Raw genomic sequence first — 56,105 nt, 5'->3', positions numbered from 1 at the left:
TACGGTTCGTGCTGGTCGCGTTCCCGCTCATCTTGTTCATCCCGCGCCCCAAGGCGAGCTGGCGCGTCGTCGTGGCGGTCGGGACGCTCATGAGCCTGGGGCAGTTCAGCTTCCTGTACGTCGCGCTGGACCTCGGGCTCCCGGCCGGGCTCGCCTCGCTGATCCTGCAGGCGCAGGTGATCTTCACGATCGTCATCGCCGCGGTCGTCCTCAAGGAGAGGCCGACGTCGCGGCAGGCGGTCGGCGCGGTCATCGGCACCGTCGGCCTGGTCGTGGTGATCATCGCCCACGGCGCGTCCTCGCCCGTCGTGCCGGTGCTGGTCATGCTGTGCGCGTCGATGTCGTGGGCCGCGGGCAACGTGGTGGCCCGCAGCGCGGGCGTCGCCTCGGGCCTGTCGCTGGTCGTCTGGTCGGCGCTCGTCGTCCCGATTCCGGCGCTCCTCATGTCGCTCGCGATCGACGGCGGCCACGAGGTGGGCCACGCCCTGACGCACCTGTCCGGTACGGCGATCGCCTCCACGGCGTACACCGCGATCGGCGCGTCCCTGATCGGCTACGGCATCTGGAACTCGCTGCTCGCCCGCTACCCCGCCGGAGCCGTGGTCCCGTTCGTGCTGCTCGTGCCGGTCATCGGCATCGCCGTCGCATGGGCCGTGCAGGACGAGGTGCCTACCGTGCTCGAGGTGATCGGCGGGGTGGTCATGCTCGCCGGTGTGGCCGCGGCGACGATCAGCCGGCGTCCTACGCGAGCAGGGACGCCCGTGCCATCGCCGCCAGCCGGGTCCTCATGACCTCGGGGCCGATGCGGGCCGAGTGAGGGGTGGAGTTCAGCAGCCCGAACGTGGCCTGGACCGCGGCCCGCGCCTCGGCGGCATCGAGGTCGTCGCGCAGACGGCGCACGACGTCCACCCAGATGTCGATGTACGCGAGCTGCAGCGCGCGCACCTCGCGGCGTCCCTCGACGCCCAGGTTGGCCCACTCCCGCTCCTGGATCACGATGAGCGCAGGATGGCTGAGCGCGAAGTCGATGTGCCACGCGATGAGCGCGTCGAGCGCCTCGGACGCATCTGCCGCGCCCCGGGACCGCGCGCGCCCCTCCGCGAGCAGCTGCTCGCTGATCGAGGTCAGCGCCTGGGTGAGGATGTCGTCCTTGCCCGCGAAGTGCTTGTAGAGCGCCGGACCGGAGATGCCGCACGCGCCGCCGATGTCGTGCATCGAGACCCCGTGGAACCCGCGCTCGGCGAACAGGGTGGCCGCGGTGTCCAGGATCTGCTCGCGCCGGGTCGTCACGGCACCAGTGTAGCGACGTTTGGTTAATGGCTGTTAACCTGCGGTCATGCGCGAACTCGTCGACCAGCTGCGTGACCGTCTCGCCACCGTCCGCGAGGGCGGCAGCCAGGCCACCCGCGAACGCCACGTCGCCCGCGGCAAGCTGCTCCCACGCGACCGCGTCGACCACGTGCTCGATCCGGGCTCGCCCTTCCTGGAGCTCGGGGCCCTCGCGGCGTACGACATGTACGGCGGCGCCGTGCCGAGCGCGGGCATCATCACCGGCATCGGACGCATCAGTGGACGCGAGTGCATGGTCATCGCCAACGACGCCACGGTCAAGGGCGGCACCTACTTCCCGATGACGGTCAAGAAGCATCTGCGCGCGCAGACCGTCGCGCAGGAGAACCGGCTGCCGTGCGTCTATCTCGTGGAGTCCGGCGGCGCGTTCCTGCCGATGCAGGACGAGGTCTTTCCCGACCGCGAGCACTTCGGCCGCATCTTCTACAACCAGGCGCAGATGTCGGCCCAGCGGATCCCGCAGATCTCGGCCGTCCTCGGCTCCAGCACCGCCGGCGGGGCGTACGTCCCGGCGATGAGCGACGAGACCGTCATCGTCAAGGAGCAGGGCACGATCTTCCTGGCCGGCCCGCCGCTCGTGAAGGCCGCGACCGGCGAGGTCGTCACGGCCGAGGCCCTCGGTGGCGGCGACGTGCACGCGCGCACGTCCGGCGTCGTCGACCACCTCGCGGACGACGACGAGCACGCGCTGCAGATCGTCCGCTCGATCGTGGGGACGCTCGAGCGCCCGACCAGCGAGCCGCCGCCGCACGAGCCGGCGCCGCCGCGCGAGGACCCGGCCGAGCTGTACGACGTCGTGCCCGTCGACGGACGCACGCAGTACGACGTCCGCGAGGTCATCCGGCGCATCGTCGACGACTCGCGGCTGCACGAGTTCAAGCCGCTCTACGGCGAGACGCTCGTCTGCGGCTTCGCGCGCATCGAGGGCTACCCGGTCGCGATCCTGGCCAACAACGGCATCCTGTTCAGCGAGTCCGCGCTCAAGGGTGCGCACTTCGTCGAGCTGGCCAACCAGCGCGGCATCCCGCTCGTCTTCCTGCAGAACATCACCGGCTTCATGGTCGGCCAGGAGTACGAGAACCGGGGCATCGCCAAGGACGGCGCAAAGCTCGTCACCGCGGTCGCGTCCTCGGTCGTGCCGAAGTTCACGGTCGTCATCGGCGGGTCGTACGGAGCGGGCAACTACGGCATGTGCGGGCGCGCGTACGATCCGCGCTTCCTGTGGATGTGGCCCAACGCCAAGATCTCGGTGATGGGCGGCGAGCAGGCGTCCGCGGTGCTCGCGACCGTCAAGCGCGACGGCATGGAGTCCCGCGGCGAGGAGTGGTCGGCCGAGGACGAGGAGCAGTTCCGCGCGCCGATCCGTGAGCAATTCGAGTCCCAGGGCTCGCCCTACTACTCCAGCGCCCGGCTGTGGGACGACGGGATCATCGACCCCCTCGACACCCGCCGCGTCCTCGCGATGGGACTGCAGGTGGCCACCGCCGGCCCGACCCCCGAGCCCCGCTTCGGGCTCTTCAGGATGTGACATGACCTTCTCCTCAGTCCTCATCGCCAACCGCGGCGAGATCGCCCTGCGGGTCATCCGCGCGTGCCGCGAGGCGGGCCTGCGCAGCATCGCGGTCCACTCCGACGCCGATGCCGACGCGCCCCACGTACGCGCCGCGGACGCGGCCGTCCACATCGGGCCGACGCCGGCCACCGAGTCGTACCTCGACATCGACCGGGTGATCGACGCCGCCCGGAGCAGCGGCGCGGAGGCGATCCACCCCGGCTACGGCTTCTTGTCCGAGCGGGCCGCGTTCGCCCGCGCCGTCCGGGACGCGGGGCTGGTCTTCATCGGCCCGACCCCCGAGGTCATGGAGGCCATGGGCCGCAAGGACCACGCGCGCGAGATCGCGGAGCGGGCCGGCGTGCCGGTGACCCCGCGGTTCGACGAGGACGCCGTGCCCGCCGACGCGTACCCGGTGCTGGTGAAGGCCGCGGCGGGCGGCGGTGGCAAGGGCATGCACGTCGTACGCTCCGCGGACCAGCTCGCCGAGGCGCTCACGACCGCGCGGCGGGAGGCGGCCGCGGCGTTCGGCGACGACACGCTCCTCATCGAGCGATACGTCGAGCACGGCCGGCACGTCGAGGTGCAGGTCTTCGGCGACACGCAGGGCCACGTCGTGCACCTGTTCGAGCGCGACTGCTCCGCGCAGCGCCGCCACCAGAAGGTCGTCGAGGAGGCGCCGGCGCCGGGCCTGGACCCCGAGGTGCGCCGTACGCTCCACGAGTCGTCCGTCGCGCTGTGCCGCGAGGTCGGCTACACGAGTGCCGGGACGGTCGAGTTCCTCGTCGCGGACGGTGAGGCGTACTTCCTGGAGATGAACACCCGGCTGCAGGTCGAGCACCCGGTGACCGAGGAGGTCACGGGCCTCGACCTCGTGCAGTGGCAGCTCGCGGTCGCGGCGGGCGAGCCCCTCCCGCTCGAGCAGGACGAGATCCGGTGCGAGGGCCACGCCGTCGAGGTGCGGGTCTATGCCGAGGACCCGTACGCGGGATTCGTCCCCCAGGCCGGGACCGCCGACGTCGTCGTGTGGCCCGCGGGCGCCCGCGTCGAGTCGGGCTATGAGGCCGGGCAGGCCGTCACCACGGCGTACGACCCGATGCTGGCCAAGATCATCGTCGCGGGCGCCGACCGCGAGTCCGCCCGGGCCGCGATGGTCGAGGCGCTGGACGGCACCGCGGTGCTGGGGCTGACGACCAACGTCGGCTTCCTGCGCAGACTCGTCGCGAGCGACGAGTTCGCGGCCGGGGCGGTCGACACGTCCTGGCTCGACGGACCCGCCGCCGAGCAGCTGCTCACCCGTCCCGCGACGCCGGACGAGGCGTGGCAGGCGGCGGCCCAGCTGTGGGTGGAGGCCCAGAGCGGCGACGGTGCGACTCCGTTCTCGACCTCGGACGGCTGGCGGGTCGCGGGCGCGCCGGTGCCGGCTGCGGTGACGCTGGTCGACGCGACCGGCGAGCGTACGCGCGTGTCCGTCGACGGTCCCGCGCCGGCGACCGTGGCCCGGGTGGACCGCCGCGGCGTGACCCTCGCGTGGCAGGGCCAGACGTGGCGCCTCGACGTGCCCGATCCGATGGACCCGCGGGCGCGCGAGGTCGCGGGCGATGCGGACCTGGTGTCCCCGATGCCCGGCACGGTGATCGCGCTGGCCGCCGCCGTCGGTGACCGGGTCGTCGCCGGGCAGCGTCTCGGAGCGGTCGAGGCGATGAAGATGGAGCTCGCGCTCACGGCTCCGTACGATGGGGTCGTGAGCTTCGTCGGAGCGCAGGTCGGCGAGCAGGTGCCCATGGGACACCTGCTGGTGACGGTCGAGCCGGCGGGTGACGCGGCATGACGCTCCCCATGACGGTGCCCGACCCGGCGCTCCCGCGGAGGGTGCAGATCTACGAGGTCGGTCCCCGCGACGGCCTGCAGAACGAGGCCGGCATCGTGCCGACCGAGGTCAAGCGCGAGTTCATCGAGCGGCTCGTCGCGGCGGGCCTGCGGACGGTCGAGGCGACCAGCTTCGTCCACCCCGCATGGGTCCCGCAGCTCGCGGACGCCGAGGAGCTCGTCGCGCAGCTGACCTTGTCAGGTCCTGCGAGCCTGCCGGTGCTGGTGCCCAACGAGCGAGGGCTCGACCGGGCGCTGGCCGCCGGGGTCCGCCACGTCGCGGTGTTCGCGAGCGCCACCGAGACGTTCGCGCGCAAGAACCTCAACTCGACGCTCGACTCCCAGTTCGCGATGTTCGAGCCCGTCGTCGTTCGCGCCCGCGAGGCCGGGCTGGACGTCCGGGCGTACGTCTCGATGTGCTTCGGCGACCCGTGGGAGGGCTCCGTCCCGGTCGACCAGGTCGTCACGACGGGCAAGCGGCTGCTCGACATGGGAGCCACGCAGCTGTCGATCGGCGACACGATCGGGGTCGGCACGCCGGGGCACGTCGCGACGATCTGCGATGCGTTCGCGGGCGTCGGCGTCGGCGTCGGATCGGGTGAGCTCGCGATGCACTTCCACGACACGTACGGCCAGGCGCTCAGCAACGCCCTCGCGGCGATCCAGAACGGCATCGTGTGCCTCGACGCCTCCGCCGGTGGGCTGGGCGGGTGCCCGTACGCCGAGAGCGCGACGGGCAACCTCGCGACCGAGGACCTCGTCTGGATGCTCACGGGCCTGGGCATCGAGCACGGGGTCGACCTGCAGTCGCTGGTCGACACGAGCGTCTGGATGGCCGGGGTGCTCGGCAAGGAGCCCGCCAGCGCCGTCGTCCGGGCCCTGCGCAGCTGACCGACCCCGACCCGACCCGACCCGACCCGACCCCCGCCCGACCCCGCGAGTGGCGCAAACCCACCCGCGAGTGGCGCAGTTGGGGACGACACGCCGTCCCAAAACCTCACATCTGCGCCAGTCGCGGTCAGGGGCGGAGGCGGCGGTCGCGGAGCTCGCTGGCGGCGTAGGTGCCGATCTGCCAGGTGGCGTACGCATCGCTGGATGCGCCGACCGCGCCGCCGAGGAACGGCACGCGCCGGCCGATGAGGGTGACCGCGCGGCGGCCGGCCGTACGACCGATGAGCTCGGACGTGACCTCGCGCGACAGGGTCTCGTCGAGCACCGGGTCGTGGACCGGGGAGGTGGCCAGCGCCATCGGCGAGGACGGCAGGCGGTGCGACTTCACGAGCGACTTCACCTCGTCCTTGCCCAGCATGCAGGCGAGGATCGCGTTGCGGACGCGCGGGTCCTCCAGGTCGTAGCCCCGCAGGTGCGCGATGCCGGCGACGAGGTGGCACTGCACGATCGTCACGCCCGCCACGTTGGCCGGGACCGACACGGCAGCGGTGCTGATGCCGCCGAGGTTGGTGACGAATCCCTGCAGGCCGGCCAAGGACGCGTGCATGCGGATCAGCGCGGTGATGGCCTTCTCGACGTCACCGTCGGCGTCGACGAGCTTGGTGTCCGCCGACGAGGCGGCCGAGCGCAGCGGACCGAGGCCGTCGATGGCCCGATCGAGCACGGTGCGGACGTATCCGGAGGCGATGCTCGGGGCGAGCTTGGCGCCAGCCCCGACGGCGACATTGCGGCGAAGACCCATCCTGTCAGCATAGAAGGACGAGCCTGAGATCGCCGGTGAGCGACCCCGCACGCCTTACTGTGGGGCCATGGATCGCCCGTTCTCCGAGCGTGTCGCGCACGACGACTGGCGTCGCGCCGCCGAGGACTGGATCTGCCGCGAGCTCGACCGGCACGGGCACCAGGTCACCGGTCCGATCGAGCAGCCCCGCATCCGGCCCTGGTCCACGCAGCTGACCGTGCCGACCGACGCCGGGCCGATGTGGTTCAAGGCCAACTGCGCCGCGCAGGCGTTCGAGCCGGCCCTGCAGCTCGAGCTCGTCCGCCTCGCCCCCGAGGCGGTAGACCGCCCGTACGCGATCGAGGCCGACCGCGGCTGGATGCTCACCGTGCACCGCGGCGAGACCCTGGCCGACGCGCACGACCCGCACGTGGACGACTGGGTGCGGGTGCTGCGCCAGGCCGCCGAGCTGCAGCGCATTACCGCCGGGGCCCGGGAGGCGCTGCTCGCGACCGGCCTGCCCGACTGCGGGCCGCCGACGGTCGTCGCCCGCTTCGACCGGATCGTCGAGGTGCTGTCGGCGCTGCCCCAGGAGCACCCCGCGCACGTCCCGGCTCAGCTGCGGTCACAGCTGCTCGCGGTCCGACCACGACTGGTGGACGCTGTGGACGTCCTGGCCGCGTCGCCGCTGCCGACGACGTGGCAGCACGGCGACCTGCACCCCAACAATGCCTTCGCGGACGGCCGGGTCTTCGACTTCGGCGACTCCCAGTGGGCGTCCGCGGTGGAGATGCTGAGCGTCCCCTACGGGTGGATCACGACCCTGAGCGAGGTGTCGTGGCCCGAGGTCCTGGAGGCGTACTGCGACGTCTGGAGCACGACGGCCGCGGCGATCGCCCCCGAGTGGGACGCCGCTGCGCTGACCCAGCCGGTGAACCGGACGCTGCTGTGGTGGACGTGCTTGCAGGAGGCCAGCGCGGCCGAGTGGGCCGAGTGGGGACAGGCCCCCGTGCACCATCTCTCACGGGTGCTCGACGCATGAGGCGCCGTCAGCTGCCGCCCTCGCAGTGGCTCTTCGACCCGTCGGAGTGGCCGGGCGAGGACTGCGTCGCGGCAGGGGCCGACCTGGACCCCTCGACGCTCATCGAGGCCTACCGTCACGGGGCTTTTCCGATGCCGCACGCGGGCGAGCTGCTGTGGTGGTCGCCCATGCGCCGCGGCGTCCTCGTGCCCGCCGACCTGCGGGTGAGCCGCTCGCTGGCGCGGTCGGTACGCCGGTTCGACGTCACGGTGGACGAGTCGTTCGAGGAGGTCATCGACGCGTGCGCCGACCCCTCGCGTCCCGGCTCGTGGATCGACTCGCCGATCCGCGACGCGTACGTCCGGCTGCACCGTCTGGGCTGGGCGCACTCGGTCGAGACCCGGGACGCGGACGGCACGCTGGTCGGCGGCCTGTACGGCCTCAGCGTGGGCGCTCTGTTCGCCGGGGAGTCGATGTTCCACCGTGCGACGGACGCCTCGAAGGTCGCGCTGGTGGCCCTCGTCGACGTGGTCGGGACCGACGGACTCATCGACACGCAGTGGAGCACACCCCACCTGGCCTCGCTCGGGGTGACCGAGTGGCCGCGCGATCGCTACCTCGAGGTCATCGCCACCCTCGTCGACGCCCCGCCACCCCCGCTCTGGGCCTGATATCACGGGGATATGTGGGCTCCGGATGCCGGGGGTGCGCGCTGGGTGTCGCCGCCGCTTCATAGACTGGCGCCGAACACACCATCACTCACTAGGAGCTTTTGTGGCTATCTCACGCAACGACCTCGTCGCTGCCCTCGCTTCGAAGGCCGGCACCAGCAAGGCCGACGCCGACGCGGTTCTCTCGTCCTTCAGCGAGATCCTGCTCGACTCGGTCGCCAAGGGCGAGAAGGTCTCGATCCCCGGCATCCTGTCGGTCGAGCGCGTCGCTCGCGCTGCCCGCACGGGCCGCAACCCCTCCACGGGCGAGACGATCGACATCCCCGCCGGCTTCGGCGTCAAGGTCAGCGTCGGCTCGCGCCTCAAGGCCGCTGCCAAGTAGGACCGCTCGACTCCAGCAACGCCACCGGGCCTCGGCCCGGTGGCGTTGCTGCATCCGGAGTGTGAGGATCACCGACATGTCCACGCCGTATCAGCGTCAGGCCCGCGAGACGCCGGCGTACGCCTGGTGGAAGCTCCCGCTCGCAGGCCTGCTCGCCGGGGTCTTCTACCTCGCGCTCACGGTCGTGCTGGTCGTCGGCGCCGCGATCTACTTCGCGCTCACGGGCGACACCACGCTCGAGGACTGGCTCGAGGCGGCCGGCGATCTCGATCTCGCGCACCTCGACTTCTTCGCGCTGGACCTGCTCTCGCTGGTGCTGCTCATCCCGGCGCTGCTGCTCGCGGTGCTGGTCGTGGGCCCCCGCCCCGTCGGCTACCTGTCCTCGGTCGCCGGCCGGCTGCGCTGGGGCTGGCTCGCCCGCACCGCGGCCATCTCGTTCACGGTCTTCATCGTCACGATCGGCGTCTCCCTCGCGATCGACGCCGGCGGCGGGGACACGAGCGCCCCGAGCGGCGACCGCGGGCACGTGATCGCGGCGATCGTGGTCGTCCTGCTGCTCGTGCCGTTCCAGGCAGCCGCCGAGGAGTACGTCTTCCGGGGCTACGTGATGCAGCTCGTCGGCTCGTGGACCCGGTTCGCGGCGGTCCCTGTCCTGGTGTCGGTCGCGCCGTTCGTCGCGGGCCACGCGTACGAGCTGTGGGGCCTGGTCGACGTCGGCATCTTCGGCCTGACCGCGGCGATCCTGGTGGTCCGCACCGGCGGGCTCGAGGCCGCGATCGCGGCGCACACGGCCAACAACGTCGTGCTGTTCGTGCTCGACGCGCTCGGCGTCATCTCCGCGAGCGACGACAGCGGGGCGACCGCGGTCGACGTCCTGCCGACCGTTGTCTCGAGCATCGTGCTGCTGGTCTGGATCGAGTGGTCGGCCCGCCGCCACGGCATCCAGCGCACGCGCGACCCGATCCCCGAGCCCCCGCCGCCCGAGCCGCCGATGTGGCCGCCGCCCCCGTGGGCGATGCCGCAACAGGTGCCGCAGTACGCGCCCCAGTACGTTCCGCACTACGTGCCGCAGTACGTCCCCCAGTACGCGCCACCGCACGTCCCGCGGCCGGTCCCGCCGGCGCCGCTGCACCCGGACACCCCGCCGTACCCCGGCGAGATCGACCCCGACTGGGGTCGTTAGGCCACGATCGGCCGGCCGGCCTGCTCCCAGGCCGCCATGCCGCCCTCGACGTTGGAGGCGTCGATCCCCTGCGCCTGAAGCCACTGGGTCGCGCGCGCCGAGCGGCCGCCCACGTGGCACACGACGAGGGTCCGCACCTCGGGGTCGAGGTCGCCCACCCGCGCGGGCAGATCGCCCAGCGGGATGTGCACCGCGCCGTCGATGTGCCCGGCCTGCCACTCGTTGTCCTCACGGACGTCAAGGACGACGACGTCGTCCGGGATGGGGCTGGGGACGTCGCGCACGTCGACTGTCGGGATGCCTGCATCGGTCATGGATTGATCCTCCGCTCGTCGTGTGTTCGGACACTTCCCGGGGATCGATCGCAGAAAAAGTGGCATTGGACCCCTTGGAGTAGTTACTTTGGACTATAGGCATGCCGTCACGTGTCAACGGGGCGGCCTTTTCGCGGCAATTTTTCGGAAGGGTGGTGAGCAGCTTGTTGGCTCACGACACGATCCGGCTCCCGTTCGTCATGTCCACTCCCGGCATCGCTCGTACGCGCCTCGCAGCATTCCTCACGGTCCACGGAGCCTCCAGCGACACGATCGACGACGCGCTCATCGTCATCAGCGAGATGATCGCCAACGCGGTGTGTCACGGCGTCCCCACCGAGGACGGCACGATCGAGATCTCCTGGTCCATCAACGGCGACCTGCTCGAGCTCAGCGTCCACGACGCGGGCCGGGGCGCCTCGCTCAAGCCCGTCGACTTCGACGAGGACTCCCTCAGCGGTCGAGGCCTGTCGATCATCAACCGAGTGGCCGACCGCTGGTGGGTCGACATGTCGGCCGGCACGAAGGTCAACGCCGAGCTGGCCCTGTCCGCTCGCTAGGACGCCGCAGCGACCCCCTAGACTCGCCCCTCATGGGCAAGAAGTCGCGCATCAAGAACAAGGCCGCCAAGAAGGAGCGCATGCCCTTCGTGGCGCGCACCTTCGAAGGACTCCCCGCAGAGGCCGACTGGGTCGCCCTGCGCGAGTTCGTCCCCTCCGCCTCGGGCACCATCACGCTGACGACCGGCGAGCAGGTGCGCATCTGCTCGCTGCTGCCGGGCAACGGTGCCGGCATCCGTCGCCCCGACGGCGAGATCTGGGTCGGCCTGCAGGTCGCCCACAACTTCGGCGACATCAGCCGCGACCTCGCCCACGTGATCGAGCTCGCGCGCGAGACCGAGCCGGGCAACCCGGTCCGCATGACCGATCCGGGCGTGGGACCGCGCCTGCAGGACCTGATCGACCCCGACAGCGGCTTCGAGGTCGAGGTCCACGACGGCTTCGACTACTGGGTCGCCGGCGTCGACGACTCCGAGAGCACCGCGGCGATGATTGCCGACGCCAACGAGACGATCGCCCCGACCGTCAAGCTGTCGTCGGTCGAGGGCGCCTACTGGACCGAGATGGGTCCGCAGCGCTTCCTGCGCTGGATCATGACGTACGACGAGGGTGCGCTGCTCGACGCGCTGGCCCGCCTGCGTGCCGCAGACGCCGACAGCCTCGGCGAGGGCACCAAGCTCATCGGCCACTTCCGGGCCCACGGCCTGCTCGTGCCCGTCTGGGAGTTCGAGCACGACGCGGCCGATCTCGAGGGTCCCGCCCAGGAGTTCCAGGAGCGCCTCGCCGCGGCACTCGCGGACGACTCGCCCCTCACGTCCGAGCAGCGTTCCGCCCGCGGCGCCCTGATCAGCCGCCAGGTCCAGGTCTGACCCCACCCGCCCCCGGGGCGGCCGAGCCTAGTCGCGGTCGATCGGGCAGGACATGCAGCGCGGGCCGCCCCGGCCCGAGCCGAGCTGGTCACCGCTGATCGTGATGACCTCGATGCCGTGCTCCTCGAGCCGGGCGTTGGTCTGCTCGTTGCGCTCGTACGCCACGGCGAGCCTCGCGTCGATGGCCAACGTGTTGTTGCCGTCGTCCCACTGCTCGCGCTCGGCCGTCACGGGGTCGAGGCCCGTGTCGATCTGGTGCAGGGTGTCGATCCCCATCGCCGCGGCGGCCGCGGAGAAGAAGGACGACTCCTGGCCGATCACGAAGTGGTCGTCCTCGAGCGACAGCGGCACGGCGCGCAGGCTGTCGGCCATGTTGGGATAGATCACGACGGTGTCGACGTCGACCATCGTCACGATCGTGTCGAGGTGCATCGTCGCGCGCTCCTGCGCGATCGGGACCGCGAGCACCGTCCGCGCGAGGTCCTCGGTCAGCACCTGCCGGGCGAACCGCTCCAGGCCCGCGGGGGTGGTCCGCTCACCGATGCCGACCGCGATCACGCCCGGCGCGAGCTCGAGGACGTCGCCGCCCTCGAGGTGCTCCAGGTGCGGTCCGTGGACGACGGGGGTGCCGGCGAAGCGCGGGTGGTGGCGATAGATCAGGCCGGTCAGCTGGGTCTCGCGTGCCCGGGCGGGCATCGCAAGGCTCGTCACGGCGACGCGGTCGCGCAGCCACACCGACGAGTCGCGGGTGAACAGCAGATTGGGCAGCGGGCTGATGAGGAAGTCCTCGGGCTGCATGAGGGCGTGGGCGACCGAGCCGTCGACGCGTACCTCGTCGTTGCGCAGGCCCGCCATCAGCACCTCGGCGAGCTTGTCGGGGGCGGCGCCGTGCAGGTGGCTCTCGATCCAGCCCTGCAGGCTCGGGCCGACGTACAGGTCCTTGAGCGTGCTGGCGATGATCTCCTCGCGGGCCGCCGCGATCTCGAGCGTCGCAGTGAGCAGCTCTGTCAGGTAGAGCACCTCGACGGAGTGGTCGCGCAAGGCCTGCGCGAAGGCGTCGTGCTCCTCCTGTGCGCGGCCCAACCACGGGATCCCGTCGAACAGCAGCTGGTCGTTGTTGCGCGGTGTCAGCCGCCCCAGCTCGGCGCCTGGACGGTGCAGCATGACCGTCCGTAGTCGTCCGACTTCGCTGTCCGCTCCGAGTGTCATGCGCACAGCGTAGTGAGGGCGCAGGCTCTTGTGGCGAGCGTTGCACCCGATCCACTAACGGGACCCCCTCTCACGTGCGTAGGCTCATCGGGTGGACTGGAATGATTACGACGCGGCACTGTTCGACCTCGACGGCGTGATCACGCCGACTGCCGAGGTCCACATGCGTGCCTGGGACAAGATGTTCAACGATTTCCTGCGCGATCGCGGGGTCGACGAGCCCTACACGGATGCCGACTACTTCACGTACGTCGACGGCAAGCCGCGCTACGACGGGGTGCGGTCCTTCCTCGCCTCGCGCGACATCACCCTGCCCGAGGGCGACGCCTCCGACCCGGTCTCCGCCGAGACCGTCTCGGGCCTCGGCAACCGCAAGAACGACGACTTCGAGCAGATCCTCGCCGAGGAGGGCGTCACGCCCTATCCCGGCTCGGTCGCCCTGGTGGAGGCGCTCGCAACGCGCGGCACCAAGATGGCGATCGTGTCGAGCTCGCGCAACGCCGCCGCGGTGCTGACCGCCGCCGGCATGATCGAGCACTTCCCGGTCATCGTGAGCGGCAAGGAGGCCGGCGAGCGCGGCCTGGCCGGCAAGCCCGCTCCCGACACGTTCCTCGACGCCGCCGCCCAGCTGGGCGTGCCCAAGGAGCGGGCCGTCGTGTTCGAGGACGCGCTGTCGGGCGTCGCGGCCGGACGTGCGGGCGACTTCGGCCTCGTGGTCGGCGTCGACCGTGGCGTCGGCGAGGACGCGCTGATCGCCAACGGTGCCGACGTCGTGGTCGACGACCTCGCCCAGCTCGTGGAGGAAACGGGGGTGACCGCATGAGCCCGTCGCACATCGCACCCGAGGCGATGGACTTCCTCGATCGCACCCGCTATCCCGTCGACGAGTGGGCCCTGGTCGAGAGGCGTATCGACGCGGACGACCTCGGCGCGACCGAGACGCTGTTCTCGGTCGGCAACGGCTACCTCGGCCTGCGCGGCAACGTCGAGGAGGGCCGCGACTCGTACTCGCACGGCACCTTCATCAACGGCTTCCACGAGACCTGGCCGATCCAGCACGCCGAGGAGGCCTTCGGCTTCGCGCGCGTGGGCCAGACGATCGTCAACGCCCCCGACGCCAAGGTCATCCGCCTCTACGTCGACGACGAGCCGCTGCTGCTGCCGATCGCGGACCTCCTGCAGTACGAGCGCCGCCTCGACTTCCGCACCGGCGTGCTGAGCCGCGACATCCTCTGGCGTACGCCCGGGGGCAAGCGCGTGCAGATCCGGTCGCGCCGCATGGTCTCGTTCACACAGCGCCACCTCGCGGTGCTGACGTTCGAGGTCACGATGCTCGACGACCACGCGCCGGTCGCGATCTCCTCGCAGATCCTCAACCGCCAGGACGGCGAGGACGAGTACCACGTCCGCTCCAAGTCGATGGGCGAAGGCGTCGACCCCCGCAAGGCCGGCCAGATGCGCCACCGCGTGCTGGTGCCGCAGAGCAACTCCGGCAACATCGCGGACGGCCGCGTCGCGCTGGGCTACCAGTGCGCCGAGAGCGGCATGACGATCGCGGTCGCCGCCGACCACCGGCTCGAGACGGCCAACAGCTACACCAAGCGCATGCAGACCGACGACGACCTGGCCAAGATGACGTACCGCATCGACGCCGAGCCGGGCCAGCCGATCACGCTGACCAAGTTCGTCAGCTATCACACCTCGCGCGGCGTGCCGTCCCGCGAGCTGCTCGACCGCTGCCGCCGTACGCTCGACCGCGCCCACGACGAGGGCCTGGACAAGCAGCTCGACGACCAGCGCGCCTGGCTCGACGACTTCTGGACCCGCTCCGACGTCGAGATCCCGGGCCAGCCCGAGGTGCAGCAGGCGACCCGCTGGAACCTGTTCCAGATCGCCCAGGCCGCGGCGCGCGCCGAGGGCACCGGCATCGCCGCGAAGGGCGTCACGGGCTCGGGCTACGGCGGGCACTACTTCTGGGACACCGAGGTCTACGTCCTGCCGTTCCTGACGTACACGACGCCGCGGATGGCCCGCAACGCCCTGCGCTTTCGCTACACGCTGCTCGACGCGGCCCGCAACCGTGCCAAGCAGATGGCCCAGCAGGGTGCGCTGTTCCCGTGGCGGACGATCAACGGCGAGGAGGCCTCGGCCTACTACGCCGCGGGCACCGCGCAGTACCACATCGACGCGGACGTCTCGTATGCGTTGAGCCAGTACCTCGCGGCGACCGGCGACATCGACTTCCTGACGCGCGAGGGCATCGACATCCTGGTCGAGACCGCTCGCATGTGGGTCGACCTGGGCTTCTGGCGCAACGAGGCCGACGGCACGTTCCACATCCACGGCGTGACCGGCCCGGACGAGTACACGACGGTGGTCAACGACAACCTCTTCACCAACGTCATGGCGCGCTTCAACCTGCGCCGGGCGGTGCAGGCGGTGCGTGAGCTGGCCGAGCGCGACGGCGCCGAGTACGACGAGGTCGTCAAGCGGCTCAAGCTCGATCTCGCGGAGGTCGACGACTGGGAGCGCGCGGCCGACGACATGGCGATCCCGTACGACGAGCACCTCGGCGTGCACCCGCAGGACCAGCACTTCCTCGAGCGCGAGGTCTGGGACCTGGCCAACACGCCGCTCGACAAGCGTCCGCTGCTGCTCAACTACCACCCGCTGGTGATCTACCGGTTCCAGGTGCTGAAGCAGGCCGACGTCGTCCTGGCGCTGTTCCTGCAGGGCGAGCACTTCACGCCGGAGGAGAAGCGGGCCGACTTCGAGTACTACGACCCGATCACGACCGGCGACTCGACGCTCTCCGCGGTCGTGCAGTCGATCATGGCCGCCGAGGTCGGCTATCACGATCTCGCGCTGCGCTACTTCCTCGCGGCGCTGTACGTCGACCTCGCCGACCGCCACCACAACACGTCCGACGGCGTCCACGTGGCCTCGACGGGCGGCGTGTGGAGCGCGCTGGTCAACGGCTTCGGTGGCTTCCGCGACCAGAGCGGCGTCTTCACGCTCGACCCGCGGCTGCCCGAGACGTGGGACTCGCTCACGTTCCGGCTCACGCTGCTGGGCACGCGGGTCCGCGTCGACGTGCACCACGACCGGGTCGACCTCTGCATCGAGGACGGCAAGGAGGCCACGTTGGTGGTCCGCGGCACCGAGGTCACCGTGACGCCGGGCGATCCGGTCTCGGTGCCGATCGAGGGCCAGGGGCCGCGTCTGGAGGGTCAGCCGGCCCCCGTCCCGGGCCGCCGTCGCGCCGACGGCACGATCATCGCGGCCATCGTCCCGGGCACCTGACCCGGTCGCGGCCGGCTCAGGCGACGTCGAGCCGGTCGCGGGCGCGGTCGCGCCGACGGTCGACCGGCACGGCTCTGGTCGCGGCGGCGAGCCCTGCCGGGGCGGAGTTGACGTAGATCGACTCGGCGCGGTCCACGACGAAGGTCTCGTGCCACACCCCGACGACCCGGTCGTTCGTACGGGCTCGGCGGTTGAACGCGGCCCATGCGGGGCGGTGCGCTGCCGTCCGGTCGCTCGCATATGCGTACAGCGCGTGGGCCGACGACCAGTACTGCACGAGCCACGGACCACGAGGGCTGAGCACGAGGCGGTAGCCCATCAGCCCGCTGTCGGGATCCTTCGACAGCTCGCTCAGCATGCGGGGCATCGCGGCGAAGACCGGCAGCCAACGGTCCGGCCGCCACCACCGGTTGATCGACATGCCGATGAGGAACACGACCAGCTCCCCGTCGTGCTGGTGCGTCGTTCGTCCGGGACGTGTACGGGTCATGACGACCTCCATTGGATAGTGGGACTCTCCAATACTGGATAGTGGCACTTGCTATTGTCAAGGGGTGCGCATCTCCGAGCTGGCCCGACGTGGCGGCGTCACGACCGCGACGGCCAAGTACTACCTGCGCGAAGGGCTCCTCCCACCCGGGCGGCTGACCTCCGCGACCCAGGCTCAGTACGACGAGCCGCACGTCCAGCGGCTCCGCCTGGCGCGGGCGCTGCTCGCCTCCGGCCTGTCCGTCGCGACCGCCCGTGAGGTGCTCGGGCACCTCGACAGCCCTGCGGACGGTCCCCTCGACCTGTTGGCCGAGGTGCAGACGACCCTCACGCCGGTGGAGGGTCCCGTCGACCGCGAGCGGGTGACGGCGCTGCTGCGGCGCTGGGGATGGAACACCGACGTCGCCCTCGACGGGCCGGTCGCCGCGCTGGCCTCCGCGCTCGACGTCGCCGAGGCGGCGGGCTTCACGATCGGCCCCGAGCTGCTCGACGGATACGCCGCCGCGGCCCACGAGGTCGCCGAGCTCGACATCGCAGGCGTGCCGACGACGTCGTCCGAGGACGCCGTGCAGCACGTCGTCCTGGGCACGATCCTGCTGGAGCCGGTGCTGCTGGCCCTGCGCCGGCTGGCCCAGGCCGATGTGTCGGCCCGGCGCTTCGGCTGACGGCGGCGCCCGAGGCGAGGTTCTGGTGCACGCGACCGGGAGGCATGAAAACATCGAGGGATGATCACCGTGACGTGGACGACCTCGACGGGCGAGACCGGGACGACGGAGCTGTCCGGCGACGACAAGTGGACCTTCGGTCGCACCGGCGGGGGCGAGGACCTGACGGTCTCGGTCGACAACCCGGCCGTCAGCCGTACGGCCCTCGTGATCCGCGACAGCGGCCCCGGGCCGGTCGTCTTTCGTGGACAGACCGACAACGGCGCGAAGGTCGCGCTGATCAGCCTCCTCGGGTCCAGGACGTGGCTCGACGAGGGCACCGCAGGCAATCTCACGGCCGAGGAGAACCGGGTCGAGCTGTCGATCCAGGACGAGGTCGTCGTGACCGTCGACGTCGACTTCGACGACCGCGGCTCCGTGGTCGAGCGCCAGCAGGCCCAGTAGCCCGGGTCTCGCTAGTCTCGGGGCATGTCGTTCGAGACCGGTCTGCCCAAGGCGGAGCTGCACGTCCATCACGTCGGATCCGCCTCGATGCGCACGGTGGCCGAGCTCGCGGAGCGACATGCGGGCACGACCACGGTGCCGACCGACCCCGACGCGCTCGCCGACTTCTTCACGTTCACCGACTTCGGCCACTTCATCGAGGTCTACCTGTCGGTCGTCGACCTGCTGCGCACCCCGGAGGACCTGTGGACGCTCACCCACGACGTCGCACGTGACCTCGCGGCGCAGAACGTCCGGTACGTCGAGCTGACCTGCACGCCCTACACCTCGATCGCGGTCGGCATCAGCGCCGAGGCGTACTGCGAGGCGCTCGAGGACGCCCGCCGTCGCGCGGAGGTCGACTTCGGCGTCACGATGCGCTGGATCTTCGACATCCCCGGCGAGTCCGGTCTGCCCGCCGCGGACGTCACCCTCGACACCGCCCTGCGGCTGCAGCCGGACGGCCTGGTGGGCTTCGGCCTCGGCGGTCCCGAGATCGGCGTGCCGCGACCGCAGTTCAAGCCGCACTTCGACCAGGCCCGTGCGGCAGGCCTGCACAGCCTCCCGCACGCGGGCGAGTCGACCGGCCCCCAGACGATCTGGGACTCGCTGGAGGCGCTCGGCGCCGAGCGCATCGGCCACGGCATCGCGGCCGCGCAGGACCCCGCCCTCATGGCCTACCTCGCGGAGCACCAGATCCCGCTCGAGATCAGCCCGACGTCCAACGTCCGCACCCGCTCGGTCGCGTCGCTGGCCGAGCACCCGCTGCCGGCGCTGGTCGCGGCCGGGGTGCCGGTGTCGATCAACTCCGACGACCCGCCCATGTTTGGCACCACGCTCAGCCAGGAGTACGAGGTCGCGCGCGATCTGCTCGGCCTGGACGACGCCGGCGTCGCCGAGCTCGCCCGCGCCGCGGTGCGTCACTCGTACGCACCCGATGCGGTCAGGACGCGGCTGCTCGCCGAGATCGACGCGTACACGGGGTCTTGACGCTTCCATAACCATCTGGTTATGTAGCGGGATGAACGAGGACCAGCTCGATCTCGTGTTCGGCGCACTCGCCGACCGCACCCGGCGCGCGATCCTCGCGAGGCTGGCCGATCAGGACACCAGTGTCGGTGACCTGACGGCGCTCTTCGCGATGTCGCAGCCTGCGGTGTCCAAGCACCTCAAGGTGCTGGAGCAGGCCGGGCTGGTCTCCCGCAACCGGCAGGGGACACTGCGCCTCAGCCACCTCGAGGCCGAGCCGCTCAAGGGCGCGACGGTCTGGATGGCCGACTACCGGACGTACTGGTCCGAGAGCTATGACCGCCTGGACGCGCTGCTCGAGGAGCTCGACTGATCCCACCAAGGAGAAGCACATGAGCACCACGAAGCACGACGTCACGATCGAGAACGACGGCCAGCACGGCATCACCATCGTCCGCGAGTTCGACCACCCGGCCGACAGGGTCTATCGCGCGCTGACCGAGCCCGAGCTGATCGGACGCTGGGTCGGCCCGCGCGGCTACGACAACGTCGAGGTCACGAACGACGCGCGTCACGCCGGGGCCTGGACCCTCGTCCAGCGCGGCCCCGACGGCGACGAGTTCGCCTTCCGAGGCGTCTTCCACGGCGACCCGACACCCGAGCTGACCCTGCGCACGTTCGAGTGGCTGGGCCTGCCCGGTCACGTGAGCTTCGAGTCGTTGAGCGTGGACGATCTCGGTGACGGCCGCTCGCGGGTGCGCACCACCTCGGTCTTCCTCACCCAGGAGGATCGAGACGGCATCCGGGCCAACGGCATGGACGACGGGGTGACCGAGGGCTACGAGCGGATGGACGAGGTGCTGGCGACCCTGTGACCGGACGCCTCAGCGCGGCGAGGGCGGTGCCAGGGCGACCGGCACGCGGACCAGGAGGACGCCCGGCTGCACCTCGGCGGTGATGGTCTGCCCGTCGCCGACGGGGTCGCCGTCGAGCTGCATCGGCACCGGCTTCTCGGCCTTGATGACGACCTTCTGGCCGGTGAGGCGGTCGAGGCGCTCGTTGGTGCGCTTCTGCCGCCCGACGACGCGCACGATGATCGCGAGCCAGCCGATGAACCGCTTCGGCGCGATCACCACGACGTCCAGCAGCCCGTCGTCGATCTGGGCGTCGGGCAGCAACGGGATGCCGCCCTGCAGGAAGCCGACGTTGCCGACGACCACGGTGCGCGCGCGGAACTTGCGGGGCTCGCCGCCGTCGACCGAGATCTGCACCTTCATCGCGGGGAACCGGGCAGCCTTGACGCCGCTGACGAAGTACGCGAGCCAGCCCACCTTGCTCTTGAGCTGGTCGTTGACGCCGGTCATGATCGCGGCGTCCATGCCGAGGCCGGCCATCACCAGGAACGTCGTGTGGTGGCCGGTGTCGGTCTCCAGGACCGCGAGGTCGATGGCCCGGTCCTGGCCGCCGAAGGCGACGTCGAGTGCGTCCCGCGCGTTGAGCGGGATGCCGAGGTTGCGGGCGAGCAGGTTGCCGGTGCCGTGGGGCAGGACGCCCACCGCGACGCCGGTGCGGGCGACCTCCTGGCACACCGTGCGCACGGTGCCGTCCCCGCCGGCGGCGATGATGAGGTCGACGCCCTCCTCGAGCGCCGCCCTGGCCTGGCCGCGGCCGGGGTCCTCGATCGAGGTCTCGTACCAGCTCGGCTCGCTCCACCCGTTGAGGTCGGCGACCATCCGCACGCGGGCCTTGAACTCCTCGACGTCACCGACCTTGGCCGGGTTGAGCACGACCGCGGCGCGGCGGCGCCCCGATCCGGTGATGGTCGCGAGCTCGTGCGGCAGGCGGGCGGCGTCGGCCACGATCAGGAGCCACAGGCCGAGGGCGATCACCAGGCCGAGGCTGAGCCCGGCGACGACGTCGCTGAGGTAGTGCACGCCGAGGAAGATCCGGCTCGCACCGACGCCGATCGCCATCAGGCTGAGCACCGTGACGAGGATGCGCCGCTTCCAGCCGCGGCCGGTCGAGACGATCGCCAGCAGGACCAGCACCGTGAAGAACATGCCCGCACCGGTCGAGTGACCGCTGGGGAACGAGTAGCCGCCGATCTCGTGCAGCGGCATGTCGAACGTCGGACGCTCGCGGCCGAACGCGAGCTTGATCAGCGCGTTGCCGCCGATCGCGACCACGCCGGACAGCACGATCCACAGGGCGATCGCCCGCTCACGGCGCACCAGCGCGACGATCGCGAGCAGGGCCAGCACGATGCCGCACACGAGATTGCTGAACACGACCGCGACGACGTCGAGGAAGTCCACGAGCCCGGGACGACCGTCCGTGACGTCGTACGCCCACTCGGCCACGTGCTGGTCCAGGCGCATCACGGGGGAGGCCTCGGTCGCGACGCAGACCGCGAGGATCGCGAAGATGAGCGTCGGGACGGCCAGCACCCAGGCCAGCACAGCGGGGCGGCCGGGATCGGCTCGACGCAGGTCCAACGTCACAGGTCCTCCTCAGGGGTCGGTCAACTCTAATCGACTGAAAACGCGCCGTGCCCCGGGCGATAGGCTGGCACAGTGATCGACGCCCGAATCCTGAGAGATGACCCCGATGCCGTCCGCGCCGCCCAGCAGCGCCGTGGTCTGCCCACCGAGCTCGTCGACGAGCTCATCAGCGCGGACGAGCAGCGCCGAGCCTCGATCGTGGCGTACGAGGCCGTGCGCGGTGAGCAGAAGAACCTCGGCAAGCTGATCCCCAAGGCGCAGGGCGAGGAGAAGCAGCAGCTGCTCGCGCGCACCAAGGAGCTCAGCCAGCAGGTCAAGGACGCCGAGGCCGCGCAGACCGAGGCCGCCGAGACGTTCGAGCGGCTCATGAAGTCGCTGCCCAACCTGGCCTCGCCCGACGCCCCCCAGGGTGGCGAGGACGACTTCGTGGTGCTCGAGACCGTCGGCACGCCCCGCGACTTCGCCGCGGAGGGCTTCGAGCCCCGCGACCACCTCGAGCTCGGCCAGATGCTGGGTGCGATCGACGTCGAGCGCGGCGCCAAGGTCAGCGGCTCGCGGTTCTACTTCCTCACCGGTGTCGGCGCCCAGCTCGAGCTCGCGCTGACCCAGCTCGCGATGAGCAAGGCCGCCGAGTGGGGCTTCACCCCGATGATCCCGCCCGCGCTGGTCAACGAGCGCGCGATGGAGGGCACGGGCTTCCTCGGCCAGGCCGCGGACGACGTCTACCACCTGGAGAAGGACGGCCTGTACCTCGTCGGCACGTCCGAGGTGCCGATGGCGGCCTACCACTCCGACGAGATCCTCGACGCGGGCTCGCTGCCGCGCCGCTACGCCGCGTTCAGCCCGTGCTTCCGCCGCGAGGCCGGCTCGTACGGCAAGGACACCCGCGGGATCTTCCGCGTCCACTGGTTCGACAAGGTCGAGATGTTCGTCTACACGACGCTCGACCAGGCCGCCGACGAGCACCAGCGCATCCTGGGCTGGGAGAAGGCCTGGCTGGACGCCCTCGAGCTGCCCTACCGCGTGATCGACGTGGCCTCGGGCGACCTGGGGCTCTCGGCGATCCGCAAGTTCGACTGCGAGGCGTGGATCCCGACCCAGGGCAAGTACCGCGAGGTCTCCTCGGCGTCCAACTGCACCGAGTTCCAGAGCCGCCGGCTCGACATCCGGGTCCGCGGCGGCGAGGCCGAGGGCACGACGCCCGCGGCGACGCTCAACGGCACGCTGTGCGCCATGACCCGCACGATCATCGCGATCCTCGAGAACGGGCAGCAGGCCGACGGGTCCGTACGCCTGCCCGCGGCGCTGCACCCGCTGCTCGGCGAGGTCCTGAGGCCGCTGCCGTGAGCTGGCGCCCCAGGCTCGTCGCGCTCGACGTCGACGGCACGCTGGTCGACAGCGCCAACGAGATGACCCCCGCGGTGCGTGAGGTCGTGCGCGCGGTGCGTGACTCCGGCATCGAGGTGGCCATCTCGACGGGCCGCGCGATCCCCGGCGTCGTCGACACGACCCAGAAGCTCGGCTTCACCGAGGGCTATGCGGTCGCCAGCAACGGCGCGGTCGTGTTCTCCTACGACCCCGTCGAGGTGCTGCACGCGGTGACGTTCGACGCGAGCGATGCGGTGAGTCGCGTCCTGGAGTACGTCCCCGACGCGATCGTCGCGGTCGAGGAGCTCGGGGTGGGCTTCCGGGTCAACCGGCCGTTCCCCGAGGATGAGATCAGCGGCAACTTCACCGTCGAGCACATCGACTCGCTGATGGCCGATCCGGTCACCCGCGTCGTGATCCGCTCGACCGACCACACCGCCGAGGAGTTCACCAAGATCGTCGAGGACCTCGGGCTGATCGGCACCAACTACTTCATCGGCTACTCCGCGTGGCTCGACCTCGCGCCCGAGGGCGTCTCCAAGGCGTCCGGCCTGGCGTTCCTGACCGACCGCCTCGGCATCACGCAGGAGGACGTCCTCGCAGTCGGCGACGGCAACAACGACATCGAGATGCTGCAGTGGGCCGGTCGCGGTGTCGCGATGGGTCACGCGCCCGACACCCTCACCGACGTCGCCGACCACGTCACCGGCTCGATCGACGACGACGGTCTCGTCGAGGAGCTGCGCCGCTACCTCTAGACGCTCAGGCGGTGCTCGAGCACCTCGTCCATGTGGCCCTCGGCCCAGTCCTTGATCCCGCGGACCAGGTGGTGCAGCGAGAGGCCCAGGTCGGTGAGCTCGTACGTCACCGTGACGGGCACGGTCGGTGTGACGGTGCGGGTGAGCAGCCCGTCGGCCTCCAGCGACCGCAGGGTCTGGGTGAGCATCTTCTGGCTGACGCCGGCGATCGTCCGCGACAGCTCCGAGAAGCGCATGGGCTGCGGGTCCCCGCCGCGGCCGAGCGCGCACAGGATCAGCGCGACCCACTTGTCGGAGATCCGGGCGACCAGCTGGCGGCTGGGGCAGGCGGCGTAGAACGCGTTGTACTCGTTCTTGGCCTGCGTCCTGCGCTGCGCTGCGGTGGTCGTGCTCATCGTCGTGCTCCTCACTCGGTGGTGACCTAGGCACTCCCAGGTACCTACTTCCCGGGGGGAAGCGCCACGCCCAGTATGGACACATGAGCACACCATCGACCACCCTTCCCGGCGGCACATGGACCCTGGGCGACCTCACCGTCACCCGGTTCGGCTACGGCGCGATGCAGCTGGCGGGCCCCTGGGTCATGGGGCCGCCGGCCGACCACGACGGCGCGATCGCGGTGCTGCGCGAGGCCGTCGACCTCGGCATCACGCACATCGACACCAGCGACTCCTACGGCCCGCACATCACCAACCAGCTGATCCGCGAGGCGCTGCACCCCTATCCGGACTCCCTGCACGTCGTGACCAAGATCGGCGGCCGGCGTGACGAGCAGGGCGGTTGGCCGACCGAGCGGCGGCCCGATCAGCTGCGGCGCCAGGTCGAGGACAACCTGGAGTCCCTCGGCCTGGACACCCTCGGCGTCGTCAACCTGCGCCTCGGCGACGCCGACGGACCCGTGCAGGAGTCGATCGCCGAGGCGTACGAGACGCTCGTCGACTTCCAGCAGCAGGGCATGATCCGGCACCTCGGCGTCAGCAATGCGACGGTCGCGCAGGTGGACGAGGCGCGGGCGATCGCGCCGCTCGTGTGCGTGCAGAACATGTACAACCTCGCCCACCGCCTCGACGACGAGCTGATCGACCGGCTCGCGGCCGACGGCGTCGCGTACGTGCCGTTCTTCCCGCTCGGCGGGTTCAGCCCGCTCCAGTCGTCCGCCCTGTCCGCGGTCGCCGCGCGGCTGGATGCCACCGCGATGTCGGTCGCGCTGGCCTGGCTGCTGCAGCGCTCGCCCAACATCCTGCTTATCCCGGGCACCTCGTCGGTCGCGCACCTGCGCGAGAACGTCGCAGGGGCGGGGATCGCGCTGGGCGAGGACGACCTGGCCGAGCTGGACCGGATCAGCCCGCGAGAAAGCTGAGCCGCACCTGGCGGTCGGGGTTGTCGACGTTGGTGTCGACCAGGCACACCGACTGCCAGGTGCCGAGCGTCATCCGTCCGTCCAGCACCGGGACGGTCATCGACGGGGCCAGGAACGCCGGCACGACGTGGTCGCGGCCGTGCCCGGGCGTCCCGTGCTGGTGGATCCACCGGTCGTCGCGCGGCAGCAGGTCGTCCAGCGCGGTCAGCAGGTCGTCGTCGCTGCCCGATCCGGTCTCGATGATCGCGACCCCGGCGGTCGCGTGCGGCACGAACACGTGCAGCAGGCCGTCACCGCGCCCCCGACAGAACGCAGCGCAGTCGCGCGACAGGTCGTGCACGACCGACCTGCCACCGGTCCGCACGTCGATCGTGATGGAGTCCATGCCCCGATCGTCCCACCCGCGCCAAGATGTGGCGGCTACCGCCCGCCACATCCCGCGGATCCCGACATCTGGCGGGCTCAAGCCGCCAAATCTCGGACGCCGCGGGGACCGGGCCGGGACGCGTCAGGCGACGCGGCTGGTCGAGAGCTGGTCGAAGGCGTCGAGGACGGCGTCGGTGCTGGGCAGCAGCGCCACGGGCTCGCGGGGGGCCGCGGCGGCCTCGAGCTGCTGCTCGCGGGCCCGGCGCAGGTGACGCTTGATCGTGGACGTCGAGCAGCCGAGGCGGTCGGCGAGCTGGTGGCAGGTGTCCTTGGGGTACGCCTGCCGGGCCGTCATGACAGCGTCGTGGCTCACCGGTCCGCCACCCACGCGCGGGGCGCCGTACGGGGTCGTCGACGCCTGCTGCACCTGGATGCCCAGCTGGCGGCGGATCAGGTGGCGGTCGTGCTCGGTCGTGCAGGCCACGAATCCGGAGACGTCGACCTCGACGACGGCCCGATAGAGGCACTCGACCATGAGCGGGCACGCGGCGCACTGCCGGTGCGCGGACGCCCGCTTGGCGGCCAGCCGGTCCCATTCGGCAGCGGTGACGTCGGTCCGCGCCGGCGGGGAGTGCAGCTGCTCGTCGTGATAGATGTCCGGTACGGAGGCGCACGGAGGCGCAGTTGGTTCAGCCAAGATGGTCATGGGTCCCTCTTCCCAAGAGAGGCAGGCAGGGAGTCGCCGTGCCTCAGGTCACATCAAGGCTCAGGTTAGAGGTACATGCCCCCGGAATCCCGGTTTTCGCCCGAAGTGTCCGAATCGTCACCTTTGGGCACGTTTGGACCCGGTAGGGCCAGCCTCATGTTGTGCAGCTGCGACTGGGCCTGCACCTGCTGGGCGTACAGCGCCGCCTGGATGCCGTGGAAGAGTCCCTCGAGCCAGCCGACCAGCTGCGCCTGGGCGATGCGGAGCTCACCGTCGCTTGGCGCCTCGCTGTCGAACGGGAGGCTGAGGCGCTCCAGCTCCTCGACCAGCTCGGGGGCGAGACCCTCCTCGAGCTCCTGGATCGACTGGGTGTGGATCGCGCGGAGCCGGGCCCGGCTGGCCTCGTCGAGAGGGGCGGCCTTCACCTCGTCGAGGAGCTGGCGGATCATCCCCCCGATGCGCATGACCTTGGCCGGCTGCTCGACGAGCTTGCCGAGCGGGGTGCCGCTCTGCTCGGGCGGCTGTGGCGGCTGGCCACCGGGTGCGGTGATGGGCTGCCCGCCCGGGGCGATGATCTTCGGCTGCTCCTCAGTCATCCATCCAGCGTAGCCACGTTTGCCGAGACCGCAGGGGTGTGCGCCTCAGAGGGTCAGCAGGACCTTGCCGATGTGGCTCGAGTCCTCCAGCACCTGGTGCGCCTGGCGTACGTCCTCCAGCGGGTACGTCGCGTGGACGATCGGGCGCACCGTGCCGTCGGCGATGAGCGGCCAGACCTGCGCGACCATCGCCGAGACGATCGCGGCCTTCTCGTTGCTGGGCCGCGCCCGCAGCGACGTGGCCATCACGGCGGCGCGCTTGGTGAGCAGCGCGGCGAGGTTGAGCTCAGCCTTGGTGCCGCCCTGCATGCCGATGACGACGAGGCGCCCGGCGGTGTTGAGCACCGAGACGTTCGAGGCGAGATACTTCGCGCCGATGATGTCGAGGATGACGTCGGCGCGCAGGCCGGCGCTCTTCATCTCCTCGGCGAAGTCCTGCTCGCGGTAGTTGATGACGACATCCGCGCCGAGCTCGCGACAGAACGCGGCCTTGTCCTCCGAGCCGACCGTCACCACGACGGTCGCACCGAACGCCTTGGCGACCTGGATCGCCATCGTGCCGATGCCGCTGGCGCCGCCGTGCACGAGGAGCGTCTCGCCGTGCTGCAGCTTGCCGATCATGAAGACGTTCGACCACACGGTCGCGGCGACCTCCATGAGGCCTGCGGCCTCGGTCAGCGAGATCCCGGACGGCACGGTGGCGACCTGGCCCGCGGGCACGCTGACGTACTCGGCGTAGCCGCCGCCGGTCAGCAGCGCGCAGACGTGGGCCCCGGGCTGCAGGTCGGTGACGCCTTCGCCGACGGAGACGATGTCGCCCGAGCACTCCAGGCCGAGGACGTCGGTGCTGCCGGGCGGCGGGTCGTAGAAGCCTTGGCGCTGCAGGAGGTCGGCGCGGTTGACGCCTGCGGCGGTGACGCGGATGAGCACCTCACCGGGTGCGGGTTCGGGTGCCGGACGGTCGACGACCTCGAGGGCGTCGACTCCGCCGGGCGTGGGAGCTGTGACAGCGCGCATCCTCCGTACGGTAGTCGGCCCGGCCCGTGCGGGCGATCCAGGTGGCCCCTCACAGGGCACCTGAGAGGATGGAAGACATGCATGTTGCCGTGGTCCAGCGCGCGTCCGACATCGACTCGGCCGCCAACCGGGAGTCCATCGCGGCCCAGCTCGCCGCCCTGGGGCCCGGCGACGACCTCGACCTGGTCGTCCTGCCCGAGGCCGCGATGCACGACTTCGGCGCGCCCGACCATGACCTGGCCGCGGTGGCCGAGCCGCTGGACGGCCCGTTCGTGCAGCTGATCGCGGATGAGGCCCGTCGCATCGGCGCGACGGTCGTGGCGGGGATGTTCGAGCGTACGGACGGTCTGCCCTTCAACACGCTGGTCGTCGTGGGGCCGGACGGAGAGCTGCGGCGGACGTATCGCAAGATCCACCTCTACGACTCGTTCGGCTACAAGGAGTCCGATCGCATGGCGGCGGGCGAGGTCGAGCCGGTCGTCGTCGAGATCGCGGGCCGGCCGGTCGGGCTGATGACCTGCTACGACCTGCGCTTCCCCGAGCTCGCGCGCGGACTGGTCGACGCGGGGGCCGAGATATTGATCGTCCCGGCCGCCTGGGTCGCGGGCGATCGCAAGCTCGAGCACTGGCGGACGCTGCTGACCGCGCGGGCGATCGAGAACACGGTCCACGTCGTCGCGGCGGGGCAGGGTGGCGACCGCTACACCGGCCATTCCTTGGTTGCCGATCCATGGGGCTCTATCGTGGATGAGGCCGACCTGGCTCCCGCGATCATCCGGGCCACCCTGGCCGCAGCCGACCTGGCGCACGCGAGGGACGTGAATCCCTCGCTCTCCAACCGAAGGATCCGACACCGCTCATGAGCTCCACCGTGCAGGGAGGACGTCGACGGCTCGACGCGTCGGTGCCTCCCGAGTACGACCTCCCGACGCGTGAGCCGCGCATCGAGTCGGCGCGCACCGCGCGGCTGCTCATGTGGGTCGTGTTCGTGGCGTGGGTCGTCGGCACGGCGGGCGCGGCGACGTCGATCATCGCGATCGGCGCCCCGGGCTGGGTCGAGCGTCCCTCGGCCGCCCTGCTCACGATCGTCTTCGCGGTGGGCCTGACCCACCGCGGCGGCGGCCACATGCGCATCTGGCTGCCGATCACGGCCGCCCTCGCGATCGCCGCGGCCGCCCTGGAGACCAATGTCCTGCTGGCGTCCGCCGCGACGGTCTCGGCGGTCCTCTCTGCGGTGTGGGCGGTGATGGTGACCCGGCCGGCCGACTCGGTGGTCGGCGCGCTGCGCGAGTACGCCCTGGCGCTCGTGGTCGCGCTCAGCGGCACCCTGTCGGTCGCGGCGTGGAACGCCCCGGTCAACTACCAGCGGTTCAACCTCCTGGTCATCACCGTCGCGCTCGGCCTCGCGATCGCGTTGGTGTGGAACCTCGGCGCCGGCCTGCACGGGCTCGGCCGGCAGAACCTCGGGATCCTCGCGGGGGTCGCGGTCCTGCTGCTCGCGATCCTCGCCTACAGCAGCTTCGTGCGCTCGCACGGCTCCGACGTCCTGGTCGAGTCGTTCAGCGACCTGGTCACCTGGAGCCGCGAGACGTTCGAGGGCGTGCCGCGCCCGGTCGAGGTGTTCATCGGCTTCCCGGCGCTCATCACGGGTGTCTCGATGCGCTCCAAGCGGCGCGAGGGCTGGTGGGTGCTGGTGTTCGCGGTCATCGGCACCGCGGTGCTGACCACGTCGCTCGTGACGCCGGGCGCCTTCCCGACGTACATCGCGCTGTCGACCCTCTACTCGGTCGTCCTCGGCCTCATCGTCGGGCTGATCGTGCGGCACTACGTCCTGCGGGAGCGCTCGGCCCGTGCCGCGCGTGCGATCGAGCCCATCGTGCGCGTCGAGCCCCCGCGCTTCGCCCCCTTGAAGTAGCCGCCGCGCCGGCAGGTGCGACAATCGTCTCTGGCGTGGCGCTTCGGTGCTGCCGCCAGGAGGGGTGCCGGAGTGGCCGATCGGAAGCGCCTTGAAAGCGCTCGCTGGCAGCGATGTCAGCCGCGGGTTCGAATCCCGCCCCCTCTGCGTGACGAAGTATCGCCTTGACCGCCGCTTCACCCTGCCCGCGATCGGGATCCACCTGATCGCCGCGGGCCTCGTGGCCGCCCTCGCCTTCTGGGTGTGGGCGCCCCTCGGCGTGCTCACGGTGCTGCTGCTGCTCAACGCGCTGCGCGTGTTCGCCTTCCCGCCGGCCGTGGTCCGCGCGGATCCGTCGGGCGTACGCCTCGGCGGGCTCATGACCATGAAGCCCGTGCGGGTGGTCTGGACCGAGGTCGAGGACGTCACCGTCGACCGCACGCGGCTGGTGTTCGACCGGGGAGACGCGGGGACCACCGCCTTCCCGCTGGCGTACGTCGGCCCACGGGCGGAGGAGCTCGTCCGCGAGGTCTACGACCGGCTGAACACCGCCAACGGCTACACCCGCTACGAGGATCCGTCGTCCTGACGCAGGCTCCGAGGGGCTCGGATCGATCCCGATTCGTCGGACCGGTGACCCGGTCGCTATCCTGATCCGGTTGCTGTCTTCGGACTGCAGCGGGGAGATGTCGCATAGTGGCCTAGTGCGCCCGCCTGCTAAGCGGGTTGAGGTTTAAACCTCTCGCGAGTTCAAATCTCGCCATCTCCGCAGGCACACCAAGGAGCAGGGCCCCGTCGGGTCCTGCTCCTTCGTGCATGCCCAATCTCCACCGCACCGCAAAGTGACGCGACGGGAAACACACGGCCGCCGTTTGGTGAAAACCCTTCGCACTCCAGCACACGCGGTTAACGTGGGATTTCCAGGGGACAGGGGCCGACATGGGACGAGAGACGCACGGGCTGCAGAGCCTTGCGGCGATGGCGCACCTCTTGATGCAGCCCCACAGCCTCGAGCGGGTGCTGGAGGTCGCGGCCGAGCACGCCCGCGGCGCGATCGGTGCTGCGAGCGTCTCGATCAGCCAGTTCGACGAGCCCGCCCAGCAGATCCGCACGATCCTCAACGTCGGCGAGCTCGGACCGGGCGAGGAGCGTTGGCCCGACGACGAGACGTACTCGATCGCCGGCGACAAGCGGTTGGCGTCCGCGATCCTGGACAAGCTCAGCTCGCACGACGCGGTTGACGACCCCGCGTCGGACGAGACCGAGCGGCGGATGTTGCGCCGGCTCGAGAAGGGCTCGTCGCTGACGACGGCGATCGTGGTGGACGGACGGGCGTGGGGGGAGTTCTACGCGACCCGGCACATCGGCGCCGTCCGGTTCGACGCGGACTCGATCGCGTACGCCGAGGTGCTCGTCGCGATCCTGGCCTCGGCGATCTCGCGCGCGCTGCGGGAGCAGACGCTGCAGGAGCTCGCGTTCCACGATCCGCTGACCGGGTTGTTCAACCGGCGCGGTCTCGACGCCGAGGCGGCCCAGGTGTTCAACGTCCCGGAGGGGACGACCCGCAACGTGGCGATCGTGGTGGTCGACATCAACGGCCTCAAGACGATCAACGACACCCAGGGCCACGCCCAGGGCGATGAGCGGATCCGGTTCGTCGGGTCCTCGCTCCGGATCGCGTTCGCGCCCCTCGGCGCGTCGATCGTGGCGCGGGTCGGCGGCGACGAGTTCACGGTGATGGTGCCCGATCGTGACGTGCAGGAGGTGCTGGCCACTGCCGATGCCCTGCTCGACCGGCTCGCGGAGGCGGAGCACGAAGTGGGAGTCTCGGCGGGCGTGGCGGCCGCCGCCATCACCGCCGACACCGATGTGCGGCCCACCGACCTGTTCGCGGCCGCCGACCGGGCGCAGTACGTCGCCAAGCGCGCGGGCCTGACTGCGGCCCTGCTCTACGACGACCTCGAGGCGCAGATCGCCTGACCTCGCCCGTTTCAGCGGTGACGTCGCCGCTCGTGCCGGAGCCACAGGCTGACCACCAGCGCACCCAGGGCTGCACCCGCGGTGTTGGCCACCACGTCGTCGGTGCTGCCCGTGCGCCCCGGCCGGGCGACCGTCTGGGCGAGCTCGATCGCGACCGAGAAGAGCCCCGCGAGAACCGTGCCCCACAGCCACCCCAGGCGGGGGAACAGCGCGATCAGCAGGGCACCCAGCGGCACGAACAGCAAGATGTTGGCGCCGAACTCCCCGATCCGATAGCCCTGGTCGGGGGTCAGGTCGAACAGCGAGACGAGCCACGTCGTCGGGGGCCGGCTCGCCAGGTCGAGGTTCTGGTCGACGTGGGTGGGCCACAGGGCGATCAGCAGCAGCGCCACCACATAGACGACGCCCGCGCCGATGATCGGGAGGCGGACGCGCATCCCCCGATCGTACGGTCAATGGGTTGAGTGGTCAGCCGTTGGCGTACGACGGTCAACGGTTGGTCCCTGCCGGGACGGGAGATCTCTGCTGTGCCGAGTCCGCGGCGCGAGCTGCCAGCGTTTCAGCCTGACGTCGGGTGGGCGTGCTGGGACGGATTGAGGCCAGGACTCACGTGGTAGCCGTGACCTGCTGACAGCAGGCGCGTCCGCAGCATTTGCAGGGTGACTTGCGCCGGGTGGATTCGCGATCAGCGATGGTGGGCCGTATGTCTGACAGCGCGAAGAACCCATGGATTGTCGCGCTCATCGCACTCGTACTGGGCGTCATTGCACTGCCGGACACAAAGCCGCTGGTCGACGACTACGTGGCGGCGGATGACGGTTTGAGGCCCAGGACGACCGCATCGGGATGGTGCCGACATCAAGGAACGCGAACGCAGACCTAATCTGGGAGGCCGCATTTGCCGATGACGGGGTGTGGACGGCCCTGCGAGTCGTCGGACGGGTCGGCATCCGGCACTGCGCAGGTCACACAGCGAGAGGGGAACCTCGACGTCCTGTATGAGCCGACCGCGGACGGGGATCTCTACTTTGTGACCGGGACTTTAGCCGACGCTGTGGCCGCCGAGCAGCCTGTCTGGAGTCCGGCTGGTCGCGCCAGACGGCGTCGTCCTGGCCGAGGCCGATATCTGAGTTAACGCCAAGCCGACCGCGATCCAGGCGATCGGGAAGTACGTGGCGTTGGAGAAGAAGCTGTTGACCAGCACAATCACTAGGATTTGTCCGGGCAGGGTGCGAGCTGTAATGGCGGCCAGCCCGATCATGAATGCCATAAAGGGCAGCGCCAGGAATCGACCGTCAACCCAGTTCCCGAGTATCCAGTTGCTGGCCACGTTGTTTTGAGACTCCTCGGCCGTGTAAAGCAGACCGGAGACGCCCACTCGACCGGCCGCAGAAAGGCCGCGCCCGTGCCAAGGCGACTCGCTCGCGAGAAACAGCAGACCCTCGGTCTGCTGGATCCGCGCCTTGCCAGACGCATCCTCTTGGTCGAGGCTTACCGTGCGCGCGAGCCGTGTCGTCAAGTCCGCGCGCAGAGCGGGCATCGCTGCGAGGGCTGTCCCGCCGAAGATTAGCGCGACGAGCACCAAGGGGATCGCCCGCCCTCGACGCTTTACCGAACGCTCCTTGTTCTTGATCAACAGCCCAACCGCGTAGTACACGACGACGGCTACTATGGCGGCCACCCACGCCGCCCGAGCGAACGCCAGCACAAAAACAGCGCCGTTGATCATGACCAGCGGGTAGAGCCATCGCTTCTGGTCAACGGATCGCCAGGCGAGGACCACGCCGATGGCGGAGAAGAGGCCCAGCCAGTCGGGTTCGGGGTAGATGCCAACAGGTCGACCGATGCTGCTGACGTGGGCGTGCCATACCTCGACGGGGATGATTCCTGCTACCTGCCCCATCGCAAAGACGGAAGCGAACGTGCAGATCGTGAGCACTCCCCGCAGCATGACGGCTACCTCGCGCGGCTGCACCCAGAGCGCCAGGATGACGCTACTGAGGGTGAGCACCATGAGTTGTATGACCAGCGAGTTGCTGTTGACCAGGTCGCCGAGCAGCGCCGACGTGGCCAAGGTGGCGGAGCAGCCGATAAGCACCAGCGGCACCTTGCTCTCTGCGACTGCCCGCCTGTTCAGCAGTCGGGGTATCAGCCACAGAACCACGAGGATGGTGAACACGTGAAAGCGGCCGATCCGTAGATCGACCAGCCCAGCCGATGCACCGACTGCGAAGGTCATGACGTCGTTGCCGCTGCGGTGGGACACCATCACTACGGCTCCGACGAAGGCCGCAGCCGCGATGATGAGCAGGATGTCGAGCGGCATGCGCTGATCCTACGGTGTGGGGGTTGCCTTCCGCAGTTCCTCGTTCTCCGCGTTGGCCTGCGCCAGCGCCTCACCGGCCTGGTTGAGGAGGTACATGATTCCCTGCATCAGGCGGTCTGTCCTGTCAGATAGTAGGTGACGCCTTCTGAACCGATGACGCCGAACTTCCAGTCGCTCCCGCCAGCGTTCCTGCGGTCTCGTTGGCGGCCACCCACTTGAACTTGCCGCTGGACTCGATGGATCCAGGTCCGGACCGGCACAGTTCGGCGTCGTTGCCCGACCCGAGCCTGATTCCGTGCAGGCCGCCTGAAACCGGGCCGACGATGATCCGCGCCGTGGCGTTGCCCTCGTTGAGGATCGGCGTGCTGGCGATCGGTGCGTTGCCCGGTCCCGGTGGCACCAAGGGGCGCGCGAACCATCAGACCGACCTTGTCGGTGTCGGCGTTCCAGACCTCAGCGGCGTCGTCCAGTCGTGTCGCTCCGTTGCCGAGCCGGAGGCCGTAGTGGGGTGTCGACCCGACCGGCTTTGAGCCTCCGACATAGATGCCTTAGCTGTCGTCGGCAATGCTCTTGACGCGCGCCGCGAGCGGCGCCCCAACCGGTCCAGCGCAGGGGATGTTGATGGTCCAGCCAGCCACGATCGGAGTGACACCTGTCGTCAGAGTGAGGCTCTTCCAGGCTGATGCGATGGTGGCGACGCCTGACTGCACCCGTCCTGCGGAGCCGCCCTGCAACATGATGTCGATCTGGTGGCCGACGACAGGAGGTCGCCCATCGTTGGCCCGTCGACGATGCTGTTCCGGTAAAAGGGGATGCCGCCGAGCCGATGCCGGCCCGATGCCGAACCATGTCGTTGAGCGGAGGCCCATGAGATTGGTGTAAGTCTTGGCCCCGTCAATGCTGGCGACAGTGTTCTCAACCGTCGCAATCTTGGCAGCAATAGACGGGTCCAATACCTGTCTGAGTTGGGCGGCGTGGGCCTCTTGGCATAGACGTGCGAGAGGGGCCTCCTTCCGACAACCCACGAACGGCTGGTCCGTGCCCACGGTGGCGCACCGCAACTGATACCCAGGTCGTAAGAAGTTCGGGACGCAGTAACGAACGGCGCCGCCGAGCCGCCGACGTGAACCTGGTGCCGCTGTAGGTACAGATCACACGAGCGCGCCCCCGCACGCCCCCTCGCGCCCGTAGGATCGGCGGGTGAGCAAACGACTCGGCCTCCCCCTGCTGATCGCCTTCGGGATCCTGGACGTCGTCCTCGTTGTCGGAGCCGTGCGGCACGTCAACGGCACGCCTCCCTCATCCGATGTGCCCGCCGCGGCCCCGGCAACCGGGTCCCCGAGCCCTTCACCCGTCGGGGCGACCACTTCAGAGACGGCTTCGGCCCCGACGCAGGTCGACTACTCCTTCCGGGCGTCCGCCGCGGTCGCGCTCGCGTCGGCCAACGACGGCACGATCGTCTACGGCACCCGCGGCCGGTGCACGGCCGGCAAGGATGCGGAGGTGTCGGTGTCCACCAACGGCGGCGAGGACTTCGCCCCGGCCAAGACCGGGCTCACCACGACCTTGACCGTCCGGACGACCGGCGCAGCGTCGATCATCGTTGTCGGCACCGACGAGGACTGCAAGGCCCAGCAGCTCACCTCGACCGACGGCGGGCGGACGTGGGACGAGGTCAAGGAGATCGACCTCTGGTATCCCTCGGCCGACTCCGCCCGGAACGTCGTCACCCCCGCGGGCACGTCTTCCGTCGGCGCCGGCTGCGTCGTGACATCGGTCAGCCAGGTCACCCCCGAGTCAGGCCGCGTCTCGTGCGCCAACGGCACGGTGCGGGGCTCGGGCGACAACGGCAAGACCTGGGTGACGCTCGGACGCCTCGACAACGTCCGCGTGGCTACGTTCATCACGCCCAGCAAGGGCTATGCCCTCGCGCGCTACAGCGGCTGTGGCGCCAACCAGTTCTCCACCACCGACGGCGGCGTCACCTGGACGCCCGGCGGCTGCATCGCCGGCGACCCCGCCCAGGCCATCAGCGCCACGGTCAACGGCCTCGCTGCCGTGGTCGCGGATCAGCCGTATGTCAGCACCGATGACGGCAAGTCCTGGATGCAGCCCTGATCCCTCACACGTGACCGCGGGCTCCCGGGACCAAGTCCCAGGGAGCCCGCGGTCAGGTGGCGGCAGGGGTCAGCAGGCGGTCTTCCACGTCTGTACCGACGCGCCCGGAACGATCGACGGCGTCGAACTGACCGTCGTGTCTCCGGACTGTCCCTTGCCGCTGGCGATCGACGACTGCACCGTCACGGTCTTCCCCGGGTCGAGTTGGACCGTGAGGATGATGACCGGGCGGCCGTCGTGCTTCGCGCGGGTGAACGTCGTCGGCTCATTGTCGATCCGGACGGTGCTGATCTTGCCGGCATCCGGACCGTAGAGATACAGGTTCACCAGCATCGAGCCCGGCTCCGCACCGAAACCGGGGCCGCGGATCGACTCCGGCAGCGTCGCGGAGTCCGCCGGTGCGGTCGACTGCAGCGTCATCTCCGTCGCATACGACTGGACGCCGTCCGCGCACTTCGTCGCCTTTCCCTTGACGCCGTAGTTGAGGTAATACTGCATCTTCGCGCCAGTGGCATCGTTCAGATAGAAGCCGATCGCCGGGCTGTCCTCCTTGCCGGTCGGCAAGGCATTGGCGATGCGCGTGCCCGCGATGTCCTTTGCGATCGACTCGTCGGGCGTCCACAGGGAAACTCGACGCTCGTTGGTCGCACGCGTCAGCGCCTTGAGCAGCGCAGTCGGGTCGCCCGCACCGGAGAGGACCTTGTCGAAGATCTTGTCCGTCGCGCTCGCGAAGAAGGCGTCCTGCTCGGCACCGCCCGGGTAGTTGACATAGACGCCGTTGAGCAGCACCTCCACCGCGTTGTCCGCCGTGAGGCGGGTGCCGTCCTCGAGGTCGATCGGACCGGTGGCCTGGAGCACGTACGACAAGGTGACTGGATCAATGGACAGCACACCGTCGACGTCAACACCCCGCTCGTTCTTGATGAACGCCGCCGCGATCGCGGCGGCACGGGGGAAGTCGGGGGTGAAGTTCACGTCGCGGAAGTCGCGCACCATCTTGGTGGAGAACAGCTTGCTCTCCTCGGCACTGAGCGACGTCGCATTGCGGGGACGCTCCCCGTAGTCGGCGCCCGCGCCCTGGCCGACCAGCTTGACGGTCCCGTTGTCGACCTGCAGGCCCGCGAACGCTCCGGGCAGGCCTCCGGTCGCGCGGATCTCAGCGTTGTTCTGGAAGAGCAACAGATAGGTGTGCTTGCCCTCCAACATCTGGGGCACCACTCGCGAGGCAGTCGTGGCCCTCGACGCGATGCTCGCTGCATCGCCGATCTTGTCCTGAGCGTCGGCCACGGGGTCTTGGAGTTGGCCGAGCAGCGAGGCGGCGTCGACGCTGCGGATCTGCTCGTCTGCCTTGTCGATGGCGGCTGACGACTTGGTGAGCGCGGGGTTCAACGCGGCGAGGGCGTCGATGTCGATCCGTCCGCCTTTGGGGTTGAACGTCTTGGCGTTGAACTTGTCGGCGACGTCCACCAAGGGGGGCAAGCCTTCGTTCGCGACGGTACCGACAGCCGAGCTCACGGTGCGTACGGCCTTGATGTTCTTGCCGAAGTAGGGAGTCTTCGCAGCGAGCGACAACACAGAGCTGTCAAGGCTCGAATCGGCAGAGCCGACGTGCGCCTGCAGGTCTGCCAGTTCGGTCTTCGCGCTCGCCTGGTCGCCGACGGTCAGCGCGTCCTGCAGGGCGCTCGCGTCGGCGGTGGCGAGGTTGAGGTCATCTCGCGCCGATGAGAGCTTGCTGTAGGCGTAGAGCCCGAGCCCTGCCACCACGACAGCGACGAGACCCACGACCCCTGCCAGGATGACCCACTTGCGCCGGTTGCTCTTGATCCTCGGCTGTCCCGAGTCTTGCCTGCGTGCCACGTCAGCACTCCCCTTCGTCATTCTGTTTGGTGCAAAGCAGAAGTGGGGGCGCCCCAGGGGGCCCCCCCACTTGGTGGTTGGCAAGAGTGGAATATAAATGGTGTTATTTGACCCCACCCCCCCCTTTTTTTTTTTGTGTTTGTTCCCCGGTTCTGGGGGGGGCGCCGCGGCCCCCCCCACTTCTGTGTTGTTCGACAGAGTCGAGATTACTTCTTGTTCTTGACCTTGACCGAGATCGAGGTGCTGCTCGCCTTGTAGACCGAGCCCGCGTAGGGCTTGTAGTTGAGGCGGAGGGTCTTGACAGTCGTCTTCTTGACCTTGGGAGCCTTGACGAAAATGGTGGCGCGACCGCCGCTGAGGCTGGCGTTGTACTTCTTGCCGTTGAACACGGCAGTGACGCGGCCACCGACGGTCGAGTTGCCGGCGCTCACCTTGGCGGTGACCTTGAACGTCGATCCCTCGTTGACGGTCTTGCCGGCCGCCGAAACGCTGGTCTTCACGGTGTTGGGGTACGCCGCGTTAGCGGTGCTGCCCAGGGCTCCCATGCCGAGAACCAAGGCCAGCGACGCGAACAGCGCGAGTGCTGTCTTCTTCATGGTGTTCCTTCTCCTGGCATTGAAGCCATGTGCAGATACTTCCCGAATGATGCTTCGCTAAAGACTAGGGGACAAAGACCCTGTATGTGAACGGATGTCAACAAAGTTTACGCAAGAGAAACAACCTGTCCCAATTCCGGGGGCGGCATGGCTGTTTTCTACTGGTATTGCAGTCTCTACGCAGTCGTCGAGGACGAAGTGTGATCTGTATCACGCGTCCGGCTATTGGTCGTCTCGGCGTGCGTCCCGGCCTCTGGCGCATACCCGTACCCGTACCCGTACCCGTAACCATCCCCGCCTCTAGGCGGGAGCATGTTGAAGATGACGCCCACGGGCCTGGCTCCCACGGCTTCGAGGCGCTCGACCGCCACCGTCACCTGGTCGGACGTGGTCTTCCCGTGACGTACCACGAGCAGTGCGCCGTCGGCCTCGGCGGCCAGGAGTGCGCCATCCGTCACCGGGAGAAGTGGCGGGGCGTCAATAAGCACGATGTCGAACTGCTCTCGCAAGGACGCGATGACATTGGTCATCGAGGTCGACTTCAGGAGTTCGGCCGGGTTGGGCGGCGTCGAGCCGCTGGTCAGCACGGTGAGGCCCGCGCGCGCGGAGGGCTGCAACGCATCGTCGAGAGGCAGCCGACCGATCAGGACCGTGGTCAGACCGACGTTGGACTCGACGCGGAGGTACTCGGCGATCTTCGGACGACGCAAATCGGCCTCCACGAGTGCAACCCGCTCTCCGCCCTCCGCCAGCGCCAGTGCAAGATTGATGGCCGTGGTGGTCTTGCCCTCGCCGGGAAGCGAACTTGTGACGACGAACACCTTGCGTTCGATGTCCGGGTCGATGAACTGCAAGTTGGTGCGCAGCACTCGGAAGGCCTCGGCCCGGGGGGCGTAGGTGTCTAGGCCCGTGATCAGCGGAGTATCGACGGCGTCAGAAGCGAAGCTGATGGTGCCGACGATGGGGGCGTCGACGAGGGACTCAAGTTGGCGTGTGGACTTGATGGTGGTGTCAAGCGTTTCGCGGAGGAGTGCGACCCCCGCCCCGAGAAGCAGACCGATCAGGAGGCCGAGCGAAATGTTGCGCATCGGCTGGGGAGAGATGGGCGAGCCGGGCACCGAAGCCGGGTCGACGATCGTTGCCTTGATGGTCGCCTCGTCTCGCCCAGGCGGAGTTTCAAGCTCTGCAACATATTCGACGAATACTCTCGCGACAGCGTCGCTGAGAAGACGGGCTCGTTCAGGGTCAGGGTCGGTGACCGTTACGGCCAAAATAACAGTGTCTAGCTTCGACGATGCGGAGATCTGTCCAGCGAGTGCGGAGGGGGATTCTTCGAGTCCGAGGTCATCGATGACGCGTCTTGCGATCGCCTGCCCCGTGAGTAGATCCGCGTAGGACTTCACCCGCTGAACCGAGAACTGGCCGCCTTGGTTCGCCTGCGCGTCATCAGTCGATCCCTGCGTCGATACAAACAGGCGAGCGGACGACGCGTACTGAGGGGTTGCCCGCCAGGTCAGGAGGGCCGCTATCCCAAGCACAACGAGTCCGCAGATGGCTATCGAGAACCATCGGGTGCGAAGGACTTTCAGGTAGTCGCGCAGGTCCACTGGTGCTCCATCCGAGATGTGCCGACTGGCAGGTCGACTGAGTCTAACCGGCACGGCTGGCCAATGGAGAGCGTGTGTCTCATTCCGCGCAGATCATCCTTCTAGCAGTCCTAGTAGGTAACTTCCGTAGCCGCTCTTGACCAGCGGGGCGGCCCGCTGGCGCAGCTCGTCGTCGGTGAGGAAGCCGAGTCGCCAGGCGATCTCCTCGGGGCACGCGATCTTGAGCCCCTGGCGCTTCTCGACGGTGCGGACGAAGTTGGACGCGTCGTTGAGGTCGTCGAACGTCCCGGTGTCGAGCCATGCCGTGCCGCGCGGCAGCACCTCGACGTTGAGCTTGCCGAGCTCCATGTAGATGCGGTTGAGGTCGGTGATCTCGAGCTCGCCGCGCGCGGACGGCTTGAGGTCGCGCGCGTGGCCGATGACGTCGTTGTCGTAGAAGTACAGCCCCGGGATCGCGTAGTTGCTGCGCGGCTCGGCCGGCTTCTCCTCCAGCGAGATCGCCCGTCCCGACTCATCGAACTCCACCACGCCGTACGCGGTGGGGTCGGCCACCCGGTAGCCGAAGACGAACGCCCCGTCGATCTGCTGGAAGCGCTGGAGCTTGGTTCCCACGCCGGAGCCGTAGAAGATGTTGTCGCCCAGCACGAGCGCGACCGAGTCGTCGCCGATGTGGTCGGCGCCAAGGATGAACGCCTGCGCCAGGCCGTCGGGCGAGGGCTGCTGCACGTAGGTCAGCGAGATGCCGAACTGGCTGCCGTCGCCGAGCAGGCGCTGGAACTGGTCGGCGTCGTGTGGGGTGGTGATGATGAGGATGTCGCGGATACCGGCCGACATCAGCGTCGAGAGCGGGTAGTAGATCATCGGCTTGTCATAGACCGGCACGAGCTGCTTGCTGATGCCTTGGGTGACGGGATGGAGACGCGAGCCAGTGCCACCGGCCAGGATGATGCCCTTCATGTGACGCAGCCTACGGGCTCCGGATGTCAGACAGGCCGTCGGCAAAGGTAACCTCTGCCACATGCGTAACGTTCTCGTCACCGGTGGCGCGGGGTTCATCGGATCGAACTTCGTGCACCATCTCGTCGACCACACCGACCTGGTCATCACCGTCCTGGACAAGCTGACGTACGCCGGTAACGAGGCGTCGCTGGCCGGTCTGCCGGCCGATCGGGTCACGCTGGTCGTGGGTGACATCGCCGATTCCGAGCTCGTCGACCGGCTGGTCGCCGATCACGACGCGGTCGTGCACTTCGCCGCGGAGTCGCACAACGACAACTCGCTGCACGATCCCTCCCCGTTCCTGCAGACCAACATCATCGGTACGTACGTGCTGCTGGAGGCCGTGCGCAAGCACGAGAAGCGCTACCACCACATCTCGACCGACGAGGTCTACGGCGATCTCGAGCTCGACGACCCCGCACGGTTCACCGAGCAGACGCCCTACAACCCGTCGAGCCCCTACTCCTCGACCAAGGCCGGCTCCGACCTCCTCGTCCGCGCCTGGGTGCGCTCGTTCGGCGTGCAGGCGACGATCAGCAACTGTTCCAACAACTACGGCCCCCGCCAGCACGTCGAGAAGTTCATCCCCCGCCAGATCACCAACGTCATCGACGGCATCCGCCCGCGCCTGTACGGCGAAGGGCTCAATGTCCGCGACTGGATCCACGCCGACGACCACAGCTCGGCCGTCCTGACGATCCTCGACAAGGGCGAGATCGGCGAGACGTACCTGATCGGCGCGGACGGCGAGAAGGACAACAAGACCGTCATCGAGCTGATCCTCGAGCTCAGCGGCCTGCCGACGGACGCGTACGACCACGTGACCGACCGGGCCGGGCACGACCTGCGCTATGCGATCGACTCCAGCAAGCTGCGCGCCGAGCTGGGCTGGACCCCCGCCTTCAGCGACTTCCGCGCGGGGCTGGCCGCGACGATCGAGTGGTATCGCGACAACGAGGCCTGGTGGCGCCCGCAGAAGGCGCAGACCGAGGCCAAGTACCAGCAACTGGGCCACTGATGCCCACCCCCGGTCGCCAGGGAGGCCGCCCGCGGCCGACCGTGAGCGAAGCGAGGCGACACCCCACCCCCGGTCGCCAGGGAGGCCGCCTGCGGCCGACCGTGAGCGAAGCGAGGCGACACCCCCACCACCCCAACGCCACCCGAACGAGGCGACATGTCCACTGACCTGACGATCCACGAGACCTCGATCCCCGGCGTGCTCCTGCTCGACCTGCCCGTCCACGGGGACAACCGCGGCTGGTTCAAGGAGAACTGGCAGCGCGAGAAGATGACCGCGCTCGGCCTGCCCGACTTCGGCCCCGTGCAGAACAACATCTCCTACAACGAGGCCGTCGGCACCACCCGCGGCATCCACGCCGAGCCGTGGGACAAGTTCATCTCGGTCGCGACCGGACGCATCTTCGGCGCCTGGGTCGACCTGCGGGCGGGCGACAGCTTCGGCACGGTCTTCACCGCCGACCTCGGCCCCGGACAGGCGATCTTCGTGCCCAAGGGGGTCGGCAACTCCTACCAGACCCTCGAGGCCAAGACCGCGTACACGTACCTCGTCAACGCGCACTGGACGCCCGACGCGGAGTACACGTTCCTCAACCTGGCCGACGAGACCGTCGCGATCGACTGGCCGATCCCGCTGGCGGTCGCCGAGCTGTCCGACAAGGACCGCGCCCACCCGCGCCTGGCCGACCTGACCCCGATGGTCTTCGAGCCGGCCGGCACCGACCCCGACAGCCCTCGCACCCTCATCCTCGGCGCGAACGGCCAGCTGGGCCGCGAGCTCGTCACGCAGCTGCCGAACGCCACCGCGTGGTCGCGCAGCGACTTCGACATCGCGGACCTCGACGCGTACGGATCGGTCGACTGGTCGCAGTTCGACACCGTCATCAACGCCGCCGCCTACACGAAGGTCGACGAGGCCGAGACGCCCCAGGGCCGCCGCGACGCGTGGCGCATCAACGTGCACGGCGTCGTCGAGCTGGCCCGCGCGGCCATCGCCCACGACCTGACCCTGGTCCACGTCTCCAGCGACTACGTCTTCGACGGCGAGACGGCCGAGCACACGACGGACGAGCTGTTCTCGCCGCTGGGTGTCTACGGCCAGACCAAGGCAGCCGGCGATGCGGTCGTCATGACGGTCCCCAAGCACCACATCGTCCGGACGAGCTGGGTCGTCGGCGACGGCCCCAACTTCATTGCCACGATGCAGTCGCTGGCCGAGCGTGGCGTGGATCCGGCCGTCGTGGACGATCAGGTGGGCCGGCTGACCTACACGAGCGACTTGGCCGCGGGGATCCGCAGCCTCCTCGCGGACGCCGCACCGTACGGCGTCCACCACGTCACCAGTGGTGGCGAGCCTCGCAGCTGGTTCGAGATCGCCCGCGACGTGTTCGCCGAGGCCGGAGCGGATCCGGCCCGTGTCTCGCCGGTGTCGACGCAGGAGTACGGCCGGGGCAAGGAGATGGCCCCCCGGCCCGCGAGCAGCGTCCTGGCGTAGCTAGACCTGCGCCCGGGCCGCGTCCACCTGCGGCTCGCGGACAGCGTCCTCGGCCGCCTGCGACCGGGGACCCGTCTCGGGGATCAGCAGCGCCACCAACGTGCGCCGCGACGAGAGCGAGGGCCAGCACGAAGAAGTCGCCGTGCGATCCCGCCGCGGATTGCCGCCTGCGCCGCGCAAGCAGTGCCGACTCGCCGGATCTGCGTCGATCAACTATGGAGCGGACAGCCTCTCGGCTCGGCGTGGCGGTGGCGCAAAGATCCAAGGTGCTCGTCCGAGGGTGCGACCGATCAGATACCCGAGAGCAACAGAAGCGAGCGTGGCGCCAATGGGAAACGTCACGCCCAGGGCGGTATCGCTGTCGCCAACTATTGCCCCGAAGGTCTCCAGAACGATCGGGTGGATCAGATAAATAGCCAGCGACTGGACGCCGAGAGCCGCAAACGCCTCCGCCGTCCGACCAGTTGAGGTCAGTAGCCGGCACAACGCGAACACTATGGGCACAACGAGCAAGGGCGACAGGGCGTACACAACGCTGCGCGTCTCGGGAGCAGCCAGCACCGCGGCGCCAAGCACGGCCGACGCCATCAGTAAACCGGGGACCATTCGCCACGTAACGGATCGACCCCACGCCAGGAGTCGAGCCGGAAACAGGGTGGCCACTGCGAACGCCACGTAGAAGTGTGGGGTATGCCCGAGCCCCCATGCGTCGAACGGGAACCAGATCGCAAACGGTGCGGCTACTACGGTGGCGCCCGCTATTTGAAGCCAAGACGGAACGTCTCGCACGGCGCGGGCTATGACCAGGTACATGGCCAACGCCGCGAGGTACCAGAGAGTGGTCTGCAGCGAGATGGTGTGCCAGAGAGTCCCACCGAGCCGACCGTCCGTTACGGCGTGAAGCCCTGCATACAGAAGTCCCCAGGCCACCCACAGGTATGCGATCGGCCAGACCCGTGCCCGTAGATATTCGGGCCAAGGAAGATCGAGGTGGCGGCCCGCGAAGAGCCCCGACATCATGAAAAAGACCGGCATGATGAATGCGAACAACCCGTAACCTGCCGCGGTCCAGAGCCTGTCTGGGCCTGCGGCAGTGGCCAGCGACACCGCATGGAACAGGACGACGCCAACGATGGCGACACCCTTCGTAACGTCGACCCATGAGTCTCTTGTCTGCGGCATAGGGATCAGTATCGCCGCAGCCCGAATACGGTGGGGGCAATCGGGGAGATCGACCGAACGGATTAGTGGCACGGGCGTCGCTGTCCGCGCGCCTCAATCATAGAACTGGTTGGTCTTCCAGCGGGCCCGGTACATGGTCGTCGGAGTAGTCGATTTGCCCGCCGACCCGCACGCCCAGCAGGGGCCCGACGTCTCCCCGCATCACTCGCGCGGGCCGGCGTCAAGGGCGTCGCCCCGCGGAGTACGTAGGCTCTCGTGCAGCGGGAATAGCATAATTGAGTGTCATGTCAGGCGGACCGCTACCTGCTCGTGGAGCGCGTTGAAGCCGATGTACTCAGCGCCGCCCTCGTAGAGTTCGAGGAACTCGGTGAACGCCTTGTGCTCGTGCTGCTGCCACCCGGGAAAGTTAAAGTACTCGTCGAAAAGGATGATCGTTCCTGGTGCGAATCGGTCGAACGCCAGGTCGAAGATCGTTTTGGTTGACGAGTAGAGGTCGGCATCCATGTGCACGAACGCGATCGGTCCGTCGTGAGTCTCAAGAAATCCGGGCAGAGAATCCTCGAACCAGCCTCGGTGAAGCTCGGCCTCGCCGACGTCGGGCAGGTCTTGCGCGAACGCGCCTTCGGCGAACCCTCCGCGCCACGCCTCGGGAAGCCCCTCGAACGAGTCGAAGCCGTGGGCGGGCAGTCGGTTAGCGGCGATCTCCCGCATCGTGAGGCCGGTTGCAACACCGAACTCCAAAACCAGACCTTCATCAGGGGCCTGGTGGAGGGCCCACCGCAGCAGATCGATTTTCGCGTCTAGAGGGCTAGGGCCACGGAAGCCGGTGACTAGCGGCATGTGCTCGTCCACGAATTGCGCAGAGGTAGCGACCGCTTGCCGGTAGCGCTCAAGGTCTATGTCTTGAGCTGCCTCGTGCAGCGCATAAGTGATGAAGCGGCGGCCGCGTCGTCGTAGCGAGCGGGTCTGGTTCACTATCGATTCCCTTCTGTCGTGTCCGGAGTTCCGGAGCCTAGCGGCTACGCGTGCTGAGGTCTGATCTTCGTGGCGATTCACCGGACGAAACTGCCGCTCCACTGACCCAGCCACCACCACTACCGGAAGGGCTTCGTCGTTTCCCATTTCCAGCCCATGTACCTACGCCCGCCTGGCCGAGATGAAGCCGATGGAGCTCGACGCTCCACGGCCACACAACCTCATCCGCGGCGCCAACGTGCCTGCGAGCTCGCACGCCAGCTAGCCGACGCCACCGCCTAGTCAAGGCCCCAACCTGATGTCACTAAGCCTGCAGCGGTCGCCAGACCGACAGGTCGCAGTTCGACGTCGTGATCAAGGCCGTCGCGTTCGCCGAGTGGTAGCTAGACCTGCGCCCGGGCCGCGTCCACCTGCGGCTCGCGGACAGCGACCTCGGCCGCCTGCGACCGGGGACCCGTCTCGGGGATCAGCAGCGCCACCCCCGTTGCCACGATGAGAGCGACGGCCAGCACAACGAAGCCATCGCGGTATCCCGCCTCGAGCGGGAAGCCGCCGGTCCCCGTCCTGGAGGTGATCACACCGGCCATCATCGCGGTGCCCAGCGACCCACCGACCAGACGGATGTTGGCGTTCATTCCGCTGGCGGCCCCGGTCTGCTCAGGCGGCACTGACCGGAGCACGACCACCGCGAGGCTCGAGACGACACAGCCCGACCCGACACCCTGCAAGAACATCCAGGTGGCGACCTGCCACACCTGATCGTGGAACAGCGCCACCGCCCCGTACGCAACCGCGTTGGAGACCAGCCCCACGAAGATGACCCGGCGTGCGGAGAACCGCCGCACCATCCGTGGTGCGACGAATCCCATCACGAAGCCCATGAACGACGACGGGAGCAGGATCAGCCCGGATTCCGAGATCGATGCGCCGAAGCCGTAGCCCGACTCGGTCGGGGTCTGCAGCATCTGCGGGAGGAATCCGAGCGAGGCGAATGTGCCCAGCCCGGTCATGAGCGCCACCACGTTGGCAGTCCAGACGCCGCGCGTGCGCATGAGCCGGACGTCGATGAGTGGCGTCGTGGCCCGGTGCTCCGAGCCGATCCACGCAGCGAAGATGACCACCGCACCGGCGAGCATGCCCAAGGTGGGGGCCGAGACCCAGCCGAGGTCGTTGCCCTTGCTGAGGGCGAGCAGCAGGAGAACGAGCCAAGCCGACAGCAGCACCGCAGGAATGACGCTGATGCGCCCGGACATCCGCACCGGTGACTCCGGGATGAGGAACCAGGTGCCGATCGCGGCCAACCCTGTCGAGATCGCCGGCAGCCAGAACAGCCAGGTGTAGCCCAGCACGTCGACGATCGGCCCGGCCAGAACGATGCCGATGCCGAACGCGGCGGAGACCAGCGATGCAACGATGCCGACTGCGGTGCCCGCCCGGGCAGGCGAGATCTCGTCCCGGATGACGCCGAACGCCAGCGGCAGCACGCCACCGCCGATGCCCTGCACCGCTCGCGCCACGATCATCCAGCCGATCGTTGGCGCGAGTGCAGCCATGACCGAGCCGATCGCCAGCATCGAGAGGGTGACGATCAGCATCCGCTGCTTGCCTACGGCGTCGCCGATGCGACCGATCAGGGGCGTGGCCACAGCAGCCGCCAGCAGGTAGGAGGTCAGGACCCACGCCGTGGTCGCTTGATCGGTCTCGTACCGCTCCTGCACCTGGGAGAGCACCGGGACGATGAGTGACTGCAGCAGTCCGAAGGAGCCGACGCCGACGGCGAGGACCACGATGGTGCCGCGCGACGAGGATGTTGCGCTTCGGAGGGGTTTCATCGAGACGTAGTCCGGCTCAGGCGCCCATGATCGACAGGTCGCGGTCGTTGCGTTCCTGGTCGAGCTTCTTCGCGATCTTCTTCTCCGACACCGAGGGGATGACCAGGCCGGCGATCGCGGCTGCGAGCAGCGCCCCGCCGAGCACCAGGAAACCGGCCGTGTAGCCGATCTCCTTGGGGAAGCCGCTGGGCAGGACGTGCGCCGTGACGATGCTGGCCATGACTGCGGTGCCGATCGAGCCACCGATCGTGCGGATGTTGGCGTTCATGCCGCTGGCCACACCCGTCTGCTGCGGGGTCACCGCGGCGACGATGAGACCCGCGAGGCAGGCGAACGCCAGGCCGATGCCCGTTCCGGTGATCCCGTTGGCGAGGGCGACCTGCCACTTCTCGTCGTGGAACGCCGCGAGCTGGAACATGCCGACCGCTCCCAGGACCGAGCCGATCACGACGACGGTCTTGGGGCCGATCCGTCGGGCGATGGGCGCCGCGACGAGACCCGTCAGGAAGGTCATGATGGCCGACGGCAGCAGGATCATGCCGGACTCGGTGATCGACGACCCGAAGCCGTAGCCGCTCTCGCTGGGCGTCTGGTTGAACTGCGGGATGAAGCCGAACGAGGCGTACATGCCGACGCCCAGCAGCAGCGCGACGAGGTTGGTGGTCCACACCCCGGGCAGGCGCATCATCTTCATGTCGATGAGCGGCACCTCGACGACAAGCTCCACGCGGATCCAGGCCGCGAGCAGCACGACAGCCAGGACCAGCAGGCCGATGACCTTGGGCGATCCCCAGCCCCAGTCGGGTGCCTGGCTCAGGCCGAGCAGCAGGGCGATCAGCCAGCCGGACAGCAGCACCGCGGGCAGCACAGCGATGCGCCCGGGCGTACGCACGGGAGACTCGGGCACCACGAGCACGGCGACGACGGCGGCGACCGCGGTGACGATGAACGGCAGCCAGAACAGCCAGCGGAAGCCGAGGGTCGACGTGAGCGGACCGGCCAGGACGATGCCGGCGCCGAAGCCGACCGCGAGCAGCGAGGACACGATGCTGACCGCTCCGCCGATCTTCTCGATCGGGAACTCGTCGCGGATGATGCCGAACGCGAGCGGCAGCACGCCGCCGCCGACGCCTTGGATGACCCGGGCGAGGATCAGCAGGCCGATGGTCGGGGCCAGCGCGGCAGCCAGCGAGCCGAGCGCGAGCGCCGCGAGGGAGACCACGAGCATGCGCTGCTTGCCGTACGCGTCTCCGAGGCGTCCCATGATGGGGGTGAAGACCGACGCCGACAGCAGATACGCCGTCAGCACCCAGGTGACCGTGTTCTGGTTGGTGTCGAACTCGGCCTCGATCTCGGACAGCACCGGGACGGTCAACGACTGCATCAGCGTGTAGGACGCGACGGAGACGGCTAGGACGGCGAACGTCACCCAGTAATGGGTGCGACGGGTGGACGTGGGCACAGCGGCACAACCTCAAAAAAAGACGCAAAATTAGTTAGCCAAGGCAATTGATTGGCGCAACGAACTTTACGGAGCGCGTCTCCAGTTCGCCACCCAAACGGCGCGTGCGATCCGTCACGGCCGCACCGGCCTTCCGCGCGCAAGTCCGGACTTCCCGGCATTCGAGGCATGTTGTCCCACCGGCACATCGGTGACTTCCAGTTACCACATCAACGTCGCTAGCGTCGCTTTTATGAAAAAGTGGTGGAGACGCTCACGCCTTCGATGCCGACTCCGCAACGGCAGCATCTGCCCACACCGCACCGCGTTCCACGTGCGCGGGAAACAGACCACCTAGCACGCCCGAACCTCGCCCGCCATCTACCTGAGGTCGTCGAGGATCCGCTTGTCGTGCGCAGGCACGACCATCACCCCGTCCGTGTCGTTGAGTCGCCGGAGGGTTCGGTGATTGCGTGCGATCGCCCGGCGATCGCGCCCCACTGTCTGCTCGAACGCTCGGAGCATCGGCGTCTTGTCCAACGGACGCCCGCCGGGCGTCACGTCGGCGTACGACGACGCGTCGAAGACGGCGTCGCCCGCGTGGACGATCAACCCGCGCTCCCCCGCGTCGACGGCCACCGCGGCATGGCCCCGGGAGTGTCCCGGCATCGGCACGAGGGTGATGCCGGGCAGCACCTCGTGCCCGGTCAGCCCCTCTCGCCAGTTGTCGCCCTTCCCCTCGTGCAGCTGCCAGACGGGCCCGTGCGCCCACTGAGCCGGGCGATAGCGGCGCTTGTCGAGGAAGTCCGGTGACGTGATCGCTGCGGCGTGCTCGTCCGCGGTGGTGTGGACGGTGGCCGACGGGAAGTCGGACAGACCGCCGATGTGGTCGAAGTCGAGGTGCGTCACGACGACATGGGCGACGTCGGCCGCTGAGTATCCCCGAGCCTCGACCTGGCGCAGCGCCGTGTCGGGTACTCCCGAGACGGGTCGTAAGAGCTTGCCCGTCGGCCCGATGCGTCCCTTCGGGTCGGCGTAGTCACGCAGGCCCAGGCCCGTGTCGACCAGCACCAGGCCGGCATCGGCCTCGACCAGAAGGACGTGGCAGACGATCTCTCCGACGAGGGGCGGGTCGAACGTGCCGCAGCTGAGGTGGTGGACGACCATCCCAGCATCCTGACCCACCTCACGCAGACTCGCATCAAGAGTCGTGGGATTTGAGCGCAAACGCAGCGCCGCGCCGAGACAAGCCGCGCGGAGGCGGGCCCGTTTGACCCGCCGGCCGCGCGACGGGCCTATGCTTCGGACATGTCATTCGAGGAAGACAAGGCGCGTCTGATCCGCGAGCTGGCGGACGCCCAGAAGCAGACACGGGCAAAGTACGGCATGGCCAAGCGCGAGGACCCGCTCACCGACAGCGACCTCGAAGAAGACGCGAACCCCGGCAAGCGCGCCGCTGCGAGCACCGACGAGTCCTGAGGCGTTCTCTTCTCCGGGCCTCGAAGCGAGGTTTTATGTGGGCTTGACGCCCGAGGCATATCTTCCGCCTATGGACCTCAAGATGATCCCCGCGGCGCTCGCAAGTTTGGCGTTGGGCATCTTTTTTATTGCCGCCCTAGCCCTCGCAGGTGCCGCGACTGGGATCGCGAACCTCCTCACGGCAAGACCCGACCTCCCGAGGGGCCGTGCGCGTGGGTGCGCGCCCGTCCTGCTCAGTCCGACCCGAAGAGATCCCGCGTGTACACGCGATCCCGAACGTCGCTAAGTTCATCAACCAGGCGATTCGCAACAATCACGTCGGACGCACCCTTGAATTCGTCAAGATCGCGGATCACCCTCGAATTGAAGAACTCGTCCTCCAGAAGCTCCGGCTCGTAGAGGACGACTTCGATCCCCTTGGCCTTGAGCCGCTTCATGATGCCCTGCACGCTGCTGGCCCGGAAGTTGTCCGACCCGGACTTCATGATGAGGCGGTGAATACCTACAACCTTGGGACCGCGGCGCAGGATGTCGTCCGCGATGAAGTCCTTGCGGGTGCGGTTCGCATCGACGATCGCGCTGATCAGCGTCTGCGGCACGTCTTGGTAGTTGGCCAACAACTGCTTCGTGTCCTTGGGCAGGCAGTATCCCCCGTAGCCGAACGACGGGTTGTTGTAATGCGTCCCGATGCGCGGGTCTAGCCCCACGCCGTCAATGATTTGCCGCGTCGACAACCCATGGCTGATCGCAAACGAGTCGAGCTCGTTGAAGTAGGCCACGCGCATCGCGAGGTACGTGTTCGAGAACAGCTTGATAGCTTCCGCCTCGGTGGGCTCGGTGAGCAACACCGGACACCCCTTCTCAATTGCTCCGCCCATGAGCAAGTCGGCGAATCGCTGTGCGCGACTGCTTTGCTCGCCGACCACGATGCGCGAGGGGTGGAGGTTGTCGTAGAGAGCCCGTCCCTCACGAAGGAACTCTGGAGAGAAGATCACATTCTGCGTTCCGAGCCGCCCACGCACATCTAGTACGAATCCAACAGGGATCGTGGACTTGATGACCATGGTGGCGTCCGGCTGTTGCGTGGTGACGTCGCGAATGACGCTCTCCACAGTTTGAGTGTTGAAATAGTTGGTGTCGACGTCGTAGTCGGTGGGGGTCGCTATGACGACGTACTCGGCCTCTTCGTAGGCGAGAGCTGGGTCATCAGTGAACTGGAGCTGGAGGTCTCCGCGCGCGAGGAAAGTCTCGATCTCGGGATCGTGGATTGGACTGCGCCCGGCCCTGAGTTCTTGCAACTTGGCAGAGTCAATTTCCAAGCCCACAACCTCGTTGTGCTGCGCCAGTAACACGGCAATTGAGAGTCCGACATACCCCAAGCCAACGACGGCGATCTTTGTGCTCACGTGACGAGCCTATCGGGCGTCCGCGCCGGTCGCGGGGGACCAGTCGCGGGCATCGGGGACTCGCGGTGTGGAGATGTCAAGGAGTCAGTGTGACTCATCTCTCGTTGGGCCACAGGTTCGTTTCGTGAGATAGAGCCTTTCGGGCGGGGTGGTCGGCACTAAAGTCATACGGACAGGTTCTCGCTTTGGGCTTTTTCTACCCAGTGCGGGCACGCAACGGGGGAGAGGTGCATGACGGATACCATCTCCAGTCAGCAGGGAAGACACGATGCCGGTAGCCAGCAGCCGGCACGCTCAGGTTCTGACCACGCAGAGTGCCGCGAAGGTCACGCTCGAAGCGGTGCTTGGCGGACGCTCTATGCCCGCGGCCTTTCCGTGACCGACGCCCTCTCGCTCGGAGCCGCTGTCGTCATCGCCGAGTTCGCACGATTCGGGACGGATGTCTCTGCAACGACTCCCGGCTCGGTGCGTTTGAGCTACACCGCTCTCGGGGTCATCATCGCGGCTGTTTGGTGGCTGATGCTCACGCTCGGGAAGACGCGGGACGTGCGCATTCTTGGTGAGGGCGCAGCGGAATATCGGTTGGTTATTCGAACCACAGTCCTTCTGTTCGGATGGGTTGCAATCGCTTCGGTACTGCTGAAGTTCGACATGTCGCGCGGCTATCTCGGCGTCGCCTTTCCCGTCGGTTTAGGGCTGATCCTGGTTAATCGGAAACTGTGGCGTGTCTGGCTCCACCGCGGTCGGGCCAAGGGGCGCAACATGTCTCGGGTCTTGGTTATCGGTGGGATCGAGTCGGCGCTGCATACAGCGCGTGTGCTCCAGCAAGCTCCCACCTCCGGGATGGCCGTTAGCGGCGTGTGGATCCCCGATCGCCAAGTCGGGGATAACGAGCGGCTGGAGATTCCGGGAGGCCTGATCCCTGTTCTCGGGACTCATCACACTATCGCGGACGCGCTCTCCATCGCTGCGGCCGACGCGGTGATCGTTACTGACACTGAACACCTCGGTCCAGCTGGCCTCCGGTCCCTTGCATGGGACCTCGAAGGGGCCGACGTCGAGGTTGATCTTTTAGTCTCGCCGAATGTGGTAGACGTCTCGGGGCCTCGTATACACCTTCGCGCCGTTGCGAATATGCCGTTCATCCAGCTCGAGGAGCCACAGTATGCCGGAGCGGCAAAGTTGAGCAAGGTCGTTTTCGACAAGACGACCGCCCTTCTTGCGCTGATCGTTCTTTCGCCACTCCTGCTCTGCGTCGCTGTCTCAGTGAAAGCCACGAGTCCAGGTCCGGTTTTGTATCGATCAACTCGAGTTGGCGTCGGTGGGGTGTCGTTCGAGATGCTGAAGTTTCGGACAATGGTCAGTGACGCGGATCAGCACGTCGCATCTCTTGCCACCCTCAATGACGGTTCAGGTCCCATGTTCAAGATGCGCAAGGATCCGCGGGTCACTGGCGTGGGGCGGCACCTGCGACGCTTCTCCATCGATGAACTTCCGCAGTTATTCAACGTCTTGAGAGGCGAGATGAGTCTGGTCGGACCGCGTCCTCCACTCCCGTCGGAGGTCGCGGAGTACGAAGGGCATGTGAGTAAGCGTCTACTTGTCCGCCAGGGGATTACCGGCCTGTGGCAGGTCAGCGGAAGGTCCGACCTTACATGGGACGAGACCGTTCGGCTGGACCTTGACTACGTCGAGAACTGGTCAATGCTCCGAGATCTCCAAATCATCTGGAGGACTCTCCGCGCTGTCGTTAGATCCGAGGGAGCTTACTAAGTGCTCAAGCAAGTCGGAAGTGCCCGGGCCAAGCGTGTCGCCATCATCGGTACTCGTGGCTACCCGAGTTACTACGGGGGTTTCGAGACTGCCGTTCGTAAGTTGGCCCCTCATCTTGCAGAGCAGGGTTGGGACGTAACGGTCTATGGCCGTAAAGGACAACTGAAGACGGACGATCCCGATCTGGATGGACGCATCCGATCCGTTGAAACAGTGGGCATCGACTCGAACTCGCTAAGCACCCTGACGTTTGGCTTGAGTGCCTGCTTGCACGCGCTTGTTCGTAAGCCGGACGTCGTGTTGGTGATGAACGTTGCCAACGGGTACTGGCTGCCGCTCCTAAAGGCCCGGCGCATTCCGGTCGTTGTCAACGTAGACGGGATTGAGTGGCATCGTGCCAAATGGGGCCGTCTGGCGAAAGCCATGTTCCGGTGGGGCGCGCGGCTTACTGCCAAGTTCGCGGATCATTTGGTATTCGATGCGCGGGCCATCGGTGAGTTCTGGACGAAAGAGTTTGGACGCACTGGCACGTTTATCCCGTATGGCGGCGAAACGGTCGGCGAGCTTCCCGTTGAGTCGGGACTGTCTAAGCACGAGTATGCACTGCTGGTTGCTAGGTTCGTACCCGAGAATACGATCTCGGAGTTCGTGTTGGCGGCCGAAAAGATCGCTCAAACCCACGATGTCGTTCTAGTTGGGTCGGCTCCGGAGGGACACCCAATTCGAGAGGAGGTCGCTTCACTGGCGGAGCGCAACTCGCGAGTTCGCTGGGTGGGGCATATCAGCGATGATCAGCGTCTCCTTGCGCTCTGGCAAAACGCCGGAGCATACTTTCACGGGCACAGCGTCGGGGGTACGAATCCGGCCCTCGTACAGGCAATGACGGTCGGGGTTCCCGTCGTGGCTCGAGACACGGTGTACAACCGCGAGGTATTGGCGGATGCTGGAGTATTTTGCGAACCGACACCCGACGCAATCGCGCGCAGCGTCACCAGCATGCTTCAGGACCCGGCAGACTACAGGGAGCGTTCCGTAGCTAGAGCTGCCGAAGAGTATTCTTGGCCCGGCGTGTGCGCGGCCTATGAGTCGCTGCTTCGATCAGCTTGTTCACGCTCTTGAAGCGGCGGCGGGACCCATCGACAGATAGACGAACGCATCCCGTGGGAGAGGCGCGAGGCGAGGGTTGCCAACAACGAAGCAGCGGATACCCGGATGACGAACAGACGAGGCCTGTTCTGTCCAGCTCCTGCTGTCGATTGGGCCGTGGTTTGGCGCACTCGGCGTGACTGGGTGTGATCCCAAAGCCGATTGGTGGAGATCTCGCAAGTCGACCCCACGTAGCGACCCGGACATGCCGAATCTTAAGTCGAGTCCGTGACAGAGGGGTAGCGCTGTCGGCGACTCGGGGCGTCCAGCCCGCACTACGTGACGCAACGGCTTCCGCCGTCAGCTGCCAGTCGCTGGACGCGCGCGTCTTCACGGTCGATCTCGCGACCTAAAACCTGCGGTCAGGGTCTCTCCGGAGCATTTGCTCGAGCGCCGCACGAGGTGCGTGGCGGTGCTGATCACCGTGGTGGGGAGCCGCCATTCTCGTCGGCTCTCCTGGGACCGGTTGGATAAGCCCATCAAAGCAGTCGAGATGTTCATTGCCGTCGACGTCGCAGGTCTCTCTCGCCAAGGCAGCAGTCCTCGACCTCCCTTCGAGTTCCGCCGTCCACTCGGTGACGACGGACCGTTCACCTTCGTCGCCGCTGACGCGGAGAATGGAGGTCCGAGAAGCTGGCCGCGGCGTATCCCCAGTCGTGATGGTCGCGACAGGCGACGACGCCGACGGGCGGCAGAAAGTCTTTGTTCTGAACGTCGCCCCGCCGAGACCGGACCAGCGTGAATCACGTTTTGCGGTGCCCTCGCGGGCTCGTTCCTGGCCGATGTCCGCCTCGTCGGTCCGACGCGCATGCTTCGCTCAAGGAAGTGATCGCAACGGACCTCCCCGGGCCGTCTGGCAGAGGTGTCGCGATCAGTCGAATCTGTTCTTTTGGGGCGGGGGGAAACCCAGAACGCCAGCTTCGACATGGTCGAAAGTACCTTCTCGCACTCCGCCTGACCCCAAATGGGTCACACAGCGCTAGGCCGCTCCTCGGGGCTTGAGCCACACAGAACGCTGCTGGGCGGTATGCGTCCGAAGACGCGGACCGAGACTTGGCCCACTCTCCGCACGAGTGCGGGTTGCCTTGGCGATCTCACTTCGGGAGGAACTACACCGGTCCGGTCCCTGATGCTGACGAGCCATAGGGCGCGGCCAGGCTACCGAGGTATTGCGTCCCAACTGGGCCCTCCGCCACCCTCGACATGGCCGCACGTCGCTTGTGCCGATGACGCGTAGTGAGACCGGGCCACCCCATGTCACAGAGCTCACATGGCAGGATACAATTAGGCGCGTGATCCAAGCTGACCTCTTGATTGTCGGCTCGGGCTTCTTCGGCCTGACGATCGCCGACCGATGTGCGCGTGAGCTGGGCCTGAAGGTCCAGGTCATCGATCGCCGCGACCACCTGGGCGGCAACGCCTACTCCGAGATCGATCCCGAGACCGGCATCGAGGTCCACCGCTACGGGGCACACCTGTTCCACACCTCCAACCAGCGAGTGTGGGAGTACGTCAACCGGTTCACGACGTTCACGCCCTATCAGCACCGCGTCTACACGACGTACCGCGGTGAGGTGTTCCCGCTGCCGATCAACCTCGGCACGATCAACCAGTTCCAGCGCGCCGCGTACTCCCCCGACGAGGCCCGCGCGTGGGTCGCCGAGCAGGCCGCGATGATCACCGGCGAGCCGGCGAACCTCGAGGAGAAGGCGATCTCGCTGATCGGCGAGCCGCTGTACGAGGCGTTCA

At 68.3% G+C, this 56,105-nt stretch carries 55 protein-coding genes and 2 tRNA genes (1 of these 57 running past the window's edge); 33 read left to right on the top strand and 24 right to left on the bottom strand.

From position 1 onward, the window contains the following. Positions 1 to 791, top strand: the 3' portion of a protein-coding gene (locus GEV27_RS00285) for an EamA family transporter (protein ID WP_153933185.1). 112 nt of this gene lie to the left of the window's left edge; the window shows 791 of its 903 coding nt (coding positions 113-903); the start codon falls outside the window, past its left edge; the stop codon is at positions 789 to 791. Here GEV27_RS00285 and GEV27_RS00280 read toward each other — a convergent pair. Next, entirely contained in the window at positions 742 to 1,290 is a 549-nt protein-coding gene (locus GEV27_RS00280) for a TetR/AcrR family transcriptional regulator (RefSeq protein ID WP_309221941.1), read from the bottom strand. The genes GEV27_RS00285 and GEV27_RS00280 overlap by 50 nt on opposite strands. 46 nt (positions 1,291 to 1,336) lie before the next feature. Between GEV27_RS00280 and GEV27_RS00275 the strand changes: the two genes are divergently transcribed. The 3 genes from GEV27_RS00275 to GEV27_RS00265 are packed head-to-tail and all read left to right on the top strand — an operon-like array spanning position 1,337 to position 5,662. Further along, positions 1,337 to 2,878 (top strand): carboxyl transferase domain-containing protein, encoded by a 1,542-nt coding sequence (locus GEV27_RS00275; protein WP_153933184.1) that lies wholly within the window; start codon positions 1,337 to 1,339, stop codon positions 2,876 to 2,878. Between the two features lies 1 nt (position 2,879). Then, positions 2,880 to 4,733: a biotin carboxylase N-terminal domain-containing protein gene (locus tag GEV27_RS00270; RefSeq protein ID WP_153933183.1), complete on the top strand. Its 1,854-nt coding sequence runs from the start codon at positions 2,880 to 2,882 to the stop codon at positions 4,731 to 4,733. Then, positions 4,730 to 5,662 (top strand): hydroxymethylglutaryl-CoA lyase, encoded by a 933-nt coding sequence (locus GEV27_RS00265; RefSeq protein WP_153933182.1) that lies wholly within the window; start codon positions 4,730 to 4,732, stop codon positions 5,660 to 5,662. Before GEV27_RS00270 ends, GEV27_RS00265 begins: the two co-directional genes overlap by 4 nt. 127 nt (positions 5,663 to 5,789) lie before the next feature. Here GEV27_RS00265 and GEV27_RS00260 read toward each other — a convergent pair whose 3' ends face one another. Beyond that, entirely contained in the window at positions 5,790 to 6,464 is a 675-nt protein-coding gene (locus GEV27_RS00260; protein WP_153651256.1) for an EcsC family protein, read from the bottom strand. Positions 6,465 to 6,531: 67 nt separating this feature from the next. Between GEV27_RS00260 and GEV27_RS00255 the strand changes: the two genes are divergently transcribed. The 4 genes from GEV27_RS00255 to GEV27_RS00240 all read left to right on the top strand — a co-directional run bounded on the left by GEV27_RS00255 (position 6,532) and on the right by GEV27_RS00240 (position 9,700). Next, a complete protein-coding gene (locus GEV27_RS00255; RefSeq protein ID WP_153933181.1) occupies positions 6,532 to 7,485 on the top strand; it encodes a phosphotransferase in 954 nt (317 codons plus the stop codon). Continuing rightward, positions 7,482 to 8,135, top strand: coding sequence for a leucyl/phenylalanyl-tRNA--protein transferase (gene aat / locus GEV27_RS00250; RefSeq protein WP_153933180.1), 654 nt, complete (start codon positions 7,482 to 7,484; stop codon positions 8,133 to 8,135). The genes GEV27_RS00255 and aat overlap by 4 nt, the downstream gene beginning before the upstream one ends. A 109-nt stretch (positions 8,136 to 8,244) precedes the next feature. Next, positions 8,245 to 8,517: an HU family DNA-binding protein gene (locus tag GEV27_RS00245; protein ID WP_199906980.1), complete on the top strand. Its 273-nt coding sequence runs from the start codon at positions 8,245 to 8,247 to the stop codon at positions 8,515 to 8,517. A gap of 76 nt (positions 8,518 to 8,593) precedes the next feature. Further along, entirely contained in the window at positions 8,594 to 9,700 is a 1,107-nt protein-coding gene (locus GEV27_RS00240) for a CPBP family intramembrane glutamic endopeptidase (protein ID WP_153933179.1), read from the top strand. Here the strand turns inward: GEV27_RS00240 and GEV27_RS00235 are convergent. Further along, the gene (locus GEV27_RS00235) at positions 9,697 to 10,014 is read right to left on the bottom strand and encodes a rhodanese-like domain-containing protein (RefSeq protein WP_153651260.1); all 318 of its coding nucleotides are present in this window, start codon (positions 10,012 to 10,014) and stop codon (positions 9,697 to 9,699) included. The two genes, GEV27_RS00240 and GEV27_RS00235, sit on opposite strands and share 4 nt — an antisense overlap. Before the next feature lie 155 nt (positions 10,015 to 10,169). Here GEV27_RS00235 and GEV27_RS00230 point away from each other — a divergent pair, with 155 nt between their 5' ends. Both GEV27_RS00230 and GEV27_RS00225 read left to right on the top strand, forming a co-directional pair. After that, complete coding sequence (locus GEV27_RS00230; protein ID WP_194839915.1) at positions 10,170 to 10,574, top strand: ATP-binding protein; 405 nt, start codon at positions 10,170 to 10,172, stop codon at positions 10,572 to 10,574. A gap of 32 nt (positions 10,575 to 10,606) precedes the next feature. Then, a complete protein-coding gene (locus GEV27_RS00225) occupies positions 10,607 to 11,443 on the top strand; it encodes a DUF5926 family protein (RefSeq protein ID WP_153651262.1) in 837 nt (278 codons plus the stop codon). A 27-nt stretch (positions 11,444 to 11,470) separates the two neighbouring features. On the opposite strand, the gene GEV27_RS00220 is transcribed toward GEV27_RS00225, so the two are convergent. Continuing rightward, the gene (locus GEV27_RS00220; RefSeq protein ID WP_153933178.1) at positions 11,471 to 12,652 is read right to left on the bottom strand and encodes an arginine deiminase; all 1,182 of its coding nucleotides are present in this window, start codon (positions 12,650 to 12,652) and stop codon (positions 11,471 to 11,473) included. Between the two features lie 91 nt (positions 12,653 to 12,743). On the opposite strand from GEV27_RS00220, the gene GEV27_RS00215 reads away from it, so the two are divergent. Together GEV27_RS00215 and GEV27_RS00210 are read left to right on the top strand one after the other, a co-directional pair. Next, positions 12,744 to 13,475 (top strand): beta-phosphoglucomutase family hydrolase, encoded by a 732-nt coding sequence (locus GEV27_RS00215; protein ID WP_309221940.1) that lies wholly within the window; start codon positions 12,744 to 12,746, stop codon positions 13,473 to 13,475. An 11-nt stretch (positions 13,476 to 13,486) separates the two neighbouring features. Next, positions 13,487 to 15,955, top strand: coding sequence for a glycoside hydrolase family 65 protein (locus tag GEV27_RS00210; protein ID WP_375335583.1), 2,469 nt, complete (start codon positions 13,487 to 13,489; stop codon positions 15,953 to 15,955). A gap of 16 nt (positions 15,956 to 15,971) precedes the next feature. On the opposite strand, the gene GEV27_RS00205 is transcribed toward GEV27_RS00210, so the two are convergent. Beyond that, positions 15,972 to 16,445 (bottom strand): DUF4188 domain-containing protein, encoded by a 474-nt coding sequence (locus GEV27_RS00205; RefSeq protein WP_153933176.1) that lies wholly within the window; start codon positions 16,443 to 16,445, stop codon positions 15,972 to 15,974. Positions 16,446 to 16,509: 64 nt separating this feature from the next. On the opposite strand from GEV27_RS00205, the gene GEV27_RS00200 reads away from it, so the two are divergent. The 5 genes from GEV27_RS00200 to GEV27_RS00180 are packed head-to-tail and all read left to right on the top strand — an operon-like array spanning position 16,510 to position 19,436. Next, complete coding sequence (locus GEV27_RS00200) at positions 16,510 to 17,109, top strand: MerR family transcriptional regulator (protein WP_309221939.1); 600 nt, start codon at positions 16,510 to 16,512, stop codon at positions 17,107 to 17,109. A gap of 60 nt (positions 17,110 to 17,169) precedes the next feature. Then, on the top strand, positions 17,170 to 17,553 hold the full coding sequence (locus GEV27_RS00195; RefSeq protein WP_153933174.1) for a hypothetical protein: 384 nt from the start codon (positions 17,170 to 17,172) through the stop codon (positions 17,551 to 17,553). A gap of 24 nt (positions 17,554 to 17,577) precedes the next feature. Beyond that, positions 17,578 to 18,582 carry an adenosine deaminase gene (locus tag GEV27_RS00190; protein ID WP_153933173.1) on the top strand — a complete coding sequence of 335 codons (1,005 nt, stop codon included), beginning with the start codon at positions 17,578 to 17,580 and terminating at the stop codon, positions 18,580 to 18,582. A 31-nt stretch (positions 18,583 to 18,613) separates the two neighbouring features. Beyond that, complete coding sequence (locus GEV27_RS00185; protein ID WP_153651270.1) at positions 18,614 to 18,934, top strand: helix-turn-helix transcriptional regulator; 321 nt, start codon at positions 18,614 to 18,616, stop codon at positions 18,932 to 18,934. Between the two features lie 19 nt (positions 18,935 to 18,953). Next, complete coding sequence (locus GEV27_RS00180) at positions 18,954 to 19,436, top strand: SRPBCC domain-containing protein (RefSeq protein WP_194944092.1); 483 nt, start codon at positions 18,954 to 18,956, stop codon at positions 19,434 to 19,436. A gap of 9 nt (positions 19,437 to 19,445) precedes the next feature. Here GEV27_RS00180 and GEV27_RS00175 read toward each other — a convergent pair whose 3' ends face one another. Next, complete coding sequence (locus tag GEV27_RS00175) at positions 19,446 to 21,062, bottom strand: diacylglycerol kinase family protein (RefSeq protein ID WP_153933171.1); 1,617 nt, start codon at positions 21,060 to 21,062, stop codon at positions 19,446 to 19,448. A 72-nt stretch (positions 21,063 to 21,134) separates the two neighbouring features. Here GEV27_RS00175 and serS point away from each other — a divergent pair, with 72 nt between their 5' ends. Then, positions 21,135 to 22,409, top strand: a complete 1,275-nt coding sequence (serS, locus tag GEV27_RS00170) for a serine--tRNA ligase (protein ID WP_153933170.1) — start codon at positions 21,135 to 21,137, stop codon at positions 22,407 to 22,409. Continuing rightward, a complete protein-coding gene (locus GEV27_RS00165; protein ID WP_194944166.1) occupies positions 22,406 to 23,188 on the top strand; it encodes an HAD family hydrolase in 783 nt (260 codons plus the stop codon). Before serS ends, GEV27_RS00165 begins: the two co-directional genes overlap by 4 nt. On the opposite strand, the gene GEV27_RS00160 is transcribed toward GEV27_RS00165, so the two are convergent. Then, entirely contained in the window at positions 23,185 to 23,583 is a 399-nt protein-coding gene (locus GEV27_RS00160; RefSeq protein WP_153933169.1) for a helix-turn-helix domain-containing protein, read from the bottom strand. The genes GEV27_RS00165 and GEV27_RS00160 overlap by 4 nt on opposite strands. Before the next feature lie 83 nt (positions 23,584 to 23,666). Between GEV27_RS00160 and GEV27_RS00155 the strand changes: the two genes are divergently transcribed. Then, positions 23,667 to 24,548: an aldo/keto reductase family oxidoreductase gene (locus GEV27_RS00155; protein ID WP_153933168.1), complete on the top strand. Its 882-nt coding sequence runs from the start codon at positions 23,667 to 23,669 to the stop codon at positions 24,546 to 24,548. Here GEV27_RS00155 and GEV27_RS00150 read toward each other — a convergent pair. The 4 genes from GEV27_RS00150 to GEV27_RS00135 form a co-directional block, all read right to left on the bottom strand. Then, positions 24,529 to 24,933, bottom strand: a complete 405-nt coding sequence (locus GEV27_RS00150) for a YjbQ family protein (RefSeq protein ID WP_153651277.1) — start codon at positions 24,931 to 24,933, stop codon at positions 24,529 to 24,531. The genes GEV27_RS00155 and GEV27_RS00150 overlap by 20 nt on opposite strands. A gap of 123 nt (positions 24,934 to 25,056) precedes the next feature. Continuing rightward, complete coding sequence (locus GEV27_RS00145; protein WP_153651278.1) at positions 25,057 to 25,620, bottom strand: WhiB family transcriptional regulator; 564 nt, start codon at positions 25,618 to 25,620, stop codon at positions 25,057 to 25,059. 65 nt (positions 25,621 to 25,685) lie between these two features. Next, positions 25,686 to 26,216: a bacterial proteasome activator family protein gene (locus tag GEV27_RS00140; RefSeq protein WP_153933167.1), complete on the bottom strand. Its 531-nt coding sequence runs from the start codon at positions 26,214 to 26,216 to the stop codon at positions 25,686 to 25,688. Between the two features lie 45 nt (positions 26,217 to 26,261). Next, complete coding sequence (locus tag GEV27_RS00135) at positions 26,262 to 27,233, bottom strand: NAD(P)H-quinone oxidoreductase (protein WP_153651280.1); 972 nt, start codon at positions 27,231 to 27,233, stop codon at positions 26,262 to 26,264. Between the two features lie 77 nt (positions 27,234 to 27,310). On the opposite strand from GEV27_RS00135, the gene GEV27_RS00130 reads away from it, so the two are divergent. The 6 genes from GEV27_RS00130 to GEV27_RS00105 all read left to right on the top strand — a co-directional run bounded on the left by GEV27_RS00130 (position 27,311) and on the right by GEV27_RS00105 (position 31,107). Further along, entirely contained in the window at positions 27,311 to 28,096 is a 786-nt protein-coding gene (locus tag GEV27_RS00130) for a carbon-nitrogen hydrolase family protein (RefSeq protein WP_153933166.1), read from the top strand. Further along, a complete protein-coding gene (locus tag GEV27_RS00125; RefSeq protein ID WP_153909692.1) occupies positions 28,093 to 29,148 on the top strand; it encodes a hypothetical protein in 1,056 nt (351 codons plus the stop codon). Before GEV27_RS00130 ends, GEV27_RS00125 begins: the two co-directional genes overlap by 4 nt. A 58-nt stretch (positions 29,149 to 29,206) precedes the next feature. Further along, positions 29,207 to 29,295, top strand: a tRNA-Ser gene (locus tag GEV27_RS00120). 1 nt (position 29,296) lies between these two features. Beyond that, positions 29,297 to 29,716, top strand: a complete 420-nt coding sequence (locus GEV27_RS00115; protein WP_153651283.1) for a hypothetical protein — start codon at positions 29,297 to 29,299, stop codon at positions 29,714 to 29,716. A 93-nt stretch (positions 29,717 to 29,809) separates the two neighbouring features. Further along, positions 29,810 to 29,896, top strand: a tRNA-Ser gene (locus GEV27_RS00110). A gap of 170 nt (positions 29,897 to 30,066) precedes the next feature. Then, on the top strand, positions 30,067 to 31,107 hold the full coding sequence (locus GEV27_RS00105) for a sensor domain-containing diguanylate cyclase (protein ID WP_153933165.1): 1,041 nt from the start codon (positions 30,067 to 30,069) through the stop codon (positions 31,105 to 31,107). Positions 31,108 to 31,118: 11 nt separating this feature from the next. On the opposite strand, the gene GEV27_RS00100 is transcribed toward GEV27_RS00105, so the two are convergent. Beyond that, positions 31,119 to 31,544 carry a VanZ family protein gene (locus GEV27_RS00100; RefSeq protein WP_153933164.1) on the bottom strand — a complete coding sequence of 142 codons (426 nt, stop codon included), beginning with the start codon at positions 31,542 to 31,544 and terminating at the stop codon, positions 31,119 to 31,121. Positions 31,545 to 32,149: 605 nt separating this feature from the next. Then, complete coding sequence (locus tag GEV27_RS00095; protein ID WP_153933163.1) at positions 32,150 to 33,433, bottom strand: O-antigen ligase family protein; 1,284 nt, start codon at positions 33,431 to 33,433, stop codon at positions 32,150 to 32,152. A 1,200-nt stretch (positions 33,434 to 34,633) separates the two neighbouring features. On the opposite strand from GEV27_RS00095, the gene GEV27_RS00090 reads away from it, so the two are divergent. After that, positions 34,634 to 35,551, top strand: coding sequence for a sialidase family protein (locus tag GEV27_RS00090; RefSeq protein WP_153933162.1), 918 nt, complete (start codon positions 34,634 to 34,636; stop codon positions 35,549 to 35,551). 69 nt (positions 35,552 to 35,620) lie between these two features. Here GEV27_RS00090 and GEV27_RS18160 read toward each other — a convergent pair whose 3' ends face one another. The 4 genes from GEV27_RS18160 to rfbA form a co-directional block, all read right to left on the bottom strand. Beyond that, positions 35,621 to 37,588, bottom strand: a complete 1,968-nt coding sequence (locus tag GEV27_RS18160) for a DUF4012 domain-containing protein (protein ID WP_153933161.1) — start codon at positions 37,586 to 37,588, stop codon at positions 35,621 to 35,623. A gap of 26 nt (positions 37,589 to 37,614) precedes the next feature. Beyond that, positions 37,615 to 38,004, bottom strand: a complete 390-nt coding sequence (locus GEV27_RS00080) for a hypothetical protein (protein ID WP_153933160.1) — start codon at positions 38,002 to 38,004, stop codon at positions 37,615 to 37,617. Positions 38,005 to 38,180: 176 nt separating this feature from the next. Beyond that, positions 38,181 to 39,611, bottom strand: coding sequence for a polysaccharide biosynthesis tyrosine autokinase (locus GEV27_RS00075; RefSeq protein WP_309221938.1), 1,431 nt, complete (start codon positions 39,609 to 39,611; stop codon positions 38,181 to 38,183). Between the two features lie 93 nt (positions 39,612 to 39,704). Next, positions 39,705 to 40,568, bottom strand: coding sequence for a glucose-1-phosphate thymidylyltransferase RfbA (gene rfbA / locus GEV27_RS00070; RefSeq protein ID WP_153933159.1), 864 nt, complete (start codon positions 40,566 to 40,568; stop codon positions 39,705 to 39,707). A gap of 61 nt (positions 40,569 to 40,629) precedes the next feature. Between rfbA and rfbB the strand changes: the two genes are divergently transcribed. Together rfbB and GEV27_RS00060 are read left to right on the top strand one after the other, a co-directional pair. Continuing rightward, positions 40,630 to 41,628, top strand: a complete 999-nt coding sequence (gene rfbB, locus GEV27_RS00065) for a dTDP-glucose 4,6-dehydratase (protein WP_153933158.1) — start codon at positions 40,630 to 40,632, stop codon at positions 41,626 to 41,628. 156 nt (positions 41,629 to 41,784) lie between these two features. Continuing rightward, complete coding sequence (locus tag GEV27_RS00060; protein ID WP_153933157.1) at positions 41,785 to 43,122, top strand: bifunctional dTDP-4-dehydrorhamnose 3,5-epimerase family protein/NAD(P)-dependent oxidoreductase; 1,338 nt, start codon at positions 41,785 to 41,787, stop codon at positions 43,120 to 43,122. Here GEV27_RS00060 and GEV27_RS00055 read toward each other — a convergent pair whose 3' ends face one another. From GEV27_RS00055 to GEV27_RS00030, 6 genes are all read right to left on the bottom strand, one after another. After that, a complete protein-coding gene (locus GEV27_RS00055) occupies positions 43,123 to 43,335 on the bottom strand; it encodes a hypothetical protein (protein ID WP_153933156.1) in 213 nt (70 codons plus the stop codon). It abuts the gene before it with no gap. Beyond that, a complete protein-coding gene (locus GEV27_RS00050) occupies positions 43,336 to 44,304 on the bottom strand; it encodes an acyltransferase family protein (RefSeq protein WP_153933155.1) in 969 nt (322 codons plus the stop codon). A 282-nt stretch (positions 44,305 to 44,586) separates the two neighbouring features. After that, positions 44,587 to 45,279 carry a class I SAM-dependent methyltransferase gene (locus GEV27_RS17615; protein ID WP_194944091.1) on the bottom strand — a complete coding sequence of 231 codons (693 nt, stop codon included), beginning with the start codon at positions 45,277 to 45,279 and terminating at the stop codon, positions 44,587 to 44,589. A 383-nt stretch (positions 45,280 to 45,662) separates the two neighbouring features. Continuing rightward, entirely contained in the window at positions 45,663 to 47,111 is a 1,449-nt protein-coding gene (locus tag GEV27_RS00040) for an MFS transporter (RefSeq protein WP_153933153.1), read from the bottom strand. 16 nt (positions 47,112 to 47,127) lie between these two features. Beyond that, positions 47,128 to 48,573, bottom strand: a complete 1,446-nt coding sequence (locus GEV27_RS00035) for an MFS transporter (protein ID WP_153651297.1) — start codon at positions 48,571 to 48,573, stop codon at positions 47,128 to 47,130. Positions 48,574 to 48,933: 360 nt separating this feature from the next. After that, positions 48,934 to 49,719: an MBL fold metallo-hydrolase gene (locus GEV27_RS00030; RefSeq protein ID WP_153933152.1), complete on the bottom strand. Its 786-nt coding sequence runs from the start codon at positions 49,717 to 49,719 to the stop codon at positions 48,934 to 48,936. 141 nt (positions 49,720 to 49,860) lie between these two features. On the opposite strand from GEV27_RS00030, the gene GEV27_RS00025 reads away from it, so the two are divergent. Then, complete coding sequence (locus GEV27_RS00025; RefSeq protein ID WP_153909676.1) at positions 49,861 to 50,031, top strand: hypothetical protein; 171 nt, start codon at positions 49,861 to 49,863, stop codon at positions 50,029 to 50,031. 233 nt (positions 50,032 to 50,264) lie between these two features. Here GEV27_RS00025 and GEV27_RS00020 read toward each other — a convergent pair whose 3' ends face one another. Then, positions 50,265 to 51,437: a nucleotide sugar dehydrogenase gene (locus tag GEV27_RS00020; RefSeq protein ID WP_309221937.1), complete on the bottom strand. Its 1,173-nt coding sequence runs from the start codon at positions 51,435 to 51,437 to the stop codon at positions 50,265 to 50,267. A gap of 231 nt (positions 51,438 to 51,668) precedes the next feature. Here GEV27_RS00020 and GEV27_RS00015 point away from each other — a divergent pair, with 231 nt between their 5' ends. The 3 genes from GEV27_RS00015 to GEV27_RS00005 form a co-directional block, all read left to right on the top strand. Further along, complete coding sequence (locus tag GEV27_RS00015) at positions 51,669 to 53,210, top strand: sugar transferase (protein ID WP_153933151.1); 1,542 nt, start codon at positions 51,669 to 51,671, stop codon at positions 53,208 to 53,210. Continuing rightward, a complete protein-coding gene (locus GEV27_RS18155; RefSeq protein ID WP_309221936.1) occupies positions 53,211 to 54,329 on the top strand; it encodes a glycosyltransferase in 1,119 nt (372 codons plus the stop codon). Positions 54,330 to 55,651: 1,322 nt separating this feature from the next. Beyond that, a partial coding sequence (locus GEV27_RS00005) for an NAD(P)-binding protein (RefSeq protein WP_309221935.1) occupies positions 55,652 to 56,105 on the top strand: 454 nt, incomplete at its 3' end.

Origin of the sequence: Aeromicrobium sp. S22, from assembly GCF_009661045.1 — a bacterium.
GTDB lineage: Bacteria > Actinomycetota > Actinomycetes > Propionibacteriales > Nocardioidaceae > Aeromicrobium > Aeromicrobium yanjiei.
The sequence above is the reverse complement of the archived record's forward strand: the minus strand, read 5'-3'. Positions and strand labels throughout refer to the sequence as shown.

What these genes read in the sequence shown, in the direction of transcription:
- GEV27_RS00275 (WP_153933184.1), top strand. Translation starts at nt 1,337, where the DNA reads ATGCGCGAACTCGTCGACCAGCTGCGTGACCGTCTCGCCACCGTCCGC.
- GEV27_RS00270 (WP_153933183.1), top strand. Translation starts at nt 2,880, where the DNA reads ATGACCTTCTCCTCAGTCCTCATCGCCAACCGCGGCGAGATCGCCCTG.
- GEV27_RS00265 (WP_153933182.1), top strand. Translation starts at nt 4,730, where the DNA reads ATGACGCTCCCCATGACGGTGCCCGACCCGGCGCTCCCGCGGAGGGTG.
- GEV27_RS00260 (WP_153651256.1), bottom strand. Translation starts at nt 6,464, where the DNA reads ATGGGTCTTCGCCGCAATGTCGCCGTCGGGGCTGGCGCCAAGCTCGCC.
- GEV27_RS00255 (WP_153933181.1), top strand. Translation starts at nt 6,532, where the DNA reads ATGGATCGCCCGTTCTCCGAGCGTGTCGCGCACGACGACTGGCGTCGC.
- aat (WP_153933180.1), top strand. Translation starts at nt 7,482, where the DNA reads ATGAGGCGCCGTCAGCTGCCGCCCTCGCAGTGGCTCTTCGACCCGTCG.
- GEV27_RS00240 (WP_153933179.1), top strand. Translation starts at nt 8,594, where the DNA reads ATGTCCACGCCGTATCAGCGTCAGGCCCGCGAGACGCCGGCGTACGCC.
- GEV27_RS00235 (WP_153651260.1), bottom strand. Translation starts at nt 10,014, where the DNA reads ATGACCGATGCAGGCATCCCGACAGTCGACGTGCGCGACGTCCCCAGC.
- GEV27_RS00225 (WP_153651262.1), top strand. Translation starts at nt 10,607, where the DNA reads ATGGGCAAGAAGTCGCGCATCAAGAACAAGGCCGCCAAGAAGGAGCGC.
- GEV27_RS00220 (WP_153933178.1), bottom strand. Translation starts at nt 12,652, where the DNA reads ATGACACTCGGAGCGGACAGCGAAGTCGGACGACTACGGACGGTCATG.
- GEV27_RS00205 (WP_153933176.1), bottom strand. Translation starts at nt 16,445, where the DNA reads ATGACCCGTACACGTCCCGGACGAACGACGCACCAGCACGACGGGGAG.
- GEV27_RS00195 (WP_153933174.1), top strand. Translation starts at nt 17,170, where the DNA reads ATGATCACCGTGACGTGGACGACCTCGACGGGCGAGACCGGGACGACG.
- GEV27_RS00190 (WP_153933173.1), top strand. Translation starts at nt 17,578, where the DNA reads ATGTCGTTCGAGACCGGTCTGCCCAAGGCGGAGCTGCACGTCCATCAC.
- GEV27_RS00185 (WP_153651270.1), top strand. Translation starts at nt 18,614, where the DNA reads ATGAACGAGGACCAGCTCGATCTCGTGTTCGGCGCACTCGCCGACCGC.
- GEV27_RS00180 (WP_194944092.1), top strand. Translation starts at nt 18,954, where the DNA reads ATGAGCACCACGAAGCACGACGTCACGATCGAGAACGACGGCCAGCAC.
- GEV27_RS00160 (WP_153933169.1), bottom strand. Translation starts at nt 23,583, where the DNA reads ATGAGCACGACCACCGCAGCGCAGCGCAGGACGCAGGCCAAGAACGAG.
- GEV27_RS00155 (WP_153933168.1), top strand. Translation starts at nt 23,667, where the DNA reads ATGAGCACACCATCGACCACCCTTCCCGGCGGCACATGGACCCTGGGC.
- GEV27_RS00150 (WP_153651277.1), bottom strand. Translation starts at nt 24,933, where the DNA reads ATGGACTCCATCACGATCGACGTGCGGACCGGTGGCAGGTCGGTCGTG.
- GEV27_RS00145 (WP_153651278.1), bottom strand. Translation starts at nt 25,620, where the DNA reads ATGACCATCTTGGCTGAACCAACTGCGCCTCCGTGCGCCTCCGTACCG.
- GEV27_RS00140 (WP_153933167.1), bottom strand. Translation starts at nt 26,216, where the DNA reads ATGACTGAGGAGCAGCCGAAGATCATCGCCCCGGGCGGGCAGCCCATC.
- GEV27_RS00135 (WP_153651280.1), bottom strand. Translation starts at nt 27,233, where the DNA reads ATGCGCGCTGTCACAGCTCCCACGCCCGGCGGAGTCGACGCCCTCGAG.
- GEV27_RS00130 (WP_153933166.1), top strand. Translation starts at nt 27,311, where the DNA reads ATGCATGTTGCCGTGGTCCAGCGCGCGTCCGACATCGACTCGGCCGCC.
- GEV27_RS00125 (WP_153909692.1), top strand. Translation starts at nt 28,093, where the DNA reads ATGAGCTCCACCGTGCAGGGAGGACGTCGACGGCTCGACGCGTCGGTG.
- GEV27_RS00105 (WP_153933165.1), top strand. Translation starts at nt 30,067, where the DNA reads ATGGGACGAGAGACGCACGGGCTGCAGAGCCTTGCGGCGATGGCGCAC.
- GEV27_RS00100 (WP_153933164.1), bottom strand. Translation starts at nt 31,544, where the DNA reads ATGCGCGTCCGCCTCCCGATCATCGGCGCGGGCGTCGTCTATGTGGTG.
- GEV27_RS00095 (WP_153933163.1), bottom strand. Translation starts at nt 33,433, where the DNA reads ATGCCGCTCGACATCCTGCTCATCATCGCGGCTGCGGCCTTCGTCGGA.
- GEV27_RS00080 (WP_153933160.1), bottom strand. Translation starts at nt 38,004, where the DNA reads ATGAAGAAGACAGCACTCGCGCTGTTCGCGTCGCTGGCCTTGGTTCTC.
- rfbA (WP_153933159.1), bottom strand. Translation starts at nt 40,568, where the DNA reads ATGAAGGGCATCATCCTGGCCGGTGGCACTGGCTCGCGTCTCCATCCC.
- rfbB (WP_153933158.1), top strand. Translation starts at nt 40,630, where the DNA reads ATGCGTAACGTTCTCGTCACCGGTGGCGCGGGGTTCATCGGATCGAAC.
- GEV27_RS00060 (WP_153933157.1), top strand. Translation starts at nt 41,785, where the DNA reads ATGTCCACTGACCTGACGATCCACGAGACCTCGATCCCCGGCGTGCTC.
- GEV27_RS00050 (WP_153933155.1), bottom strand. Translation starts at nt 44,304, where the DNA reads ATGCCGCAGACAAGAGACTCATGGGTCGACGTTACGAAGGGTGTCGCC.
- GEV27_RS00040 (WP_153933153.1), bottom strand. Translation starts at nt 47,111, where the DNA reads ATGAAACCCCTCCGAAGCGCAACATCCTCGTCGCGCGGCACCATCGTG.
- GEV27_RS00030 (WP_153933152.1), bottom strand. Translation starts at nt 49,719, where the DNA reads ATGGTCGTCCACCACCTCAGCTGCGGCACGTTCGACCCGCCCCTCGTC.
- GEV27_RS00025 (WP_153909676.1), top strand. Translation starts at nt 49,861, where the DNA reads ATGTCATTCGAGGAAGACAAGGCGCGTCTGATCCGCGAGCTGGCGGAC.
- GEV27_RS00015 (WP_153933151.1), top strand. Translation starts at nt 51,669, where the DNA reads ATGACGGATACCATCTCCAGTCAGCAGGGAAGACACGATGCCGGTAGC.